Here is a 56948-nt window from a genome sequence, read left to right on the forward strand (position 1 = left end):
CGAAGTGGCCATCAAGGAATACCTGCCTTCTGCATTGGCGCAACGGGGCCCCCACGGCCACGTGGAAGTGCTGGCCCCCAAGCACCAAGAGCTGTTTGATGCAGGCATGCGCAGCTTCATCAACGAAGCCCGACTGCTGGCGCAATTTGATCACCCCGCCTTGGTGAAGGTGTACCGGTTTTGGGAGGCCAATGGCACTGCCTACATGGTGATGCCCTTGTACAAAGGTGTCCCCCTCAAATCCTGGTGGTCCCATGTTGCGCATTCCGAGCGCGAGGCTGAACTAAGGCGGGTGGTTACGGTGCTGTGCAACGCGTTGGACACACTGCACCAGCAACAGTGCTTTCACAGGGACATTGCACCAGACAATGTCTTGATGTTGCAGGACACCGGGCAACCGGTGTTGCTGGATTTTGGTGCGGCCCGCCGTTTGATTGGTTCAAGCACACAAGCGTTCACTGTGGTGCTCAAGGCAAGCTATGCACCGATTGAGCAATACGCTGAAGACCCGCAACTGCAACAAGGCCCGTGGACCGATGTGTATGCATTGGGTGCAGTCATGCACGACCTTATGACGGGCAAGCCACCACCGTCCTCGGTCGCGCGGATGATTCAGGATTGCTATCAACCACTGACTGAACGAATGAGCCACTACAGCCATCCATTGTGCGGCTGTGTTGACGACTGCTTGCAAGTGCTGCCGGTGGACCGGCTTCAGAATGTGCAACAACTTCTTCTGCGGCTTCATGCTGAGGATGTGTTGCCGGGCGCACCGAGTGAGCCCACACAAATTTTACCGAGGCCCATCAACCCGGGGCCCGAGGCAACACCACCACCGCGGCGATTTTGGGCACAGGGCAAAGTCATCGCAGGTGTGGCACTGCTGTCAGCCGTGGCTGTATTGTTGACCATCGGTGTTGCCATGCATGGGAACACTCCCGATGCACCACACCCAAAACAACCAGACTCTGCTGCCGCCCCAGCGCCAGCGCCCACGGCAGACAGCCTGATTGAATCCGCGTGGCGCACGGTTGAACAACATGGTGTGTTCCAGCCATTGCTGGTCGACACGACAAAGCCGGTCCTGACCATCGGCAAAGACTTGCTGACCGCACGCATCACGTCGCCGCTGTCTGGCTGGCTGAGTGTTTACACATTCACCACCGAGGGGCAGTTCATTCGCCTGTTTCCAAATGACCGGGTTCCTGAATTGCGTGCGACGGCGGGTCAACCCCTGCCATTTCCACCGGCATCCGAGCCGATACAGTCCGCTGGCCCAGCCGGTACGAACCGCTTGTGGTTTCTGGTCTCGCAACAACCTCCTGTAGACACCGATCTGCACTGGATAGACCACTACGGCTACGGTTTGCTGGCCCTGGACACCTTGCAAAGCACGGCAGACGGTGGACAGGTGTTGGGGCAGGCCTTGCTTCGAAGTGTGGGCTGTATGGAAAGCCCCTGTCGTCAGCCAGCGGCACTGGCAACGCTGCAAATTGATGAGGTGCCATAAACAGGTTCAGTGACTCCAAAAGTGCTGTGGCTGCAAGGTATGATCAAGCGGCCTACGTTGGAGACAAACCATGACCTTTCGGATTCACCACATGAATTGCGGCACCATGTGCCCCCTGTGTGCACGCCTCATCAATGGCAGTGGTGGCTGGACCGCCCGTGCGAAGCTGGTGTGCCATTGCCTGCTGCTTGAAAGCCCGCAAGGCTTGATCCTGGTGGACACTGGCTTGGGTACAGGTGACGTGAAAGAGCCGAATCGCCGTTTGGGTGCTGGCTTTGTGGCCATGACCAGCCCAAAACTGGACCTCTCCGAAACAGCTTACGTACAAATCAAAGCCAAGGGACTCAACCCGGCCGACGTGACCCACATTGTGCCCACCCACCTGGACCTAGACCACGCCGGTGGCTTGAGCGACTTTCCGGATGCGCAGGTGCATGCACTGGGCGTTGAGCTGAAACATGCCATTCAACCCAGCAAGAAGGATAGCCTGCGCTTTCGGAAAGCGCAGTTTGAGCACGGCCCCCGCTGGGTGGAGCACAACCACACACCCGTGGACTGGTTTGGATTTGAAGCGCTTGCACCCATTCCAGAACTGGCCGACCAATTGCTGATGGTGCCGCTGATTGGACACACCCGTGGCCATGTGGGCGTGGCAGTGCGCAACGGACAGACGTGGCTGTTGCATGCGGGCGATGCGTATTTTCACCGATCGCAGGTAACGGCCACACCGGCCATGCCAGCGGGTTTAAAGCTGTTTGAGCAGCTGGTGCAAACCTTGCCCGAACCCCGCAAACAGACCACAGCCCGCTTGCGTGAACTAGCCTTGAAACACCCCAATGAGATTGAGCTGTTTTGCGCCCACGACCCTGTGGAGTTTGAGCGCTATCAGTAAAGCTGCCCGGCTGGCTTACACCAGCCCGTGCGCTTGCTGGTCTGCGTGGTAGCTCGACCGCACCATGGCACCCACGGCCGCGTGGGTGAACCCCATCTCGTAAGCCTTTTGTTCAAACACCTTGAATTGGTCTGGGTGCACGTAGCGGCGCACCGGCAGGTGGTGCCCACTGGGCGCCAGGTACTGGCCGATGGTGAGCATGTCGACGTTGTGGTCGCGCAGGTCTTGCATCACCGCCAAAATTTCTTCGTCGGTTTCACCCAGACCCAGCATCAAACCGCTTTTGGTCGGGGTGTTGGGGTGCAAGGCCTTGAAGTCTTTGAGCAACTTCAAACTGTGATGGTAGTCAGAACCTGGGCGAGCTTCTTTGTACAGGCGTGGCACAGTTTCCAGATTGTGGTTCATCACATCGGGCGGCGCTGCATTCAAAATGCCCAGGGCGCGGTCCAGCCGCCCGCGGAAATCGGGCACCAGAATTTCAATCTTGGTGTTGGGTGACAGCTCGCGGGTTTTCTCGATGCACGACACAAAGTGGGCAGCGCCCCCGTCACGAAGGTCATCCCTGTCCACACTGGTGATGACCACGTAATTCAATCGAAGGGCTGCAATGGTTTTGGCCAGGTTCAGGGGTTCGTCCACATCCAGAGGGTCGGGTCGACCATGCCCCACGTCGCAAAACGGGCAGCGGCGGGTGCATTTATCGCCCATGATCATGAACGTTGCAGTGCCCTTGCCAAAGCATTCACCAATGTTGGGGCAGGATGCCTCTTCGCACACGGTGTGCAGCTTGTGCTCACGCAAAATCTCTTTGATTTCATAAAAACGGCTGGAGGGTGATGCGGCCTTGACGCGAATCCACTCCGGTTTTTTGAGCTGCTCCACCGGCACGATCTTGATGGGTATGCGCGCGGTTTTCGCAGCCGCTTTTTGCTTGATGGTGGGGTCTGCTGAGTGTTCAGCAGTGCGAACCACGTCGTTTTTTTCGCTCACATCATTCTCCAGCAGCCCAGGGTGCGGGCTTTGGTTCAGTAAGCCGGTGGGTCCACCGGCGAGGACCCGGCGGATCGCGCTTGGTCCAATGCCCTCTGGAGATTTTTCACCAGAAGGAGTTGCATTTCACTGAGTGAAATTTTAACACCAATTGTTCGCAAATCCACGGTTTCCAGTCCGGCATAGCCGCAGGGGTTGATGTGCGTAAACGGGGTCAGGTCCATATCCACATTCAAAGACAGCCCATGGTAGGTACACCCTTTGCGAATTTTAATGCCCAAGGCAGCCACTTTGGCCAGTTGGCCGTGGCGCCAGGTGTACACCCCGGGGGCACCGGGTTTGCGCTGCGCATCGGCCACGCCCACGGCCACCAACGAGTCGATGATGGCTTGCTCCAGCAGGTTGACGTATTCCCGAACCTTCAAACCATAGTGATGCAGGTTCAATAAGGGATAAACCACCACCTGCCCCGGACCGTGGTAAGTGATTTGCCCACCCCGATCGGTTTGAACCAAGGGAATGTTGCTGCGCTGCAACAAATGCCCGGGGTCGCCAGCCAATCCAAGGGTAAACACCGATGTATGCTCACACACCCATATTTCATCCGGGTCTTCGGGCGTCCGCGCTTCAGTGAATTGCTTCATGGCTTCAAATACGGGCGGATATGGCACCAAACCCCATGATTTAACTGGAATAAACCCTCCACTTTCAATGGGGGTGTATTGCGGTGCTGATGGGTCTTGATGGATCATGGGCTTGTTAAACACACGCCACTTGGGTGGCCTTGGTTGGTGCAATGTCTTCTGAAGCAATTGAATGGTTTGATGTCCCCAGTGTGCTGGGCCGGCGCGCAGCAGCACTGTTGGGCCTGTCCAAAGTACCGATTGTGGAGTTGGACGCCAGTCATCGCCCCCTGATTTTGGCACACTTGCTGGCCCTGAGTGCACACGACCGTCGCATGCGTTTCAGTTATGCGCTGGGCGACGGCGCCATCGCCAAGTATGTGGCCAACATGGATTTCGAATCCGATTCCGTGTTTGGCATTTTTGGCAAAGACGACCACCTGCTGGGCATGGTCCACTTGGGTGTTTTAACCCCACCACCAGAGTCCAAAGCCCCCAAGGGTGCAGAACTGGGCTTGTCTTTGAATGCCGACATGCGCGGCCACGGGCTGGGCACATTGCTGTTCAAGCGGGCGCTGCAACGGGCCCGAAATGAAGGTGTGGAGCGACTGTTTATTTTTACACTGATGGACAACGATGCCATGCTGGCCATTGCCCACAAACTGGACATGCGAATCAGCACGGCCGACGGTCAGTGCGAGGCTCACCTGGACATTCGGCCCAGCAGCACCACCTCGGTGATTCGTGAATTTGTGGACGAGCATTTGGCCGATCTGGACCATCTGTTCAAGGCCAGCCTCAACCAGTTCAAACGATGGACTGAGGAGTTGACGCCGTAACAGATCACCTACGGGAATTTACGGGTTGGCATTCGACGTGAAGTTTCGCATTGTTGCCCTTGGTCACATTCTTTGATTGGTTTTGTTGGACTATGTTGTTGCACGCTGATCTATCCCTTCGGGCTGTGGTGAACTCTGCAGACCTTGAATGGGTCGACTCCCCCACACCCGGCATTCGCCGGAAAATGATTGAACGCGATGGTGATGAAGTGGCCCGGTGCACATCCATCGTCAGCTATGCACCCAACTCCAAATTTCCCACACACATGCATGGTGGCGGCGAGGAAATTTTTGTGCTGAACGGGGTGTTTGAGGATGAATACGGCAGCTACCCTGCAGGCACCTACATCAAAAATCCACCGGGCTCATCCCATGCGCCTGGCAGCACCACAGGCTGCACGTTGCTGGTGAAGTTGCGTCACATGCGCCCCAGTGACACGGAGCGGGTGGTGAAATTCACCTCCGAAGGGGTGTGGCACCCAGGATTGGTACCCGGCTTGAGCGTGATGCAACTGGACAGCGTGGAAACGCGCCACACTGCACTGGTGCGCTGGGCACCAGGTACTCAATTTCAGGCCCACCGCCACTGGGGCGGTGAGGAAATTTTTGTGCTGGAAGGTGTGTTTGAAGACGAACTGGGCAGCTACCCGGCTGGCACGTGGATTCGCAGTCCGCACCTCAGCCAACACAACCCGCGGAGTACCACAGGCTGCCTGATCTTTGTGAAAACAGGCCACCTGAGTTTTCCGCTTACTGCTACATAGAGCGGCGGTACTGCCCACCCACCTCAAACAGCGCACGGGTGATTTGCCCCAGCGAGCACACCCGCACGGCATCAACCAGCACCTCAAACACATTGCCGCCTTCCATGGCGGTTTGCTGAAGGCGCTGCAGCATGGGCCCGGCCTCATTGGCATGTCGTTGCTGGAACTCCGCCAAACGTTTCAGCTGGCTCTGCTTCTCGGCTTCCGTGGCGCGAGCCAGCTCCAGGGAGTTGAGCGCCTCTGCATCTTCATGCGGGTTCAGGAAGGTGTTCACACCGATGATGGGCAGGGTGCCGTCGTGCTTCTGGATTTCATAGTGCATGGACTCTTCCTGGATTTTGCTCCGCTGGTAACCAGTTTCCATGGCACCTAGCACACCGCCCCGTTCGCTGATGCGCTCCAGTTCGGACAGCACGGCTTCTTCCACCAAGTCGGTTAGTTCTTCAATCACGAATGAACCCTGGTTGGGGTTTTCATTTTTGGCCAAGCCCCATTCCTTGTTGATGATGAGCTGAATGGCCATGGCCCGGCGCACACTTTCCTCAGTCGGTGTGGTCACCGCCTCGTCATACGCATTGGTGTGCAGGCTGTTGCAGTTGTCGTACACGGCAATCAAGGCCTGCAAGGTGGTGCGAATGTCGTTGAAAGAAATTTCCTGCGCATGCAGGCTGCGCCCACTGGTTTGAATGTGGTATTTCAATTTCTGGCTGCGTTCGCTCGCACCATAACGCTCGCGCATCGCCACAGCCCAAATGCGGCGGGCCACACGACCCAGCACGGTGTACTCCGGGTCCATGCCGTTGGAAAAGAAGAAGCTCAGGTTGGGCGCAAACTCATCGATTTGCATGCCCCGTGCCAAGTAGGCTTCAACGAAGGTAAACCCGTTGCTCAGCGTAAACGCCAGTTGTGAAATGGGGTTGGCCCCCGCTTCAGCAATGTGATAACCCGAGATAGACACGGAGTAGAAGTTGCGGATTTGGTGATCGATAAAGTACTGCTGAATGTCGCCCATGACGCGCAGGCTGAATTCAGTCGAGAAGATGCAAGTGTTTTGGCCTTGGTCTTCTTTCAGAATGTCGGCCTGAACCGTTCCGCGCACTGCTTTCAAGGTGGCCGCCTTGATGTGGGCATATTCTTCAGCCGAGGGGGCACGCTTGTGCTCAGCGGTGAATTTGTCCACCTGCTGATCAATCGCGGTGTTCAAGAACATGGCCAGAATAGTGGGTGCGGGCCCGTTGATGGTCATGGACACACTGGTGCTGGGCGCACACAGGTCAAAACCGCTGTACAGCACCTTCATATCGTCCAGCGTGGCCACACTCACACCACTGGTGCCCACCTTGCCGTAAATGTCCGGGCGCAAGTCGGGGTCAAACCCATACAGGGTGACTGAGTCAAATGCCGTGGACAGACGCTTGGCCTCACTGGTGGCCGACAGCATTTTGAAGCGTTTGTTGGTGCGGGCAGGGTCGCCTTCACCGGCAAACATGCGGGTGGGGTCTTCACCCTCGCGCTTCACCGGAAACACACCACCGGTGTAAGGGAAGTAACCAGGCAGGTTTTCCAGCATCACAAAACGCAGCAGGTCGGCCTGGCTGGTGAAGCGGGGCAGGCTGACACGGTTCACTTTCAAACCGCACAAGGTGGTGACGGTGAGTGGGGCCTGCAACGCCTTGCCACGCACTTCATACGTGAGAACATCGCCCTGGTAACCCGCAGCGATGGTTTGATAGGCCTGCATGGCCTGCTTGGCCATCGGGCTGATCTGGTTGCTGGCCGCAGTGACCAAATCACCCAAGGCATCCACGGCTTTGTCTTTATCAGGCTTGGCGGCAATCAGCAATTGCTGGGCACGCTGCAGGCTTTCCAGGTCAAACAAGGCGGCCACATCGCGCGCCACCTGTTTTTTGTAGCCACGAATGGTCGACGCAATGTCGGACAAATACCGCACCCGGTCGGATGGCACCAAGGACTTCAGGGTGGTGGAGTGCTTGGTGTCGATGTGGTTGAACAAACCCTTGGCAGGTTTCTCGATGGGCAGTAATGCACGCAACGCTTTGTAGAGGGCACTCACCCCGTCGTCGTTAAAACGGCTCGCCAAGGTGCCATACACCGGCATGGTGTCGGGCATGCTGGTGAAGGCCATGCGGTTGCGCTGCACTTGCTTGCAAACATCGCGCAACGCATCCAGTGCACCTTTGCGGTCAAACTTGTTCACCGCCACCAGGTCGGCAAAATCCAGCATGTCGATTTTTTCCAGCTGGCTGGCTGCGCCGTATTCGGGCGTCATGACGTACAGGCTGAAATCCACATGCGGCACGATGGCGGCATCGCCTTGCCCAATGCCCGGGGTTTCCACCATGACCAGGTCAAAACCTGTGGCGCGGCACAGCGCAATGATATCGGGCAGCGTTGCGGGTACTTCCTGTGCAGAGTCGCGTGTGGCCAGCGAGCGCATGAATACGCGGGCTTGCGGTGCTTGCCCAGCAGCAGCCTGCCAAGGCCCAATGGCATTCATGCGAATGCGGTCGCCCAGCAATGCACCGCCTGTTTTTCGGCGTGAAGGATCCACGCACACCACGGCGATGTTCAATTCATCGCCATGGTCCATGCGCAAACGGCGAATCAGCTCGTCGGTGAGGCTAGACTTGCCGGCGCCACCCGTGCCGGTAATGCCCAACACCGGGGTTTTGGATTGCTTGGCCAGTTCCCGAAGCGCAAGCAGGTCAGGCTCACCGAATGAGCCCCGCTCCAGTTGTGTGATGACCTGGGTCAGCGTGGGCCAACTGCCCGCCAACTTGCACAGGCCTTCGGGCGTAAACGCCACAGCGGGCGCCGCACGTTTGGCCCGGTGCTCGGCGGCACGGGCAATCATGTCGCCGATCATGCCTTCCAGGCCCATTTTTTGGCCGTCTTGGGGGCTATAAATTCGGTTCACCCCGTAGGCCTGCAGTTCATCAATTTCAGCCGGCAGAATCACGCCACCGCCACCGCCAAACACCTGAATGTGGCCAGCGCCCCGGCGGCGCAGCTCGTCCACCATGTACTTGAAAAATTCATTGTGACCACCCTGATATGAGCTGACCGCCAAGCCGTCCGCATCTTCGTCAATGGCTGCGTCAACCAGCTCCTGCACGGAGCGGTTGTGGCCCAAGTGGACCACTTCAGCGCCCTGGCTTTGCAGCAGGCGGCGAATCATGTTGATGGCAGCGTCGTGCCCGTCGAACAGGCTGGAGCCTGTGACAAAACGCAGTGGTGTGGTGGTGTTAGTGCCGGCTTGCGTCACTTCCCCTGAGCTGATCTTCATGTGTGTCTCCTGCTTCGGCGCGATTGTTGTTCATCGCTTTCGTGGGTGTTGAATTGGGGTGCCCGTCAATGCGGTCCATGGTCCAAGCATAGCAAACCACCAGCCCCAGAAAACTGACAAGAAGGGCGCCCGAGATGATCCAATAGGACAACGGCACACCAAACAGCACGGCTTCAGACACGGGAGCAAACAGGACAGCACCCAGTATGAGCGCAATCCAGACCCCAAGAATGCGCCAGGTCAGCCGTTTGACCGCCTGCCAGTAGGCATATTGCTGCGGGCTGAGAAGGGGCTCGGGGCTGCGCATGGGCGTGACGCCTTACACAAACCGCGGCTTGAAGCGATACACGGCCAAGGTGCTGCGCAGGGCCCCCAGAAAATCAACCGCCTGCCCATCCAGAAACAGGCGCTTGCCCAACACGGTAAACCCGATTTGACTGACCAGGGCTTCGAAGTCTTTGACGGTGCACAGGTGGATGTTGGGCGTGTCGTACCACTGATAAGGCATTTGCTTGGACACCGGCATGCGGCCCAGTGCAATGGACCACACATGGAACCAGTGGCCAAAATTGGGGAAGGACACGATGCCCTCGCGGCCCACCCGACCGATTTCCTTCAGGATGATTTCGGTGTTGCGCATGGCCTGCAAGGTTTGCGAGAGGATGACCACGTCGAAGGTTTGGTCGTCAAACATGGCCAGACCCGCCTCCAGGTCCTGCTGAATCACGTTGACACCATTCTGGATGGACTGCTGCACCTTGAGGTCGTCAATTTCCACGCCATAACCGGTGACACCGCGGGTCTGTTTTAAACGGGCCAGAAAGGACCCATCGCCACAACCCAGGTCGAGCACGCGCGCGCCCTGCGGAACCCAGGATTCGATCAGGTCGAGGTCGGCCCGGGGCACCACAATCGGCAAGCTTGGTGTGCCTTTCATGACAGCTCCTTGGCAATCCGCTCAAAATACCGGCGCACCACGGTGTGATAACGCTCGTCCGTCAGCAGGAATGCGTCATGTCCATGGGGTGCATCAATTTCGGCATAACTAACATCCCGATGGTTGGCCATCAAAGCTTCCACAATTTCGCGAGTACGCTCCGGGGCAAAACGCCAGTCGGTGGTAAAGCTGACCAGCAGAAAGCGGGCTTTGGCTGCCTGCAAGGCTTTGGCCAGGTCACCACCGGTGTGGCGCGCAGGGTCAAAATAATCCAGGGCCTTGGTGATCAGCAGGTAGGTGTTGGCATCGAAGTAATCCGCAAACTTGTCGCCCTGGTAACGCAGGTAACTTTCCACCTGAAAGTCCACATCCAGGCCGTAGTTGTAGTCGCCATTTCGCAGGTTGCGGCCAAACTTCTCGGACATGTCATCGCCTGACAGGTAAGTGATGTGACCAATCATGCGGGCCAAACGCAGGCCTCGCTTGGGCACCACGCCATGCTCGTAATAATTGCCGCCGTGGAAGTCTGGGTCGGAGACGATGGCCTGGCGCGCCACCTCGTTAAAGGCGATGTTTTGCGCGCTCAGCTTGGGTGTGGACGCAATCACCATGCAATGGGCCACCCGGTCCGGGTAACTCAGGCTCCATTGCAGGGCCTGCATGCCGCCCAAGCTTCCGCCCATGACGGCCGCAAACCGCTGAATACCCATGCGATCGGCCAGGCGGGCTTGGGCATTGACCCAGTCCTGAACCGTGACAAAGGGGAAATCGGCGCCATAGGGCTTGCCAGTGGATGGATTGATGGAACTCGGGCCAGTAGAACCAAAGCAGGAACCGAGGTTGTTCACGCCAATGACAAAAAACCGGTTGGTGTCCAGCGGTTTGCCGGGGCCTATCATGTTGTCCCACCAGCCCGTGCTTTTGTCTTCGCCCTCGTACAAGCCCGCCACATGGTGGGATGCATTGAGCGCATGGCAAATGAGTACAGCATTGGATTTGTCTGCATTCAAGGTGCCATAGGTTTCCACCATCAAGCTGTATTGCTGGATGGATTTGCCGCATTCGAGCAACAAGGGCTCGTCGAAATGAAATTCGGTGGGGGTGACATACCCCACGGATTGTGGATCAGGCACGGTGAATCGGACTAAAAACAGGTGGGCAACCGCGGTTGCAAGCCTTTGAGTATAAATCGCTTATTGAGAATTTTCGCCGGTGAGGGCATCACTCTTCATGCAGCAGGCGCATCAAGGCGTCAATTTTATCAATCTCGAAACCCCGGGCAATTCGTTTGACCAGTTTCTGGGTTTCTTCAAAATCGGTTTTCAGGAGCAGTTCTTTCACATCGAGCAGTTGGGATGGGTGCATGGAGTACTGCGTGAGCCCCATGCCCAACAACAGGCGGGTCAGGCGAATGTCGCCCGCCATTTCGCCACAAACACTGACTTCGGCACCAGCCTTTTCAGCGCTCTGAATGACCTCATAGACCAGGCGTAACACGGCCGGGTGCAGGGGGTCGTACAGGTGGGCCACCTGGTTGTCCACCCGGTCCACCGCCAAGGTGTACTGGATGAGGTCGTTGGTGCCAATCGACACGTAATCCAGGTATTTCAGGAATTGGGGCACGCACAGCGCGGCCGCAGGGACTTCGATCATGCCGCCGATGGGCACCGTCTGAACTGCCTGAATACGCCGCTCGGCCAATTGTTCTCGGGCCAGGTCGATGTAGGCCAAGGCTTGCTTGGTTTCGCGGATGTTGGTCAGCATGGGCAGCAAAATCTTGACAGGCCCGTACTTGGCAGCCCGCAGCACAGCGCGAATTTGGGTCAAGAAGACAGCCGGCTCGGCCAGACTGAACCGGATGGACCGCAGGCCCAGCGCTGTTGAGCTGGAGGTGGGCGGTGCACTGCTGCCGCCTTCCAGCTGCAGGGTTTTGTCTGCGCCCAAATCGAGTGTGCGCACCGTCACGGGTCGGCCCTTCATGGCCTTGATGACCTTGCGATAGGCCTCAAACTGTTCGTCCTCAGAAGGCCAGTCTTTGCGGTTCATGAACAGGAACTCGGAACGGAACAAACCGACGCCATCGGCATTGGACTCCACCACGCGCTCAACGTCGTTGGGCAGCTCGATGTTGGCCATGAGGTGAACCCGGCGGCCACACTGGGTTTTGGCCTCGGTGGTGATGAGGCGTTTGAGGCGCTGACGGGACAGGGCCAGGATGGCCTGCTTGCGTTGGTATTCGTCGATGACAGCCTGCGCAGGGTCGAGAAACACAGCACCGACCTTGCCGTCCACCACCACCAGGTCACCGTTGTGCACAAATTCCAGTGCACGGGGCACGCCCACCACCGCTGGAATACCCAGGCTACGCGCCACAATGGCGGTGTGAGAGGTTGCACCACCCAATTCAGTCACGAACGCACCCACGCGGCGGCCCTTCAGCTGCACCATGTCGGCTGGGGAAATGTCATGCGCCACAATCAGCCAAGGGTCTTCGTTTTCGCCCTCGGGCGGCAGGGGCAATGAGGTGGCATGGCCGCGCAAGGCTTTCAATACCCGTTCCACCACTTGGCGCACATCCGCATTGCGTTCGCGGAAATAGTCGTCTTCAATGGCGGCGAACTGCGCCAGCAATACATCCATTTGCTCCACCAAGGCCCATTCGGCATTGATGAGCTTGCTGGCAATCAGGTCCTTGGGGACCTCGGACAAAATCGGGTCTTGCAGAATGAGACTGTGCAGATTGAGCAGGGCATCGAACTCGGCCGGTGAATCGGTGCCGATTTGGGCACGGATGTCGGTGAGTTCCTCCATCACACGCTTGACCGCGAGTTCAAACCGCTTTTTCTCGAACCGCACGGACTTTTTGTCAATGCGATTGCGCGGAATGTCCCGCATGGCCGTGTCCCACACCAGGGCTCGGCTCACCGCGATTCCGCGTGACACTGCGATGCCATGCAAGGCCAGGGTCATGTCTGCTCCATCTTCTGAGTGGCAACCTGTGTGGGCTACCCTTTTAATTGTTGTTTATTCGCCTTCGCCAAACTTGTCGTTGATCAGGGCCACCAAGGCTGCCACGGCATCGGCTTCATCGCTGCCCTCGGCCTCCAGCAACACGTCGTGGCCCTTTCCGGCCGCCAGCATCATGACGCCCATGATGCTTTTTGCGTTGACACGGCGGCCTGCTTTTGAAATCCAGACATCGGATTGAAAGCGGCTGGCGGTCTGCGTCAACTTGACCGAGGCCCGGGCATGCAGGCCCAGCTTATTGCTGATGGTGATCTCTTGCTGAATCATGGTGAGGTGCTGGGTTGTTGGTTTGTCGTTGCGGTGTGGTGGGGCCAGTGCTCACAATGCCATTGCGCCCCCCCATCACCAGTTTCTCAGCCACGTCGTGAATCGGCAAGTTGCGGTAGCTTAGGGCGCGAATCAGCATGGGCACACTGCAGCCTGCCACCAACACGGATGGAAAGCCCAGACCCTCGCTGGCCTTGACTGCGGCGTTGGACGGCGTGGCGCCAAACAGGTCGGTGAGGAATACAACGCCATCGCCTTCCTGAACATCCTTGGCGGCCTGCTGAATACGCAATACGGTGTAATCGAGGTCGTCATCCGCCTTGACATCCACCACCGCGATACCCGTGGGCACTTGCCCCAGGATGTGGTTCATCACATCGACCGTCGCCTGCCCCAAGGGGGCATGGCCAACCAACACCAGGCCTAGCATGTTGCCGCCCCGAGCTTGCGCTCCACTGCCTGCACGAACATGCCGGCGACATTAAACCCGGTTTGGTCCATGATTTCGCGGAAACAGGTCGGACTGGTGACATTGACTTCGGTCAGGTTTTGACCAATGACGTCCAAACCAACCAACAACAGGCCACGGGCTTTGAGAATGGGCCCCAGGGTTTCGGCAATGTGGCGGTCCGTGTCTGACAGTGGCTGGGCTCGGCCTGTGCCACCAGCCGCCAGGTTGCCACGGTGCTCGCCTTCTTTGGGCAGGCGGGCAAGGCAATAGGGCACCGGCTCACCATCAATCAGCAACACCCGCTTGTCGCCATCCACAATCTCAGGAATGTAGCGTTGGATCATCGCGGTTTTGCGGCCGTGCTCTGTCAGCGTCTCCAGAATCACGCCCGTGTTGGGGTCGCCTTTGGTCATGCGAAAAATGGACGCCCCCCCCATGCCGTCCAGCGGCTTGGCAATCGCATCCGGGTGCTCTTCCAAAAACCCTCGCAACTGGTCTGCATTGCGGGACACCAGGGTGGGCACCACAAACTGGGCAAATTGGGCAATGGTGAATTTCTCGTTGTGGTCCCGAATGGCGGAGGGCTTGTTAAACACCCGCGCACCTTCCCGCTCGGCTTGTTCCAGCAACCAGGTGGAGGTTACAAACTCGGCATCAAACGGTGGGTCTTTGCGCATCACCACTGCGGACAATTCTTTGAGCGCCACCGTGCTGGTGCTTTGCACGGTGTACCAGGGCTTCTGGCTTCGATCAATCGCAATCCAGCTGACTGTGGCCCGCACACATTCGCCGTGCTTCCACCACAAACCGCCATCCTCGATCACACCGATGCGCCAGCCTCGGGCTTGCGCAGCCTCCATCATGGCGATGGATGAATCTTTTTTGGGATTCAGCGACGCCAGCGGATCAATCACACAGACGAATGTTTTCAGGCTCATGCGATGAGCTCCGTCGGTACTGTCGCTTCAATTTCCTGTGAGGCAGCCAGCGCCGCCAGGCGACCAATCACGCCGTAGGCATAGAACCGGTTCACAGCCGCGTCGGGGCGATCGGCGCAATCGGGAGTGTTGCAGGGCGACTCAAACGCCAAGGGTACAAAATGCATACCGGGTGCATTGAGGTTTTCATCGCGACCACGACCAGTGTGCACCCGGTAAAAACCACCCACCACATACTTGTCGATCATGTACACCACGGGCTCGGCCACCGCTTCGTCGATGCTTTCGAAGGTGTGCACACCCTCTTGAATCAGTACGTCAGATACTTCCAGACCCTCTTTCACCACCGACATTTTGTTGCGCTGTTTGCGGTTGAGGCCAACCACTTCCGATGCGTCCTTCACGGTCATGATTCCCATACCATAGGTGCCCGCATCGGCCTTCACCACCACATAAGGCTGCTCGGTGATGCCGTACTCAGCGTACTTGGCGCGGGTCTTGGAAAGAATATCGTTGACTGCCTCGGCCAGCGACTCCTCCCCCACTCGCTCGTGAAAATTCAACTGGCCGCGCTGCGTGAAATACGGGTTGATCAACCAGGGGTCGATTTCGAGCATGTCGGCAAAGGAATCCACCACGTTGTTGTAGCACTGAAAGTGCGTGCTTTTGCGGCGTGTGGCCCAGCCAGCATGCACAGGCGGCACCACAATCTGGCCATTCAGGCCCTGCAACACAGGCGGCACGCCCGCGGAGAGGTCATTGTTGAGCAGCACTGCACAAGGCTCCAAACCATCGACACCCACGCGGTTGCCTTTGCGTTGCAAGGGTTCAATCAACAGGCTTTGCCCATCGGGCAACTCGAAGCGGGTGGGCTCGGTGATTTCTTCGGAGACGGAACCCAGACGAATGTCCAACCCGGTTTGTTTCAGAATGGCTGCCAAGCGGGCCACATTGGTGAGGTAAAACGTATTGCGTGTGTGGCGCTCGGGCACCAGCACCATGCTTTTGGCCTCGGGGCAAATGCGCTCGATGGCACTGAGCGCTGCTTGAATGGCCAGCGGCATCATTTCGGGGGCCAGGTTGTTGAAACCACCCGGAAACAGATTGGTGTCCACGGGGGCGAGTTTGAAGCCCGAGTTGCGCACATCCACAGAGCTGTAGAAAGGGGGCGTGTTGTCGTTCCAGGCCATGCGGAACCACCGCTCAATTTCGGTGGTTTTGTCGAGAAAGCGTTTTTCGAGGTCCTGCAAAGGACCGCTGAGCGCGGTGACCAGGTGGGGAACCATTGTCTTTCCAAAGTAATGCACTGTTGGCAAGTGTAATGCGCTTTCGGGTGGCGTGGCGTTGTGCACCGCAACTCGGGATCAGGATTAGCCCTAGCTTGGTATGGCCGCCCGTGCTTTTTGGTTGCCCCCAGCAACGCCGGTAGCCTGTGCCTATTGATAGCCCCCAGCAACACCGGTAGCCCGGTCCGAACGCCCCCCGAATGTAAAGGTTGCCCCGCGCATGTCGAACCGTCCCGAGAACTCGCCACTGCGTGGCTCAGACATCTCGGTCCGTGTGTTCGAATGCACTGCGGGTCAAGCCGATCGGGGAGGCTGACTGTTCGGCGCCGGGCACACCGGCATTGCTGAGGGCATGACACTGGTGCAACTTGGAGCGGCCTGCGCGGTTCACCTCCCCTGCAGCGACAGTCAGGGCCATTGGCCCGAGCGTGACAAACAGGCGCGATGAACTTGCCTTGCGCAAGTTCAGAGGTCGATCCCGACTCGCTTTTTGGAGGGGCGACCTCAGCGATCGTGAGGCTCAGCGAGGGAAATACCAATGGACCGTCGCTAAGGGGCGTGACCGCGCTGTGCCGCGAAACTGAGCCATTCCTTAGGCCATTCCGAACGGCGTCCTAATTAATGCTGCGCCAGCGCCCAATCAATGTGTTCTTTGAGAAAATCATCCGCCCCGTCTCGCATGCGCCGCAACAATTCGGGAATACCGGCCACCCCCTGTGCATTGCCTGCAGCCACCGCGAGGTTACGTCGAAAACGGCGATAGCCGATTCGCCGTATCGCAGTGCCTTCGGTGTGTTGAAGAAATTCCTGTTCCGTCCAACCCATCAATTCAGCCCAATCGGCTTTCGCAAACATCGGGCGCGCTTCAAAGTCGGCAAACACAGTTGGCTTCGAAAACTTGTTCCACGGGCACACCAATTGGCAATCGTCGCAGCCGTAGATTCGGGTGCCCATGGCCGGGCGCAGCGCAAGGGGTATTGCACTGTCGTGTTCAATGGTCAGGTAGGAAATACAGCGCCGCGCGTCCACGGAATAGGGCGCCACAATGGCTTGCGTGGGGCATGCGGTCATGCACCGTGTGCAGGTGCCGCAATGCTCGTCCGTGTATTCACCGGTCAGTGGCAAGGGCAGGTTGGTGAATACTTCACCCAGAAAAAACAGCGACCCTTCTTTGGGGTGAATCAACAGCGTGTGTTTGCCGCGCCACCCCAGTCCGGCTTTTCGCGCAATTTCCACTTCGGGGGTTGGGGCGCTGTCCACTGCAACCCGGTAGCCCAAATGGCCCACTTGGGCATGCACGTCGGTCATGAACCGCTGAAGCGCCTTGCGAATCACCTTGTGGTAGTCCCGGCCCCGTGCATACAGGCTGATGTATGGGTGGCTTGGGTCGTGAACCGCCTGCAGCGTTTGATCGGTGAAATCGCTGTCACCGTGCGCAGTCAGCGTATTGTTGGGCACGTAGGGAATGCGGAGTGATACGATGCGGATCGTCCCTTCCAGAAGAAGGTTCGGGTTCAAGCGCGCAGTGCCGTGGCGGGCCATGTAGGCCATTTCGCCGTGCATGCCGTTGTTTAGCCAGGCGGTCAGGTGTGGTTCACAGGCTTGCAGGTTGGTGTCGCTAACCCCAAGCGCAGTCAGCCCCTGGCGTTGCGCCGCCGCTTGAATCAGCGCCCAGTGTTGTTGTTCCAGATCAGACATGCATGAAAACCATACGCATTGAATGCCCCGATGAGGCTGCAACCCGTAGTGTAGGCGAAAAGCTCGCGCAGCACGTCTGCGCCCCGCTGTGCATCACCCTGAGCGGTCCGCTGGGCGCTGGCAAATCCGCCTTGGTCAGGGCGTATCTTCGCGCCTTGGGTGTAGCCGGGCCCATCAAAAGCCCCAGCTACGCGTTGGTAGAACCTTACAATCTCTCGAATTACCCTGTGTATCATTTTGATTTTTATCGTTTCTTCGATCAGAATGAGTGGGTAGAATCGGGTTTCCGGGATTATTTCGACGAACAAGCGGTTTGCCTGGTTGAATGGCCTGACAAAGCGGCTGGGTTGCTGCCGTTGGCCGATCTGGCTTTCGAGCTGGTGTACGGCCCTTCAGCCACTGAGGCCGACGTGCCCACCACAGCCCGGGTGATCACGGTGACCGCGCACACTGAACGGGGAGAGCAGGTGTTGGGCCATTTGGCCTGAACACGGGGAAAAACGATGAGCATCACACGCCGAGATTTGCTGAAAACAGCCACTGCCGGATTTCTGTTAAAGCTGCTGCCCACAGACGCTTGGGCAGTGGGGCAGGTGCGGTTTGTGGATGTTCGCCTGTGGCCTGCCGACGACTACACCCGCGTCACACTCGAACACGAGGGACCGCTCAAATACAAATTCTTTTTGGTCGACAACCCACACCGCATGGTGGTGGATATTCTGGACATGCGTCTGGACAAAACACTCAAAGAGCTGACATCCAGACTCAAGGCCGACGACCCCTACGTGCAGCAAATCCGTGTTGGTCAATTCGATGCCAGCACGGTGCGTATCGTATTCGACTTGAAAGCACCGGTCCGGCCCGAGATATTCAACATCGACCCAGTGGCTACCTACCAAAACCGGTTTGTGGTGGATTTCTACCCCCAAAAGCCCGCCGACCCGTTGATGGCTTTGGTCAACAAGCCCGAGGAGGCGGCCGCAGCCGAACCTTCCACCAAAGAAGATGAAATTGCCCGCGCCATTCGCATGGCGGAAGGCCAGGCCGGCAGCAAAGCCAGCAAACCGGCGGTGGTGGCTGAAAAGCCTGCTGACAAAGCTGTAGAGAAAACCCCGGAAAAGTTGGCCGATAAATCCAGTGACAAGGCTACCGAGAAGCCCGGCAAGGGCCTGGAGGTGAAGCGGGTGATCACCGTGGCCATTGACCCTGGTCATGGTGGTGAAGACCCGGGAGCTGTCGGCAATTCAGGCTCCTATGAAAAGCATGTGGTGTTGTCCATCGGCAAGTTGTTGAAAGAGGAAATCGACAGCATGCCCGGCATGCGGGCCATGTTGACCCGCAATGGTGACTTCTTCGTGCCGCTGGGCACACGGGTTCAGAAGGCCCGCAGCGTGAATGCCGACCTGTTTGTGTCAATTCATGCCGATGCCTTCGTGAAGCCCACCGCCAGCGGGTCTTCCGTGTTTGTGCTGTCCGAGCGTGGTGCGTCCAGCACAGCAGCCAAGTGGCTGGCCAACAAGGAAAACTCGTCTGACCTGATTGGTGGGGTCAACATCAAGGGCGCAGACAACCAATTGGCCAAGGTGTTGCTCGACCTGTCCACCACCGCGCAAATCAATGACAGCATCAAGCTGGCCAGTGCCGTGTTGGGCAAAATCGGCAAAATTCACCGGCTGCACAAAGCCGAAGTAGAGCAAGCGGGTTTTGCGGTGTTGAAGGCACCGGACATCCCGTCCATCCTGGTGGAAACTGCATTCATCAGCAATCCGGAAGAAGAGAAGAAGCTGAACGACCCGGACCACCAGAAAAAAATTGCGCAAGCGATTGCCGCAGGCATTGCCCAGTACTTCGCCAAGAACCCGCCAGTGGCCCGTCGCCTCACCTGAGTATCCTATAATGGGGCATGACTTCTGCCCGCCCCATTGCCCTTCTTCCCGATGTCTTGATCAGCCAAATCGCCGCTGGCGAAGTGGTGGACCGTCCCGCGTCGGTCGTGAAAGAACTGCTTGAAAACGCACTGGATGCTGGTGCCACTGAGATCACGGTTCGAATCGATGGCGGGGGCATTCAACGCATTTGTATTCAGGACAACGGCAGGGGTATTCCGCGTGATGAGTTGATGCTGGCGGTTACACGCCACGCCACCTCCAAAATCCAGTCGCTGGACGAGCTGGAGCAGGTCATGAGCCTGGGCTTCCGGGGCGAGGCCTTGGCGTCTATCGCTTCCGTCAGCCAGTTCACGTTGACCAGTTTTCCCAACGGTCAAGACTGCGCCTACAGCATCCACAATCTCTCGGGTGGCTGGCACATTGAGCCGTCAGCCAACGCACCAGGCACCACGGTGGATGTTCAGTCGCTGTATTTCAGCACGCCAGCACGGCGGAAGTTTTTAAAAACCGAACAGACCGAATTTTTTAATTGTCTGGATGTCGTCAAGCGCATGGCCCTGGCCAATCCGGCCGTCAGTTGGCTGGTGTATCGGGACGGCAAATTGCACAGCCGTCACCAGGCCATGCCGTGGAGCACCCGCGTATTCAGCATCCTCGACGCATTGGCCGATGGTCAATCCAAGCCGATTGATGTGGAAGCAGGAGATATGCGCTTGCATGGTGCGGTGGGATTGCCCGACTCGGCCCGGGGCAAGGGCGACATGCAGTTCTTTTACGTCAATGGCCGTTTTGTGCGCGACAAGCTGATTAACCATGCCGTGCGCTCCGCCTATGAAGACGTGTTGCATGGGGACAAATACCCGGCGTTCGTGCTGTTTTTAAGCCTGCCTGCCGCTGAGGTGGATGTAAACGTACACCCCGCCAAAACCGAGGTGCGTTTTCGCAATGCCCGGGCTGTGCACCAATGGGTGCGGCAGGCCATTCAATCGGTGTTGGCGCCTTCCAGGGCAACGGTGCCACTGAGTGAACGGATTGCCGAGGCGGTCCATGAAACCCAGTCTGAACCGTCCCAATCTGTCGCCGCTACAGTGGCCTGGCGATCTACTGGCCATGCGGGCAGTCAACCGGTTGTGCGGGTTCAACCCAAATCAGGTGTGTTGCCATTTAACCGTGAAGGGTCTGCCAACCCGGGTATGGCGCAAGAGGCCTTGGCGGATTACTTGGCGGCGTATCGCCCATTGGACAAACCACTTCAGGTGCCGCCACGGCCTGAGGTTCGTCCGGTTGAAAACCCTGTGCCCAGTTCAGGCTCACGCGATGAGCCTGAGGAATATTTGGGGCAAGCCATTGCGCAGGTACATGGTGTGTATGTGCTGGCGCTGCGTCCAGACGGCATGGTGGTGGTTGACATGCACGCTGCCCATGAACGTGTGTTGTATGAACAATTCAAGCAGGCGTTGGACCAGCGTCAGTCCATCTCTTCCCAAGAGTTGTTGGTGCCGTTGCTGGTGCAGATCGACCCACGACTGGCCAGCGAAGTTGAACAAGGGCAGTCACTGTGGGACCAAATGGGCTTCCGGCTCAGTTTGCTGTCAGCCCAGGAAGTGGCTGTGCGGGCTATGCCCACCATGCTGGCGGGGCAGGATGTGTCGGCGCTTATTCAGCAATGGCTGGAGGATTTGCACCAGTATGGCGTGGCCCATGTCTTGGAGCGGCAACGCAATGAATGGCTGGCCGGCTTGGCCTGCCACACGGCGGTGCGGGCCAATCGAAAATTGACCATTCCTGAAATGAACGCCTTGCTGCGGGCCATGGAACGCACCGAGCGTTCGGACCAGTGCAACCACGGCAGGCCCACCTGGCGGCTGTTTTCATTGGGCGAGATGGACAAGTGGTTTTTGCGTGGCCAATGAAGGGGTGATGCACATGGGCATGCCCTTTGATATTCCCGCCTTGGCGATTGTGGGGCCCACGGCCAGCGGAAAATCCGCCTTGGGTGTGTGGTTGGCCCAGCAGGGCTTTCCGATTGAAATCATCAGCCTCGATTCAGCGCTGGTGTTTCGCGACATGGACATTGGAACAGCCAAGCCAAGTCCACAGGAACTGGCCGTGGTCCCGCACCACTTGATCGACATCATCTCGCCGGAAGAAACGTTCAGTGCGGCCGATTTCCTCACCGCTTGTCATGGCTTGATCGCCGACATACGGCAGCGTGGGAAGGTGCCTGTGATTCTCGGTGGCACCCTGATGTATTACAAAGCACTGGTGGCAGGGCTGGATGATTTGCCCAAGGCCGATGCCGCCATTCGCACCAGGATTGAGGCCGATGCCAACCAGTTGGGCTGGCCCCATGTGCATGCGGAATTGGCCAAGGTAGACCCAATCACCGCGGCGCGGCTAAAGCCGAATGACTCGCAACGCCTGCAACGCGCCATGGAGGTGTATTTGCTCACCGGGCAGCCCTTGTCAGCCTTTCACAAGCGGGATCAGGCTCAGCGCTTGAGCCTGCCCACACTGGCGATTGAACCCGGCGATCGCGCTGTGTTGCACACCCGCATTGCGGAGCGTTTTGTGCAAATGTTGAACTCGGGCTTCATTGACGAGGTGGTGTCACTTCGGCAGCGTTATGTCTTGAACACCACCATGCCATCCATGCGGTGTGTGGGCTATCGGCAGGTGTGGGAATACCTGGATGGTGAGGTTGATCATTCCACCATGGTCGACAAAGGCGTGGCCGCCACCCGACAACTGGCCAAACGCCAAATCACCTGGCTGCGGTCCATGCCCAACAAAACCACCGTGGACCCTTTGCAGCCCAACTGGCTGGAATTGGCCAAGCCCTGGCTGCACAGCACGGTGGATGCTTTGCTTCAATGCAAGTAAGGTTGGGCCAATGAAAACACCCCGGGCAGGGTGAAAGCAGCGCCGACTGTGGACAGTGAAATGAGGCAAGCCACCAAGGGCGCATTCCCACCCATGCGTGCCGCCAATATGTATGCGCTGGATGCGCTGGGCAGTGCCGAAAACGCCAGCAAAATGCGGGTTTGTTCGATTGGCAATTGCATCCAGTGTGCATAGGCCAGTGCCAGTGCGGGTGACGCGATCAACTTCAGACCTAACCACCACAGGGAAACCGGCCAATGGCCGCGCAAACCCGAGAATACCAAGCCAGCACCCACCGCCAGCAACCCCAAGGCCACAGCGGCCTGCGCAAGGCGTTCCAGGGTGAGTTGAACAGGGTGGGGCACTTCCAGGTTCAGCAACTTTGCCAGCAAACCCAGCACGGTGCCAATAATCAGCGGATTTCGCACAATTTCGCGCAGCACGCCCCACACATTGCCCCGGCTCATGGAGCCCACCGCCAGCATATTGCACAGAGGCACACCCAGGGCCAGCAAAATGGCCAGGTTGGCCACCCCCTCAGGTCCACCCAAGCGGCTGGCCAGGGCCAGGCCAATGTAGGAATTGAACCGGTAGGCTGTTTGCAATCCGGAGGCAAAATCCACCCGGCCCATGGGGCTGATGTAGCGACCTGCCCACCCTGCGATAAAACTGGCTGCGATGACCACTGGGCCACCCAGTGCGAAGGGGCCCACGGTGCTCAAGTCGACCGGGCTGCTGGCCACCGAATGAAACAGCAGGCAGGGAAAGAGGACGAAATACACCAGTTTTTCGATGGTGACCCAGGCTGGGGACGGCATCCAGTGGCGTTTGAGGAGGTACCCCAGCGCGATCAATGCGAAGTCTGGGAACAGCAGCAGTGGGTTCACGGTGTTTGGGTGTCTGAGTTTGCCTTGTGGGCAGCCCACCAATTGAAAAGCCCACCAGTGTGGTGGGCTTTGCTGTCTTCAGCAATACCGGTTAACACCGAGTATTGCAACTGCCTTTTAGACCGAGAAGGATGAACCACAACCGCAGGTGGTGGTTGCATTCGGATTCTTGATCACGAATTGGGCGCCGTTCAGGTCTTCCTTGTAGTCGATTTCCGCGCCAGTCAGGTACTGAAAGCTCATGGAATCGATCAACAAGGTCACGCCACCCTTGTCCAGTGTCGTGTCGTCTTCATTGACGTCTTCATCAAAGGTAAAGCCATATTGAAAGCCAGAGCACCCACCGCCCTGCACGAATACGCGCAGTTTCAGGTTGGGGTTGCCTTCCTCGTTGATCAAGTCCCGCACTTTGGCGGCGGCCGCGTCGGTGAATACCAAAACGCTAGGTTGTTCTGTGGTTGCTTCCATGGTGTCCTGCCTAATTTAAGCCTGTTTACTGCCAGATCCTGCCTTGCTGCTGGCCAAGGCCAGTTTCGCGGGGGCAGAGTCATCTTGCTCGTGATGCAAAGTACCATCCACGACTGCGCCGGGATGCATCTCCAATGCCTTGTATCTTACGTCACCTGAGACATTTGCGGAAGGGTGGAGTTCCAGAAGTTCTTTGGCCTCAATCGGCCCCACAATGTGACCACTGACCACCACATGCCCAACTCGCACGCTGCCATTGACTCGGCCCGTCTCGGAGATCACGAGGAGGGACTTGGCCCCTTCTTCGGCCACCACATTGCCGTCCACCTCGCCATCAATGCGCAGGCCACCCTTGAACTTCATGTCGCCCTTGATCTGCATGCCAGCACCCACCAGGCTCTGGATGGGCAACATGCGTTTGGATTTTTTCGAAAACATGGTGTGCTCGCTTTTACAGTTTGGTGCTGGATTGGGCCCGAATGGTGCCGCCCTCCAATATTCTCAACTCGACACTTTGCAGCTTTGCCCCTTCAGGCAGGGAAAACGTCCCGGCAACCCTGGAAAAGCGGGTCAAGCGTATTTCAAATTGGGGATCTTTTGCACCGGCATTTGAGGGTAACACGATGACAGCCGGTTTGTCTTTGTTCAAAGTCTTGATCAGAAGTTGAACTTTAAGGTTAACCGGTTGGCTGTCATTGCCCTGAATCAGCAGGGCCCTGTAGCGGTATTGGTTGGGAACCGTGTCCCGGGTCACCTGCAGGCGCTTTAGGGAAATGGCGCCTTCCAGGCTGCCCGGTATGAATCCCTCAAAAAACGCGAGATCTTCCTTCAGGCGGGCATTTTCGCCTTCCAGATTGGTGATCAACAGGTTTAGCTTCTCGCGCTCTTCCTCGTCCAGTTTTTGAAGTTCAGCCGAGCGGGCGGCGGTGTCCTTCAGGTCTTGGTTTTCCCGTCGGAGTGTGTCCAGTTGCGTATTGAGGTCACTGACTTCCGGTGTTGAAAACAGGCGTTGCATGGCGTTGTTTTGCGGCCCCAGGCTTGCATACAGGGCAATCGCCACGCTGACCATCAAACCCAAACCCAGACCGATTGCAAACGCAATCCGCGAAGAACGCTGAACACCGGGCAGCAGCGTTTTCAGCTGGTTTCGGCGTCGACGCAAATTGTGGGTCAGTTTGCTCACGGGGCCAGTGGCAATTGCTCAAGGCCCAGGTGCTCGGGCAAGTCGAACATGACATTCATGGCTTGCACCGCCTGACCAGCCGCGCCTTTGACCAGGTTGTCGATGGTCGCCAATATCACCGCAGTGTCCCGCCCCTGTGGGCGGTGGATGGCCAGGCGCACAAAATTGGATCCCCGGACATGTTTGGTCTCGGGCAGTGAACCTTTGGGCATCACATCCACGAAGTATTCATGTTGGTAATGATGTTCGTACAGGGCTTGCAGGTCAGTGGCCTGGCCTGCCTCGTTGAGTTTGACGTAGACGGTTGCGAGAATGCCGCGCACCATGGGCACCAGGTGTGGCGTGAATGTGATGTGGGTCTTGCGGCCTGAAATCATTGCCAATCCTTGCTCGATTTCCGGCAAGTGACGATGTCCACTCACCCCATAGGCCTTGAAGTTCTCGCTCGCCTCTGCAAACAGGCTACCGACTGTGGCTTTGCGGCCAGCGCCGGACACCCCCGATTTACAGTCGGCGATGATGCTGGTTTCATCAATCAAGGGCGCGCCCGCAGTCAGCAACGGTTTCAATGCCAATTGAACTGAGGTGGGGTAGCAACCGGCCAGACCGACCAAGCGGGCTTTTCTAACGGCGTCTCGATGTGCTTCAATCAGGCCGTACACAGCCTCTTCCAGCAAGGCGGGCTCCGAGTGCGGCATGCCATACCACTGTTCAAATTCGGCGGTGTTTTTCAGTCTGAAGTCGGCACCCAAGTCCACCACGCGAATGCCTGCATTCACCAATTCAGCCGCCTGTGCCATGCACACCCCGTGCGGTGTGGCAAAAAACACCAGGTCGCAACCTTTCAAGGATTCAAAGGTGGGTTCGGTAAAAGCAATGTTGACGCGCTTTCGCAGGGCAGGAAACATGTCCGCCACGGGTTGGCCCACTTCACCTCGGGATGTGATGGCGTTGAGTTCAACCTTGGGGTGTAACGCCAGGATGCGCAACAATTCGGAACCGGTGTAGCCTGTTCCACCCACAATGCCCACTTTGATCATTTCGTGCCCTTGATTGCCAAAGATTCCAAAAAAGTACCGACAGAAAAAAAGCCGCACAGATGTGCGGCTTTTGATTGTACTCCAGCTGGGAGGGTGGCTGGATGAGAGTCTGAGTTCTCGTGGGTCGTAATACCTGGGGTATTAACGCTTGGAGAACTGTTTGCGACGGCGGGCGCCACGCAAACCAACTTTCTTACGTTCGACTTCACGGGCATCCCGTGTGACCAAACCTGCTTTGGACAGGGTGGGTTTCAGTTCTGCGTCATAGTCGATCAGTGCACGGGTCAGGCCGTGGCGCACAGCGCCCGCTTGACCAGTTTCACCACCACCACGAACGTTGACCATGATGTCGAAGTTCTCTTCGTTGGCAGTCAGAACCAAAGGTTGACGGGCAACCATCTGGCCAGTTTCGCGGGCGAAGTATTCAGTCAGGGGTTTGCCGTTCACAACGAACTGGCCTGTGCCCTTCTTGATAAAAACGCGTGCAACCGAGCTTTTGCGGCGACCGGTACCGTAATTGTATTCACCAATCATGCTTCACCTCAGATTTCAAGCGGCTTGGGTTGTTGGGCAGAGTGCGGGTGCTCGGCTTCAGCGTAGATCTTGAGTTTCTTGATCATTGCGTAGCCCAGAGGACCCTTGGGCAGCATGCCCTTGACAGCTTTTTCCAGCGCACGGCCGGGAAAGCGTTCCTGCATCTTGTCGAAGTTTGTTTCGTAGATGCCGCCGGGGAAACCGGAGTGGCGGAAGTACTTCTTGTTCAGGCCTTTGGTGCCTGTCACACGCAGTTTTCCGGCATTGACCACGATGATGAAATCACCGGTGTCGATGTGGGGTGTGAATTCAGGTTTGTGTTTGCCACGCAGGCGACGCGCAACTTCACTGGCTACGCGGCCCAGCACCTTGTCGGTGCCGTCAATCACAAACCACTCTTGTTTAACCTCACCGGGTTTGGCTGAGTAGGTTTTCATGGTTATTCCTTAAGGGTTGAAATGTACGACTTCACCTGTTGCCTCTCTTGTTGTGACCTTGAAACCAAGGCCGGTCGAAAGGCTCTCCCAACAGGTAACCCGCGATTTTAGCAAACTTTTGATTATTCGGTTAAAATTTTTCGCGTTTGGTGCTGTTCGCCGCGGTCAGGCCACTTGCAGGGCTCTTTGAAGTCGTCATTCAGACGAAAAAAAACCCAAGCACCGAGGTGCTTGGGTTTAAATCCACCAAAGGAGGAGGGTGGAGGAGACAACCTTGCGTTGGGTGACGAGGATCAAATCAACTGCATCACATCTTCAACGTCTATGGCTCAATTGTAGGCATAATTCTGTTGCAGTGCAAGAGGTTTGAAGGTCTGTCCGATTTTGGCAACTGTTTTGTTGATTATCGGGTCATTTAAAAATAATCAATAAAATCAATTGTTTGATAAAAATATTACTGACTCATTGGTTATTTTTAACAAAACTTTACTCAAATAGAGTGAGTTTTCAGGTGTTGTTTGGAGTTTTGTTGTGCATAGCACAATGACAATTGTGTGATTTTTACAGGGTGAATTGATGGAAGCGGAAGTCAGTTGGTCCGGTTTGCCGGGCATGAGTTTTGTGGCCACCACAGGCAGTGGTCACATGTTTTGTATGGACGGTGCGGTGGATGGCGGCGGCAATAACCTCGCGCCCCGTCCCATGGAAGTGGTTCTGTCGGGCACGGGTGCTTGCACTGCCTATGATGTGGTGCTGATTCTGCGGAAAAGTGGCCAGGACGTCCGCAATTGCCACGTCAAGTTAACGGCCGAGCGCGCGGACAAAGAACCCAAGGTGTTCACCAAAATCAACTTTCACTTCACCGTGACGGGTCGTGGCTTAAAGCCCAATTTGGTGGACAGGGCCATCAAGCTGTCGCATGAAAAGTATTGTTCGGCTTCTGCCATGCTGGGAAAAACGGCCGAGTTGATTTTCACGCACGAGATTGTGGAAGACTAAATTTTTTGTGCCAATGTGGTCATGACCTTGGACATCGCGGTCATGGCCACTTTCACCGGAAGGGGTAAATGTTCCCCGCCGTGCGCCATGGCGGATTGGCCATGTTCAATTTCATCTTGTTTCATCTGTTCGAGAATGGCACGGGATGCAGTGTCTGCGGCGGGCAGTCGTTGCAAGTGATTGTTCAGGTGCTTTTCCACCTGTTTTTCGGTTTCAGCCATAAACCCCAGGCTGACTTTGTCACCCAATTGGCCAGCAACCAAGCCAAGCGCAAATGCGCCGCCGTACCACAGTGGGTTCAGCAGGCTCGGGCGTGCGCCCAATTCATCCAGGCGTTCTTGAGTCCACGCCAGGTGGTCTGCTTCCTCGCGGGCGGCTTCCAAAAACAACGCCTTTTTGGCTGGGTCTGTGCTGCTTAAGGCTTGCGCCTGATACAGGGCCTGTGCGCACACCTCGCCCACGTGGTTCACGCGCATCAAGCCAATGACTTGGGACTTTTCCTGATCATTCAGCACATCACCTTCGCCTTTGAGGTTTCTGGCCGGGTTGCGTCGTTGCGCGATGGGCGTGGCGGTGAGGGTTTTCAGCGCCTTGTCGGCTTCGGCCAACAAAGCATCCAGAGAGGGAAGGTTAAACGGTAAGGCCATGGTGCTGCTTCTAATCCCTTGATTTTTCGGGTGTGTCTTCATTTTAGCAAATAGAGCGGGTAGAATCCGCACCCAACGCGCAACGATTTACAACGTCCCCGTGTTTCCGCCCGTGCTGCAACGCAGTGCCTATCGGGCACGGTGGGCATTTGCAGGCACACCATGACTTCTCGAAAAAAGCTGTTTATCAAAACTTTTGGCTGCCAAATGAACGAGTACGACTCGGACAAAATGGCGGATCTTCTGGGCCAATCGGATGGATTGGACCGCACGGACAACCCCGAAGAAGCGGATGTGATCCTGTTCAACACTTGCTCGGTGCGGGAAAAGGCCCAAGAGAAAGTGTTCAGTGACCTGGGGCGCGTCAAGCACCTGAAAAAATCCAATCCGGATTTGATCATCGGGGTGGGTGGGTGCGTGGCCAGCCAGGAAGGCGAGGCGATTGTGAAACGCGCACCCTACGTGGATGTGGTCTTCGGACCGCAAACCTTGCACCGCTTGCCCCAGCTGATCGAAAAAAAGCGCAGCACCCAGCGGCCGCAAGTTGACATTTCTTTTCCGGAAATCGAGAAATTTGACAGTCTTCCCATGGCCAAAAACACGGGCGCCACGGCCTTTGTGTCCATCATGGAAGGCTGCAGCAAATATTGCAGCTTCTGCGTGGTGCCCTACACCCGGGGCGAGGAAATTTCCCGTCCTTTTGAGGATGTGTTGACGGAAGTGGCGGACCTGACTGATCAAGGTGTGAAAGAGATCAACTTGCTGGGCCAAAATGTGAATGCCTACCGCGGCAAGATGGCCGATGGCGAAATTGCCGACTTCGCGCTGTTGCTGGAGTATGTGCATGAAATCCCAGGCGTAGAACGTATTCGTTTCACCACCTCACACCCCAAAGAGTTCACACAACGCTTGATTGACTGCTATGCGCGCTTGCCCAAGTTGGTGAGCCATTTGCATTTGCCGGTTCAGGCGGGTTCGGATCGGATTCTGGCGGCCATGAAGCGCGGTTACACGGCATTGGAATACAAGTCCATCATTCGCAAGCTGCGTGAAATCCGCCCCAATCTGGCCATGTCTTCCGACTTTATTGTGGGTTTTCCTGGCGAAACCGAAGCGGATTTTGAAAAGACCATGGATTTGATCAAGGCCGTGGGTTTCGATACGTCCTTTTCGTTTGTGTACAGTCCACGCCCCGGTACGCCAGCGGCCGATCTGGAAGACGGTGTTGACCAAGCCACCAAATTGGCGCGCCTTTCCCGTTTGCAGAAGCACATTGAGGCGCACGCCGCGCACATCAGCCAGACTTTGCTGGGCACCACCCAAACCGTGTTGGTGGAAGGGCCTTCCAAGAAAAATCCCGAGGAATTGTCCGGTCGCACCGAATGCAATCGGGTGGTTAATTTTGCCGGACATCCCAGACTGGCGGGCCAGATGGTGGAAGTTCGCATTGTGGAGGCGTTCCCGCATTCCTTGCGTGGGGAGTTGCTGGGGGTCCGGTAGTGGGTGGCACCCACGGCCTGTCAAAACACCGTCAAGTGATTTGCGGTATCCTTGAGGCCTTGCATTGAATAGAGGGTAATGCACCCGTATGTCTGACCCCAGTCCGTTGCAGCCTCAGCCAGCCGCTTCCAACCGGCGCGAGCGGGGGCTGCTAGAACGTTTGTCCTGGCTGCTTCTGCGCGAGCCGGAAGATCGCGAGCAATTGCTTGAGGTGCTGCAGCAAGCCCATGAGCGAAACTTGCTCGATGCCGATGCCCTGTCCATGATTGAAGGGGTGATGCAGGTGAGCGAATTGGCTGCCCGTGACATCATGATCCCTCGGGCCCAGATGGACCTCATCAACATTGAAGACTCCCTCGAAGACATTTTGAGCTTTGCAGTGGACAAGTCGCATTCCCGGTTCCCGGTGTATGAGGGCCAACGCGACAACGTCATTGGCGTGTTGTTGGCCAAAGACCTCCTGCAGTGCCAGTTGCGGGAAGGGGTTGATCTTCGGGACATGTTGCGCCCAGCCGTTTTTATTCCTGAAAGCAAGCGCCTGAATGTGTTGTTGCGGGATTTTCGTCAAAACCGCAACCACATTGCGCTGGTGGTGGATGAGTTCGGCGGTGTGGCCGGTTTGGTCACCATTGAGGATGTGCTGGAACAGATTGTGGGTGATATTGAAGACGAATACGACTTCGATGAGGAAGCCGACAACATTGTCAGCCTGGAAGGTGCTGACACAGGGGTTTACCGTGTCAAGGCCGTGACCGAAATTGAGCAGTTCAATGCGGTTTTTGGAACGCGATTCGAAACAGACCAGGCCGACACCGTGGGGGGGCTTTTGTCCTGCCACCTGGCCCGTGTGCCTCGTCGCGGCGAGGTGGTGCAGATGGACACCATCCGCTTTGAGGTGTTGCGGGCGGATGCCCGGCAGGTTCAGTTGCTGAAGGTGCAGGTCACAACGCCGTCCGATGTCTCATCCGCTGAACATTCCTCTGACGTCGAAACCACGTCACCCAAAGCCGCCAATCTGTGATGATGTTTGTTCTGATCGGCGTTCTGCTGGGTGCCCCATGGGCTTTGTCGTTTGCACCCTTTGCGTCCTGGTGGCTTGGGTTCGCCCTGCTGATTGTTTTGCAAGAGGTGGTGTTGCGAACATCCAGCCACAAGCAGGCGGCTTGGCTTGGCTTTGGGTTTGGATGGGCTGCTTTTTGTGTCGGTGTTCATTGGCTGTTCACCAGCTTGCACCACTATGGCGGTTTGCCGGCCTGGTTTGCCGTGCTGTCGGTGGGGCTTTTTTCAGCCTACCTTGCCCTGTTTTCAGCACTGGCCTGTGCGGTGCCTCGTTGGTGGGGTGGGCGTACACAGTCACTCAAGGCTTCACCCCTGCTCACTGCAGCCGTTTGGGCTGCATCGTGGACCTTCTTCGAATGGCTTCGCGGTACTCTGTTCACGGGCTTTGCCTGGCTCAATTTGGGCGATACGCTGGTTGATTCGCCATTGGCCAATTTGTTGCCCTGGCTGGGCAATTACGGGGCGTTGTTTCTGGTGTTGTGGGTGGCCACTGCCTTGGTTCAAACCCTGCGTGAGGCCATCAAGCGCCGGGCCATGCTGGGCAAGCCATCGTTGCAGCTGCTGGGTCTGTTGGGTTTGCTCGCTGCCTTGTTGAATGCCCCGGTGGCTGTTCAGTCTGCGGGGCTGTTGACGGTTGCGGGTGTGCAAACCAATGTGGACCAAAGCATCAAATTCGACCCGGACCGCATCATCGGGAATATGCAGCAGGCCTTCAAGTTGGGTGATGTTGCCCGGGCCAAACTGGACGCATCACCCTCGGGCGGCGCGCTGTTGTTCCCAGAAACCGTCAACCCTTTGGTGTGGACAGACACGCCCGATGTTTGGCAGCAGCGATTTAGAGATTTTGGTGTTCCCGGAAAAATTGATGTTGTGATGGGCTCTGCCATTCAAGAAGGCCGGGACTATTACAACTCTATTGTTGTGTTCAATGGCGCAGAGCGGGACAGAGACCTGTTGATCCCGCAGCGTCGACACGACAAGCGACATCTCGTCCCTTTTGGAGAGTTCATCCCCACCGGCTTTGCTTGGTTTGTCGGCATGCTCAACATGCCCATGGGTGAATTCAGTCGTGGCCAAGGTCCTTTGGAGCCGTTGCGCATTGCGGGTCAATCGGTGGCTGGAACGGTTTGCTACGAAGACATTTTCAGTGGTGAGTTTGCTGGGCTGCTGGCGGATGCCAAGCATGAGCCGACGGTGCTGTTGAACCTGAGCAATCTGGCCTGGTTTGGACAGTCGTGGGCGCTGGATCAGCATGCGCAAATGGGACGTACGCGCTCGGCTGAGCACCGCAAGCCGGGATTGCGCGTCACCAACACGGGCTTGTCTGGCTTGGTGGATGACCATGGTCGATGGGTGGTCAAAGTTGCGCCGGGCCAAGCCATGGTGTGGGATGGCCAAATTGAAGGACGGAAGGGCAGAACCCTGTTTTCCCGTCTAGGGTCTTTCCTCTGGTTTGGCATTTGGGGCGTTGTGCTTGTGCTGATGGTGCTTCGAGACCGTCGCGCAAGGGCTTACAATAGCGGTATTCCAATTTGAAAGTGTCTTGCCATGTCGATTAGTCCTGTACGCGAGATTGTTGAAGAAATGCGCAACGGTCGCATGGTGATCCTCGTTGATGAGGAAGACCGTGAAAACGAGGGTGATCTGGTGCTGGCGGCCGATTTCGTCACCCCCGAGGCCATCAACTTCATGGCCAAGTTTGGGCGCGGCTTGATTTGCCTGACATTGACTGAAGAAAAATGTCGTCAGTTGGGCCTGCGGCCCATGGTGCAGGCCAACGGGTCTTCACATGGCACCAACTTCACCGTGTCGATTGAGGCCGCCGAGGGGGTCTCCACCGGTATTTCCGCAGCGGACCGTGCCCACACCATTCGCGTGGCTGTTAACCGCAATGCAAAGCCTGAAGACTTGGTGCAGCCCGGCCACATTTTCCCGTTGTCAGCGGTCAACGGCGGGGTGTTGATGCGTGCTGGGCATACTGAGGCCGGTTGCGATCTGGCTGCCATGGCTGGCCTAACACCAGCGTCTGTGATTTGCGAAATCATGAAAGACGACGGGACCATGGCCCGCCTGCCCGATCTGATTGAATTTGCCAAAGAGCACAATCTGAAAATCGGCACGATTGCCGACCTGATTCAATACCGAAGTGCCAACGAATCCTTGATTGAACGGATGCATGAACGCACCCTGAACACAGTAGAAGGTGAGTTCCGTTGCGTGTCGTATCGCGACAAGCCCACGGCCAGTGCCCACTTTGCCTTGGTGTATGGTCAAGTGGACCCCGATCGTGAAATGCTGGTGCGTGTGCACGAACCCACTTCCATGATCGATTTCCTAGAAGCGCGGTATTCCGAGCATTCTTTTTCAATTCCCGCAGCCATGAAGCGCGTGGTGGAAGAGGGGGCCGGTGTGATTGTGCTCTTGAACTGCAACGTGTCATCCGACCGTTTGCTGGGGCAGTTTGCATCCCTGGACGACATCGAGCAACGTGGCACCACCAGTCGAAAAGGCGCTGGTTCAAGCCCAGACCTGCGCACTTATGGCGTGGGTGCCCAAATTTTGAAGGACCTGGGGGTGAACAAAATGAAACTCTTGTCCCGCCCCCGGAAAATGCCCAGCATGGCCGGCTTTGATCTGGAAGTGTCTGGCTACATTCATGGAGAAGGCAAATGAGCAACAAGCCGGGAAGTGTGCCCGCAAATCTGAATGGCGATGGCATCCGCGTGGGCGTTGTTCAGGCGCGTTTCAATGAAGAAATCACCGACGGGTTGTGGCGGGCCTGCTGCAGCGAGTTGTTGCGTTTGGGTGTGCTCAATGAAGACATCCTGCACATGACTGTGCCGGGTGCGATGGAGTTGCCGATCACATTGCAACGTTTGGCGCAGTCGGGCGAGTTTGATGTGCTCGTGGCCCTGGGCTGCGTCATCAAAGGTGACACTTACCATTTCGAAATTGTCTGCAACGAAAGCGCACGCGGCATATCGGCAGTGGCGATTGACAATGATGTGCCAGTGGTGAACATGGTGCTGACCACCTACACCGAAGACCAGGCGATTGAGCGCATTGAGGACAAAGGCGTGGATGCAGCCCGTTGTGCTGTTGAAATGGGCAACCTCATGATGACCTTGGATGACAACCTGCCCGGCTTGAGCGGAGATGAAGTGGATGAGTGATGACGATCAAAAGCGCCGCGGTCATACCCGGAATGCCCGTCGCCGGTCTCGTGAACTGGCCTTGCAGGGCCTGTATCAGTGGTTTTTGAATCCCAGCGAGGTGGGCGAAATTGATGCCCACATTCAGGATGCCCCCGGCTTTGACAAGGCGGATCGCGCACATTATCAGTCGCTGTTGCACGGTTCGGTTCGCAATCTCGAAGACTTGATCCATCAAATCCAGCCATTCGTGGATCGGCCCTGGCCCGAGCTCAGCCCCGTTGAAAAAGCAGTGCTGGTGCTGGGCACGCATGAAATGAACACACACCTGGATATTCCATACCGCGTGGTGATCAACGAAGCCGTTGAGTTGACCAAAACCTTTGGTGGCACCGACGCGTTCAAGTTCATCAACGGTGTGTTGGACAAAGTGGCTGGACAAGCGCGTCAGGCGGAAATTCGCGCGCAATAAACCCGTGGAGCGTGTCGAATGGCCAGTCCGGAATTCGGCCTGATTGACCGGTATTTCAAGGAGCCTTTTGCGCCCCTGTTGGCAAGGCACACCTTGCAGGTGCCCGCCGGTATTGGCGATGACTGCGCCGTTCTGAATCCCGCCCCGGGGCATCGCCTGTTTGTGTCGACCGACACCTTGGTCACAGGCGTGCATTTTTATCCGGATGTGTCGCCCGTGGATTTGGGTTGGAAGTCCCTGGCGGTCAACCTGTCTGATTTGGCGGCCTGCGGTGCCGAGCCTTTGGGCTTCACGCTGGCTTTAAGCCTTCCGGAATTAAATCCCGACTGGTTGACTGGATTCTCCAAGGGCTTGCTGTCCATTGCCGAGCGCTACAACTGCCCCTTGGTGGGTGGCGACACCACGCGGGCGAACCATGCAACGGGTTTGTCCATCACCATCACCGTATTCGGACAGGCGCCGGCCTCGCACCCTGGTTTTCCAAGATCCGCCGCCCAGGTTGGCGATCAACTCTGGGTGCAAGGTCTGCCCGGTTTGGCCCGCATCGGCTTGTTGATCGAAGCTGATCAACGGGGGCTGCTTGGCACGCTGCTCAGCAGTCCACCGCCCGTTTGGTCATCCTTCCGTGCCGGGCTGCCACCAGAACTGTGCCATCGCGCCAGCCGCCAGCTGAATCAGCCCCAACCCCAGGTTGAACTTGGGCATCAATTGCGCGGCATTGCGCACGCCTGTCTGGACACCTCCGATGGACTCAGTGGTGATGTCGCGCACATCGCCAAAGCCAGTCAGCTTGCACTGGTGTTGAATGAATCCGCCCTGATCGAAGCCTGGCATCGCGAGTTTCCCCAATGGTGTGGCCAATTGGACGCTGCGTCGTTGACGTTTCTGCTGGATTGCGCAGTCACAGGGGGGGACGACTACAGCCTGTGTTTTACGGCACCCCCATCGGCCAACGAGGCCATCCTGCAGTTGTCCGATAACCATTCGCTGTTTGCGTTGGGGGAGGTGAGGGCTGGGCAGGGCGTTTGGTTGCAGGCCTTGGCAGGCAGCGCTTCGAATCCTGTACCATTAAATTCACGGTCATTTACCCACTTTTAATGTCTGACCAGATGCCCAATCCTTTCAGCTCAGGTTGTTGATGCACGCCATGCCAAGCCGGAAAATCCGACCAGACTGGAAGTTTGCCCTGTCCAACCCAGCACACCTGTTGGCTTTGGGTTTTGGCAGTGGTTTGGCGTGGGTGGTGCCAGGCACCTTTGGAACGCTGTTTGGCTGGTTGACCTATGTCTGGATGGCACCCCACATTCCCTCCCTGTCGCTTTGGGGGGCTCTGCTCACCCTGGCTTTCGGTGTAGGTTGTGTCTGTTGTCATATCACGGGTCGAGCGTTGGGTGTTGCTGACCATGGCAGCATTGTGTGGGACGAAGTGGTGGCCATTTGGCTGGTGTTGCTGGTGGCGGCACCCGTGTATTCAACGCCGCTGCAGCAATTGGCTTGCGTGGTGGTTTTCCGCTTTTTCGACATGGTCAAGCCGCCACCCATTCGCTGGTTTGATCAACGCTGGAAGAATGGATTTGGCGTGATGTGGGACGACATCGTGGCTGCCTTGATCAGCTTGTTTGTGCTGGCCTTGGCCGCACGCTGGACGAATGAATGGTTATATTGAATCCTCAGGCACCGGACCGGTTTGATTCTCATGAACACAGAACTTGAAGCAATTGCCCGGCAATTCCGGGAGGCCCGAGCCAAATTGGGGGTGGTGGAATCCTGCACCGGGGGCGGCCTGGGCAGTGCCATCACCAGCTTTGCCGGTTCCAGCGATTTTTTCGAAGGCGGGATTATCACCTACTCCAACGCTGTGAAAATGAAATCGGTGTATGTCCGCGAGTCAACGTTGGAAACCCATGGCGCCGTCAGCGAAGAATGTGTCAAGGAAATGGCCAATGGCGGCATGGTCGCCCTGGGTGTGGATTGCTGTCTGTCCATTTCTGGCATTGCAGGTCCAGGTGGTGGGTCTGCCGAAAAGCCGGTGGGGACTGTGTGGTTTGGCCTGGCCGTGCGCCACAAATCGATTGAAGCATTCCACAAGGTATTCGACGGAGACCGCGCGGCGGTGCGGGCTCAGGCGGTACAAACCGGGTTAGAAATCCTCTCCAAGGTATCACTCAAAAAGACTGTATAGATAAACAGTAAATTCTGTGCAATAATTCAGGCATTAACAACCGATTCGTTGAAGGCAAACCATGGAAGACTTGCGGACCAAGAACCAATCAGCAGACAAAGTGAAAGCACTGGCTGCTGCGCTAAGCCAAATTGAAAAGCAGTTTGGCAAGGGCAGCATCATGCGTTTTGGTGAAAACGAGGTTGAACACGACATTCAGTCCGTTTCCACCGGGTCCCTGGGCCTGGACATCGCGCTGGGCATTGGTGGTCTGCCGCGTGGCCGTGTGGTCGAAATTTATGGTCCCGAATCTTCCGGTAAAACAACACTGACCCTGCAGGTTATTGCAGAAATGCAGAAGCTGGGCGGTACCTGCGCATTCATCGATGCTGAACACGCACTGGACGTACAGTACGCTCAGAAGCTGGGTGTCAACCTGTCCGACCTGCTGATTTCCCAACCCGATACGGGCGAACAGGCCCTTGAAATTGTGGATGCTTTGGTGCGTTCCGGTTCCGTGGACTTGGTGATTATCGACTCGGTGGCCGCGCTCACGCCCAAAGCGGAAATTGAAGGCGACATGGGCGATTCTTTGCCTGGTTTGCAGGCCCGGTTGATGAGTCAGGCCCTGCGCAAGCTCACCGCCAACATCAAGCGGACCAACTGCCTGGTGATTTTCATTAACCAAATCCGGATGAAAATCGGCGTGATGTTTGGTAGCCCAGAGACCACCACAGGCGGCAATGCGCTGAAGTTTTACGCCTCTGTCCGTTTGGACATTCGCCGCACAGGTTCCATCAAAAAGGCCGATGAGGTCATTGGCAATGAAACCCGCGTCAAAGTGGTCAAGAACAAGGTCAGCCCCCCATTCCGCGAGGCCGAGTTCGATATTTTGTACGGTCAGGGCACATCCAGAGAGGGAGAAATTGTTGATTTGGGCGTGTTGCACGGCTTCGTTGACAAATCCGGTGCCTGGTATGCCTACAACGGCGAGAAAATCGGCCAAGGCAAAGACAACGCCCGTGAATTTCTCAAGGCCAATCCGGCGATTGCCATGGAAATTGAAAACAAAATCCGTGAAAAACTGGGTGTGCGGACCATGGGGGCTGCAGATCTGAAGACCGCAGGCGATGAAGTCACGGAGGACTAAACCCCTGGTCGATGTAACCGAGGATGGTTTTGAACAGGTCAAGCCATCCTCACGCCCGCTGCCATCGGCCAAATCCAAAGCGGTGGCATTCCTGTCCCGCCGCGAACACTCCCGCAAAGAACTGCGTGACAAGCTTCTTCAACGCGGTTATTCCATTGAAGAAGTTGAGGAAGCCATTGAGTGGGCCACATCTCGACAGTTCCAGTCCGATACCCGGTTTGGTCAGTCTCTGGTTCGCCGTCGCTCTTCCACCTTGGGCAATCGGGCCATCGAGGCTGAATTGGCTCAGCATGGGCTCTCCCTGCAATCCACTGTCTCGTCCGTCGAACACCCAGGCAGCCCCGGCGATGCCAGTGCTGAACCTCCCGAAGTACTGGCGTCTGAAGTGGCTCGCGCACTGGACTGGTTGCGCAAACGGTTTTCCTCTGACCTGGCGCATTTGCTCGCCGATCAAGATTCGCCTGAACTACGGGAAAACCTCATGAAGCTGAAGGCCAAGGCCCTGCGTGGCTTGGGCACGAGGGGGTTTGAATTTGGCAACATTCACAAGGCTTGGAAAAGTCTGCTTGCCGAGATTCAGGCGGATGCGTGATATAGTCTCGCTTGGCTTATGTGTTTCAATAGAAGTGATAGTCTAGTTGTCTAACGAAGCGTTATTCGACGACACAAGAAGCAAAGAATGATGGGAAATCAATCTCCACGCACGCACGCCGTGCAGCATCCTTGCCCCTGCGGTTTTGTGGGGTCTTCGCTTGCGCTGTCACGCGATCAAAACACTCTCCATGGTTTGAAATTGCTCTGTCCGGCTGCCGTGTGCATCCAGGCCGAGGCGCGTTAACTTTCCAGCAAGGAATTCACATGAAAATTCACGAGTATCAAGGCAAGGAAATTCTCAAGAAGTATGGCGTTGCTGTACCAACCGGCTATCCCTGTTTTTCGGTGGACGAAGCCGTTGCGGCTGCTGAAAAGCTCGGTGGGCCAGTGTGGGTTGTGAAAGCGCAAATTCACGCGGGTGGGCGCGGCAAAGGTGGTGGCGTGAAGGTCGCCAAAAGCATGGCCGATGTCAAAACCTACGCCAGCCAAATTCTCGGCATGCAGCTCATCACGCACCAAACCAGTCCTGAGGGCCAAAAGGTGAGCCGTCTGTTGGTTGAAGAGGGTGCTGACATCAAGAAAGAATATTACGTGGGCATGGTGGTTGATCGTGTCACCCAGCGCGTGTGCGTGATGGCCTCCAGCGAAGGCGGCATGGAAATTGAAGAAGTTGCCGAACACACGCCAGAATTGATTCACAAAGTGTTTGTGGACCCTGTAACAGGCCTGACCGATGCCGAAGCGGACAGCCTTGCCACGAAAATCGGTATTCCGGCAGCGTCTGTGGCCAAGGCACGCGTGGCCTTCCAAGGCTTGTACAAAGCATTTTGGGACACCGATGCCAGCCTGGCTGAGATCAACCCGCTGATTCTCACTGGCAGTGGCGACATCATCGCGCTGGATGCCAAGATGAATTTTGATTCCAATGCTTTGTTCCGTCACCCGGACATTGTGGCCATGCGAGATTTGGCTGAGGAAGACCCGGCCGAAATCGAAGCCAGCAAGTTCGACCTGTCCTACATTTCCCTGGACGGTAACATTGGTTGTTTGGTCAACGGTGCCGGCTTGGCCATGGCGACCATGGACACCATCAAGCTGTTTGGTGGCGAGCCCGCCAACTTTCTGGACGTGGGCGGTGGTGCTACCACCGAGAAAGTGACCGAAGCGTTCAAGATCATGTTGAAGAACCCCAATCTGAAGGCCATTCTGGTCAATATTTTTGGCGGCATCATGCGTTGCGACGTGATCGCGGATGGTGTGGTTGCAGCGTCCAAAGCGGTGGGGTTGAAAGTGCCGTTGGTGGTGCGCATGAAGGGTACTAACGAAGACCTGGGCAAGAAAATTCTCGCTGATTCCGGTTTGCCGATTATTTCTGCCAACACCATGGGTGAAGCCGCCCAGAAAGTGGTGGCGGCAACCCAAGGGGCTTGAGCGCCGGTATTAGGGTCGGTTGAACCAACCGAATTGCATGATTTGATGCTCGGCAGCCCACGACTGGCCGAGCCACTGTAAAGGATTCAGACAATGTCTATTTTGATCAACAAAGACACCAAAGTCATTACTCAGGGTATCACCGGTAAAACCGGTCAGTTTCACACCCGCATGTGCCGCGAATACGCCAACGGTAAAAACTGCTTTGTGGCGGGTGTAAACCCCAAGAAAGCGGGTGAGGATTTTGAAGGTGTGCCTATTTTTGGCACTGTGGCCGATGCCAAAAAACAGACTGGTGCAAATGCATCGGTTATTTATGTTCCACCCCCCTTTGCCGCAGCAGCCATTTGGGAAGCTGTTGAGGCCGACCTGGATTTGGTCATTTGCATCACCGAGGGCATCCCTGTGCGCGACATGATGGAAGTGCGTGACCGCATGCGCAAGGAAGGCCGAAAAACCATTTTGGTGGGTCCGAATTGCCCCGGCGTGATTACGCCCGATGAAATCAAGATCGGCATCATGCCAGGTCATATTCACAAAAAGGGACGCATCGGTGTGGTGTCTCGCTCGGGCACGTTGACTTACGAAGCTGTGGGCCAATTGTCTGAACTTGGTTTGGGCCAGTCCAGTGCCGTCGGTATTGGCGGTGACCCAGTCAACGGACTGAAGCACATCGAAGTCATGAAAATGTTCAACGACGATCCCGACACCGATGCGGTGGTGATGATCGGCGAGATTGGCGGCAGCGATGAAGAAGAAGCCGCACTTTGGGTCAAAGACAACATGAAAAAACCTGTTGTTGGTTTTATCGCTGGCGTTACAGCCCCCCCAGGAAAGCGCATGGGCCATGCCGGTGCGATTATTTCTGGCGGTAAAGGCACTGCACAGGAAAAACTGGCCGTGATGGAGTCCTGCGGTATCACCGTCACCAAGGACCCATCCGAAATGGGTCGCTTGTTGAAAAAGGCAATCGGCATGTAAGTCATGTGTTGCGCTCAAATGTTGAGCGCATTGTGACGTTTTTTGCGATTAAAAACCCCACCTGTTAATCCCTACAGGTGGGGTTTTGTTTTTTCCCGCAAATGGGGGTAATGCGCTCGCACAGCGTTGAAGAACAATAAAGGCTCACTGACCACTCCTTTGAGGATAACCATGAGCCCATACGCAAGTCTTCCCCGTCGTGCCCTGAACAGCAGGGCTGGCGGTTTTACTTTGATTGAACTGATGATTGCGATCGCCATCGTTGGTGTATTGGCAGCCATTGCTGTACCGGCCTTTGCAAACTACTTGGCACGTGGTCGGGTGTCGGAAGCCATCAACTACGCTCAAACCTGTAAAACTGGCTTTATCGAGTTTTACTCTACCAAGGGTGCTGTACCCACTACCAACTCCGATGCCAACTGTCCAACGGTGGCCACCGACAACGTAAGGTCTGTTGCAATCACCAACAACCCGCCAGCGGTGGTGGTGAATTTGGTCAATACCAGTGTTTTACCAACAGCTATTCGCAACCAGTCCATTATCCTTCAGCCTCTGAACGCTGCAGGCGCCCGACTGAATGCGGCCAACGGCGACACCATTGTGAGCTGGAGGTGTTCAGTCGGTACATCAACGGCCGCTGCTCTAGCAGGCACCGCGAAAACTGATGCCTACAACCTGGTTCCCGCAATTTGCCGCAACGACCCAGTCTAAGGTTAGAGGTGCGTGATGGTTCAACCTCATTCGGGTGTGGATGAGGTTGAGCCAGTAAAGTCGCTTTTACCTCCTCGCTTTTCAACGAGACGCGTTTCCAACATGACCATGCCTTTGTCAATCGCCTTCAGCATGTCGTAAATGGTCAGTAAGCCCACCTGAACGCCCGTGAGGGCCTCCATCTCAACACCCGTTTTTCCCACGGTCTGTGCAGTGCAGTTGCAGGTTACTTCACACTGCACATCATTCAGCTCAAATTCCACGGCCAATCGGGTCAGAGGCAGCGGGTGACACAGCGGAATCAAGTCCGATGTGCGTTTGGCGCCCTGGATAGCGGCAATCCGCGCCACACCCAGAACATCTCCTTTTTTGCTGCTGCCTGCCTTTAACACCGCATACGCTTCGGCGCCCAGCCGGATACGGCCGGTGGCCACAGCCTTGCGTTCGGTTTCGGTTTTGGAGCCCACATCCACCATGTGGGCATTCCCGTGCTGATCAAAGTGTGTGAGACCGTTCATGCGCTGCTTCCTGAAAATGCGGTTTACTGATCTTTACTGCAATTTTAGCGCCCCCCTAGGCAACATCGGTTGAACTGGGTAAGCATCGCGCTATCATACCCAGAGGTTCATCTCCTGATTGTCGCCGATGGCTATTCGCATTCGCAAAACCCTCACCAGCATTGCCTTGATAGCGGGCATGCTGTCGGCTTTACCCGGACCGTCGGCACACGCTGATGCGCTGAGCAATTTGCCCAGCTTGGGAGACGCCGGGGGGGCTGAGTTATCGGTTCAGGATGAGCGGCGCTTGGGTGCCTTGATCATGCGTGATTACAAGGCTTATGGCGCAGTCAATTCAGACCCGGAAATCACCGGTTATCTCACCAAGCTCGGTGCGCGCATTGTGCAGGCCGCCGGTGAGTCTCCGGCCAATTTTGAATTTTTTCTGGTGACCGACAAAGCCATCAACGCCTTCGCCATGCCCGGTGGTTATATCGGGGTGCACACGGGTTTGATTGCAGCTGCCCGCAACGAGTCCGAGTTGGCCTCCGTGCTGGCGCACGAGGTGGGCCACGTCACCCAGCGCCACATCGCCCGTCGTTTTGGTCAACAAAAGCAGACCACCATGGTGTCGGCGGCAGCCATGATCGCCGCCATCCTCGTTGCAGCCAGCAATCCACAAGCCGCAACTGGCATTATGGCTGCAGGGGCCGGTTACGGCATTGACCAGCAGCTTGCGTTTTCGCGGGATGCCGAACGTGAGGCAGATCGGGTGGGTTTTCAAACCCTGCAATCGGCTGGTTTCAACACCCAAGGCATGGTGGATTTTTTTGGTCGTCTGCAAACGGCCTCCCGACTGTATGAAAACAATGCGCCAGCCTACCTTCGCACTCACCCGCTGACCACCGAGCGAATTGCCGACATTCGCAATCGTGTCGGCATTGATGCAGGCAAAGTGGCTCGCCCCCCGGCACCACTCGAGTTTGAGTTGCTGCGCATGAAGTCGCTGGTGTATGGCGACAAAACCAGTCAACAGTGGACAGATCGTCTGAAGGCCTTGAATTCGCCCAATGAACAGGATGGGTTCACCAATCCAGTTGCTTTGGAGTACGGCAAGTCCTTGGTGTACGCCAACATGCAAAAAAAGAAGGACGCGGAAGAATCAGCCTTGCATGCCATCGAGCTTTTTCGCAAAGCAAATGCGGGCAAGCCTGTTGTGCCCCCACTCATGTTGCAAAGCCAGGTGATTGAATCCCGCCTGGATGCGGGCTATCCACCATCTCAGTCGGCGTTGAGCGTCGGCCCTCCAAAATCGCCCGCTGATCTGGATTCGGACGGTAAAGCCATGCTTGGCCTGCTGGAACAATTTAAAAGTGATTACCGAAATGAGTTGTCGGCCAAAGTGCTGTACGCCGACGGTTTGCAGCGCTTGGGGCTGTTCCAGCAGTCCGATGCTTATCTTCGTGACCTGACTCAAATCTATCGTTCCAACCCGCAATTGTTCGAGCTGCTGTCCCAAAGCTCGCTGGCCTTGGGCAAACGGGCGGACCAGCACTTGTATTTGGCGCAATCCTACAGCCTGCGCGGCGCGTACTTGCCAGCCATCGAGCAAACCCAAATTGCCAAGCAATACGCACAAGACAACTACTACCTGCTCGCTGAAATTGACGCCAAGCAGCGAGAATACAAGCGCAAGGCTGACGAGGAACGTGAATACCTCAAGGCCAGTGGGAACGGGCCTTGAGCATGTGCTTACTGGTGGTAGCCGGCCACCCGCTGCACTTCATGGGCTGAACCCAGCATCACGGCGCAACGCTGGTGCAGCTCGGTGGGCTGAATGTCCAAAATACGTTGGGCTGCATCAAACGATTGGCCACCGGCTTGCTCAACCAGAAGGCTCATCGGGTTGGCTTCATACATCAAGCGAAGCTTGCCGGGCTTGTTGGGGTCCCTCAAATCCTTGGGGTACATGAAGATGCCGCCCCGGGTCAACACGCGGTGCACATCGGCCACCATGGACGCAATCCAGCGCATGTTGAAGTCCTTGCCGCGTTCCCCTGTTTTGCCAGCCAACAGTTCGGCAATGTATTTCTGTACCGGTGGGTACCAATGCCGCTGGTTGGACATGTTGATGGCAAATTCCTTGGTGTCCACTGGAATCTCCATGCTGGGTGTGGTCAGTACATATTCACCGGCCTCGCGATCCAGCGTGAATGCAGCCACACCGTTGCCAAAGGTCAGCACCAACGACGTTTGTGGACCGTATACCACATAGCCAGCGGCCACCTGAGCTGTGCCGGGCTGCAGGAAGCTGGCATTGGTGATTTCTCCAGTGCCTGGATTGGGCAGCACCGAGAAAATCGTCCCGATGGACACATTGACGTCAATGTTGCTCGACCCGTCCAGTGGATCGAACAAAACCAAATAGGGTTTGTCGGCGTGACCCGGAACAGGGGAGCAATCATCCAGTTCTTCAGAAGCCATGCCCGCCACAACACCACTGGCCGCCAAGGCCACCAAGATCATGTCATTGGCAATGATGTCGAGGTTTTTCTGCGTTTCCCCTTGAACGTTTTCAGTACCTGCCGTGCCCAGCACGCCACTCAAAGCGCCTTTGTGAACAGCGGCCGAAATGTGTTGCGAAACACCCGACAGCGCTTGAATCAGGGTACTCAATTCCGGTGTAACCCGGCCGCGCCCTGCAGCGCCTTCCGCGGCTTTCAGGTACTGGCTTAAAGTGGTCATGCTCATGGTGGTCCTGATTGAAAATTTGCCGATATTGTACCGAAGGGTCGCTCAGTGCGGTGCAGCAGCCAGGGCTTTGCCGATGACTTCACGCACATCAGGCGACAGTTTGTCGGTGCCATGAATGCGTTCCAACGCTCGGCGCGCATGCATTTGCAACGGGGTGACCAGTTTGGTCCAACGGTCCAGGGCACGGGCCATTCTTGCAGCCACTTGGGGGTTGATGCCATTGAGTTCAATCACCAGGTCCGCCCACAATGCGTAGCCTTGGCCGCTGTGCTGGTGAAACACGCTGGGGTTTTGCATGGCAAACGCACCCAGCAGCGAACGAGCCCTGTTGGGGTTTTTCAAGGTGAACGCCGGGTGCTTCAGCAAGGATTTGACCATCGCCAGTGTGTCCACGTCGGTATTGCTCGCTGGCACTGTGGCTTGCAGCATGAACCACTTGTCAATCGCCAAGGCCTCCTGTTCAAACAACTGGTAATAATGGGTCAGCTCGGGCGCGTTGGCAGGTCCATTGAACACCAGCGAACTAAGGGCAGCCACACGGTCGGTCATGTTGTTGCAGTCCGCATATTGGCGTTGTGCCAAGGCCATGTCCTCTGGCTCTCCGCCAGCCACCAGGTACCCCAAGCAAATGTTCTTCAGTGCACGTTCGCCTGCCGCCACGGTGGTGTAGGCATAGGGCTCCCCTGGCTTGTGGCGTGCGCTATAAAGCCCCATCAACTCCCCTTGGAATTGGGCGCTTAATCGATCTCGAAGTGCACAGCGGGCCATGTGCAAGGCCACCGGGTCAACCAGGCCCTCCTGCTGCTCGAACAGGGCGCCTTCGCCCGGCAACTGCAATGCAATCGCCAAATAGCCATCCGACAGGCGCTTGTCTTTCAGCAAATTGCCAAACACCTCCAATGCCGCCTGAACAGCCTCGCCGTGGGTGTCGCCTTGCCGTTCCAACACTTCCAGCACTGCCTTGGCATACACCTGTTGACCTGCATCCCAGCGGTTGAACGGGTCGTTGTCATGGGCTGCCAAAAAAATATGGTCCGCCGAACTGTGGCTGGTGCGCAAATTCACCGGCGCAGAAAACCCGCGCAACAGGGATGGCACCACGGGCGTATGCAGTCCTGTAAATACAAAGCGCTGCTCGGTCTCGGTCAGGTTCAGTACATCGCCCCGCAAGGCGGTGGTGTCCCCTTTTAATGCCAATGTTTGGTCTCGGCCTTGCTGGTCCACAAACCCCAGTCGAATCGGAATGTGAAAGGCTGGTTTGCTTGCCTGGCCCGGTGTTGGGGCACAGCGTTGTTTCAAGGTGAGGGTGAATTCACCCAGGCTCACGTTGTGAGCCCAGGTGGCATGTACCTCGGGTGTGCCCGCTTGTGCATACCAGTGCCGAAACTGTTTTAAGTTCAGCGCTGGGTTGCTTTCCTGCAAAGCAGTTTCCATGGCGGATACAAATTGTTCACACGTGGCCGCTTGCCCATCATGGCGTTCAAAATAAATCTGCATGCCGCGTTGAAACAAGGCCTCGCCCAGCAGCGTGTGCTGCATGCGGATCACCTCGGCCCCTTTTTCATACACGGTCACCGTGTAGAAATTGTTGATTTCCTGATAACTGTCGGGGCGGATGGGGTGGGCCATGGGGCCAGCATCTTCCGGAAATTGTGCAGCGCGCAGCACCTTCACATCATCAATGCGTTTCACCGCCCTGGCAGAAGCCGCTTGTTCCGGGCTCAGGCCATGCGTCAGCATATCCGCTGAAAATTCCTGGTCCCGAAACACGGTCAACCCTTCTTTCAGGGAAAGCTGGAACCAGTCCTGACAGGTCACACGGTTGCCTGTCCAGTTGTGGAAGTATTCATGCCCGACCACGCTTTCCACATTCTCAAAGTCCACATCGGTGGCCAACTGCGGGTTGGCAAACACAAACTTGGTGTTGAAAATATTCAAGCCCTTGTTTTCCATCGCCCCCATGTTGAAGTCGGCGGTGGCCACAATCATGAAGCGGTCCAGGTCAAGGTCCAGACCAAAACGCTGGCGGTCCCACTCAATCGAACGCTTCAGGCTTTGCATGGCAAAGTCGGTTTTGTCCAGATTACCCGGCTCAACCCACACCTGCAGCAAGGCCTGCTGCCCGTTGCCTTTGGTGATGGTCTCTTCCTGGCACACAAAATTACCGCCCACCAGTGCAAACAGGTAAGCGGGCTTGGGGAAGGGGTCCTCCCAGCGGGTCAGGTGCAGCCCCTCGCCCAAGTCTCGGGCTTCCAGCAGGTTGCCGTTGCTCAAAGTCACCGGGTGGGTGGCCTTGTTGGCGATCAGCGTGACCGTGAACTTGCTGAGCACATCGGGCCGGTCTGGAAAGTAGGTAATCCGTCGAAACCCCTGGGCTTCGCACTGCGTGAAAAAATTGCCGTTGGAGACGTACAAGCCCTCCAGGCGTGTGTTCTGGTCGGGCTGGTTGTACACCGTCAGCTCCAGCACCCCTTGCTTGCCCGCATTGGGAATGGTCAAGCCCGCATCGGTTTGCTGATACTCAGTGCTCGACAGCGTGCGACCATTGAGAATGACGGACTCCAACTCGAGCGCCTCGCCATCCAGCTCCAGTGCGGCCGTGTCGGTCACTTGATCATCCCACGCTTCAAACTTCAAGCGGCTTTTGACCTTGGTCCGCGATGGGCTCAGCTCAAACACCAGGTCTGTTTTGACAATCCGGTGGTTGGGCGTTTTGTAATCCTTGCGGTAAAAGGTCACGGTCGCTGGCGCGTCTTTCATGGCGTGGGGTCCTGCTGGGTAATGACAGTGTGGGGTAACTCAGTGGTCGTGCTTGTGGTCATGGCCACAGTGGCCATGGTCATGACCGTCGTGTGCATGGCCGTGATCGTGAGTATGGTCGTGGTCGTGATCACAACAATCATGGTGCTTGATCTCCGGAACACTCAGCTCCAGCATCGGCGCTTCAATCTGTTTGAATTGCAGTCCAAAGTGCTCCAGCATGTGCATGCATTCATGGCTGGCAACCACGCGCGCACCGTGTTCAGTCAATTGCAAAGGCCACATTTCAAGACCTGCAATGTGAATGAAGGCCTCATAGCCGGGTTGCCCACGTTCAAGCTCAAACAGTGCTTCGGGTGCTGCCTCAACCACAGCCCATTCATTGGTGTTCGACACCAGTTTGTCCCCGGGTTCAACGGGTTCGTCAATGTGACAAACAATGCTGCCGCCATCCTGGGTTGGACAATCGTGTGGCAGTTCCTGGCGCTGGTCAAAGGTCAGGGCCAGTGTTTTGGCATTGCGCAACAACACTGAAGCCACTTTGTGGTTGGCTTTCACCACCTTGTTGTACACCACCGCATGGTCGTGGTGGCAATGGTTGTGATCATGGCCGTGCTCATGATCATGATCGTGGTCGTGTGAATGACTCATGTGTGTTCAATCCCTGAAATTTTCAAAACCCAATGGTGTGTCGGTGACTTGCTTTTTCAGCAGGGCAATCGCTGCCTGCAGGTCATCCCGTTTCGCACCAGTCACGCGAACAGTGTCGCCCTGGATGCTAGCCTGAACTTTCATTTTGCTGTCCTTGATTTCCTTCACCACTTGCTTGGCCAGGTCTTTGTCCAGTCCATTTTTAACCAGCACGGTTTGCTTGAGCTTGTCTCCGGAAATTTTTTCCTTCTTGTCAAAGGTCAAAAACCGCACATCCACATTGCGCTTCGCAAATTTGTTGCGAATCACTTCGGACACTTGTTCCAATTTAAAATCATCGTCCGCGTACACAAACAGGGTGTCATCGTTTAACTCGACTCGAGAGTCCGAGCCCTTGAAGTCAAAGCGGTTGGTGATTTCCTTGTTCACTTGGTCCACGGCATTTCGCAGTTCAATCAAGTCTGGTTTGCAGACCACATCAAAAGACGGCATAGTTCATTCCTTCAAGCACAATGGATTCAATTGTAATCCCTAGAACACCCACCATGTCAGCACACGGCGACGCCTATCCTGTGGATTTAAAGCCCCTGCACACCTTTGGTCTGCAGGCCTGGGCGCAGGGCCTTCACACCATTTCTGGTTTGGCCGATTTGTCCGCGTATGCCGACAGTGTTCGGCAAGGGCAGCCTGTGCTGTTGTTGGGCGAGGGCAGCAACACTGTGTTTGTCCAGGAGAACAATGCGCTGAACGTCTGGAAAATGGCCTTGATGGGCAAGCAATACCTGGGCTGCGATGGGACCCATCATCACCTTCGTGTCATGGCTGGAGAAAACTGGCACAGCCTGGTTGAATGGACCGTGCAACAAGGGTGGGGAGGGCTGGAAAACCTGGCCTTGATTCCGGGCTCGGTGGGGGCTGGCCCCGTGCAAAACATCGGGGCGTATGGTGTGGAACTCAAAGACCGCATTCGCGCTGTGCAGGTGTTTGACGTGCAAACCCAAACAAGCCAAACCTTGGGTTTGCCAGCCTGCGAATTTGCCTATCGGGAAAGTGTCTTCAAGCAGGCCGGAAAAGGGCGCTGGGTGATCACCGCCGTGGATTTCGCCTTGCCTGTTGAGTGGACGCCTGTGCTGCATTACGGCGATCTGTCACGTCGTGTGGCGGATCTCGGTGCTGTGACCGCCTTGAATGTCATGAAGGCTGTTTGTGCCATTCGAACCGACAAGTTGCCAGACCCAGTGGTGTTGGGCAACAGCGGGAGTTTTTTCAAAAACCCGTTGGTGTCTGTTGCGCAGTTTGAGTCCATCAAGGCGGCTCATCCAGCGCTGGTTCATTTCCCGGCTGATGGGGGCTTGGTCAAATTGGCTGCAGGCTGGCTGATTGAACAATGCGGTTTGAAGGGGGCCATTCATCACGCTGTGGGCGTCTATGACCGACAGGCATTGATTCTGGTCAACCATGGAGCAGGGCAGGGCGCCCATCTGCTCGATCTCATCCGGCGCATTCAACAGGCAGTTCAAACCAGGTTCGGTGTGCACCTTGAGGCCGAGCCCAACTTGATTGCTGGGTGATTCCCATAAAAAAACCGGCCATAGGGGCCGGTTTTTAACAGGGGCAAGCGTTTGCTTTATTGCCCGCGTTTGTTGCGGGCATTGGCTGCAATCCGCATGCGCAAGGCATTCAGCTTGATAAAACCGCCAGCGTCGGCCTGGTTGTATGCACCACCATCTTCATCAAACGTTGCAATGGTCTGGTCAAACAGTGAATCGGTTTTCGAGTCGCGGGCCACCACAATCACATTGCCCTTGTACAGTTTCAGGCGCACCCAGCCGTTCACGCACTGTTGTGTGTGGTCGATCAAGGTTTGCAGGGCCACGCGCTCCGGGCTCCACCAGTAGCCGTTGTAAATTAGGCTGGCGTAGCGGGGCATCAGGTCGTCTTTGAGGTGAGCCACTTCACGGTCGAGCGTGATGGATTCAATGGCGCGGTGCGCTTTCAGAATAATGGTTCCACCGGGTGTTTCGTAGCAGCCACGGCTCTTCATACCCACATAGCGGTTTTCCACCAGGTCCAGGCGACCAATGCCGTGTTTGCCACCCAGGCGGTTCAGCTCGGTCAATACTTCGGCAGCGCTCAGTCGTTTGCCGTTCAGGGCCACAATATCGCCCTTTTCAAACTCGACATCCAGGTATTCGGCCTGGTCGGGGGCCGCTTCCGGGCTGACCGTCCAGCGCCACATGCTTTCCTCGGCCTCTGCGCTGGGGTTCTCCAGGTGGCGGCCTTCGAAACTGATGTGCAGCAGGTTGGCGTCCATGGAATAGGGCGCACCACCATTGCGGTGCTTCATGTCAATTTCAATACCAGCGTCTTCCGCGTATTTCAGCAGTTTTTCGCGGGACAACAAATCCCATTCGCGCCATGGGGCGATGATCTTCACGCCCGGCATGAGCGCATAGGCCCCCAGTTCAAAACGCACCTGGTCATTGCCCTTGCCGGTGGCACCATGGGAAATGGCATCGGCGCCGGTCTCACGGGCAATCTCGATCAACCGCTTGGCAATCAGTGGACGCGCAATCGACGTGCCCAACAGGTACTCGCCTTCGTACACCGTGTTGGCGCGGAACATCGGGAATACGAAATCGCGCACAAACTCCTCGCGAACGTCGTCAATGTAAATGTTCTCGGGTTTGATGCCGAATTTCAGCGCTTTTTGCCGCGCAGGCTCCAGCTCTTCACCTTGGCCCAAGTCGGCTGTAAAGGTCACCACCTCGCATTGGTAGTTGTCTTGCAGCCACTTCAAAATCACCGAGGTGTCCAGTCCGCCGGAGTAGGCCAGCACCACTTTCTTCACGTCACTCATGGTCGTTCACAGTCAAAAATGAAATCGGGGTTATTCAAAGCACTGTTGGGTTGCTTATTTGCGGCCCAACAACAAAAATTCCATCAGGGCCTTCTGCGTGTGCAGGCGGTTTTCTGCTTCATCCCACACCACGCTTTGCGGGCCATCAATCACGTCAGCAGCCACTTCCTCACCCCGGTGGGCAGGTAGGCAATGCATGAATACGGCGTCCTTGTGGGCCACATTCATCATGTCCATGTCGACCTGGAAATCCGCAAAAGCCTTCATGCGTTCGCTGTTTTCCATTTCAAAGCCCATGCTGGTCCACACATCGGTGGTCACAATGTCGGCATCTTTGCAGGCGTCCATGGGGTCAGCAAAGTACGCATGGTGTGTGCCTTTGATGTTGAGCTTGGGGTCCACTTCGTAGCCGGCCGGGGTGGACACATTCACTTTGAAGTCCAGTATTTCTGCCGCTTGCAGCCAGGTGGCGCACACATTGTTTCCATCACCCACCCAGGCCACGGTTTTGCCTTGAATGCTGCCTCGGTGTTCGATAAAGGTGTAAATGTCCGCGAGGATTTGGCAGGGGTGGTATTCGTTGGTCAGGCCGTTGATCACCGGAACCCGGCTGTTGGCGGCAAAGCGCTCGACGATTTCCTGCTCGTAGGTGCGAATCATCACAATGTCGCACATTCTCGAGATCACCTGCGCAGCATCTTCGACCGGTTCACCTCGGCCAAGCTGGCTGTCTTTGGTGTTGAGGTAAATTGCCGAGCCGCCCAGCTGGTGCATGCCAGCCTCAAAGCTGAGCCGTGTGCGGGTCGAGGCCTTTTCAAAAATCATGACCAGTGTTCGGTCTTGCAGCGGGTAGTAAGGCTCGTAGCGTTTGAATCGGGCCTTGATGTCCCGCGTGCGCTCAATCAGGTATTCAAAATCGCCTCGGCTCAGGTCACTGAACTGCAAAAAATGTTTGATGGGCATGTTGTTATCGTCTCCCGGCTATTTGTCCTGCTTGGCACCCGTGGGCACCCTGTCAGGCGAGGCGGCTGCCTCAAGCCGCTCCATTCAAGAATGCTTTGATCAATGGTGCCAATTCCATGGCCAGCATGTTTGCTTCCTCGGGTTTGATCACCAGTGGCGGCAACAAACGCACCACATTGTCTCGCGTCACGTTGATGATGAGCCCTTTGTCGCGCGCAATGGCCACCAGTTCGGCGCATGGCTTCCACAGCTCCACACCAATCATCAGACCACGTCCGCGAATTTCTTTCACGCCGGCAACACCCGCCAGTTCACGGGTGAGCACAGCGCGAATCAGCGCACCCATTTGCTCGGCATGGGCCAGCAAGCTTTCTTCATCCATGATGTTGAGCGTTGCCAACGCAGCGGCCGATACCAAGGGGCCGCCGCCGAAAGTTGTGCCATGGGTTCCAGGGGTGAAAACGCCCGCTGCTGCACCGGCTGCAAGGCATGCACCAATCGGTACGCCCGACCCCAAGCCTTTGGCCAAGGTGATGACATCGGGCTCAATGCCTGCATGTTGGTAACCAAACCATTTCCCGGTTCGTCCGATGCCACTTTGGACTTCATCAATCATCAGCAACCAGCCCTTGGCCGTGCACAGCTTGCGAAGCTCCTGCAGGTATTCCGTATCGGCCACGTTGATGCCGCCTTCACCTTGGAGCACTTCCAGCAGAATGGCTTGGATGTCGGGATTGTCTACACTGGCCTGTTCAATGGCCGCGAAATCACGATACGGCACACGCACAAAACCGCCGGGCAACTCGCCAAACCCCACTTTGGCCTTGGGGCTGTCTGTGGCGGCCAGCGTGGCCAGTGTGCGACCGTGCCACGCCCGTTCCATCACGATAATCTTGGCGTTTTCAATGCCTTTTTTGTAGCCGTAGTGACGGGCCAGTTTGATGGCGGCCTCGTTGGCCTCAGCGCCCGAGTTGCAGAAAAATGCTTCCTGCATGCCCGACAGTTCACACAGCTTGGTGGCCAGTTGCTCTTGCTCAACAACCCGGTAGAGGTTGGAGGTGTGGATCAGTTTGGCGGCTTGGTCGGCAATGGCTTTGACCAGTTTCGGGTGGTTGTGCCCCAGGCCATTCACTGCAATGCCTGCCAAACCATCCAGGTACTTTCGACCGTCCGTTGACCACAGCCACGCACCTTCGCCATGTGTGAAGGCAATGGGTTGACGGGCATAGGTTTTCATCAGGTGGTCGGTCACGGTAATACTCTCAATCAAATTCGCAGGGCCAGAAAAACAAACGCAGCCTGTTTAAGTCTGGATGGCTGCGTTGTGCAAAGCAGAATTGTACGATAAATCAAGGCTTAAGGGAAAGGCGCAAGCCTCTTGCAGCCTTATTCTTGGGCCTCACTCCTCGCGGTGTGCATGGGCCCGGAATTGATCCAGCCCTGTGGGCAAATGTCTGGCCTGAAGGTAATCCGGGGCAATCACCGAGAGTGTTTCATAGCGGGGGAGGGGAAATATCCGACCAGAGGTCCGCACATTGTCGATTTTCATGGAGTCCACATTGTCGCGGCTCATCAGCGGTTCCCCCGGAGCAAGCTCCATCAACCGGGCCTGAATTTTGGCAGCCACGTTGGGAATACCCACAATCCAGGGGCTGCGTCCCACTGCGTTGGCCGACAATTGAACCAACTCCTTCAAGGTGAATATCTCGGGGCCTACCAAATCAAAGGTGTTGTGGACGGTTGCTTTGCCTTCATCGGCCACGCAGGCCATCACGGCTTTGGCCACATCGCCCACCGACACCGGCTGAAAGCGGGCGGTTGCCCCTGCCAGCGGAATGAAGGGTGCCAACAGGCTAAGGCTTGCAAATGTATTCAGGAATTTGTCGCCGCGACCAAACACCACGGATGGACGAAGGATGGTCCAGGCCAAACCACTGTCTTTCACCGCAGCCTCGCCATCGGTTTTTGAGCGCAGGTACATCGACGGTGCCGGGTTTTGGACACCCACACCCAGTGCACTGATGTGAATCAGCCGCTTCACCTTGTGTTGGTTCATGGACGCTGTCAGCGCTTTTGGAAACTCCACATGGTTCACGCGGAAGTGTTGGCCATAGGGCTTGCCCGGTTTGCTGTGCAGCACCCCAAGCAGATTGATGACCACATCTTGCCCAACCATCAAACGGCCCAAAGCCGCCCTGTCGTGAATATTCGCGGTCACAACACGACAGGTGGGCAGCGTGAGCAAGTGCTTGGCCTTGTCATAGCGACGGGTGGGCACTGTGATGCGATGACCCGCTTTGGTGAGTTCATTGCAGACGGCCTGGCCGATAAAGCCTGAACCGCCAATAACCAGCACATTTTTTGTTGTCGACATGGTGTACAAGGAGATGATGCGTTGTCGGGATGGACGCCAAATTTGGCGTCAGTTGCTTCCTCGAATCATACCCAGTCTTTGTTTGAGGGAAGTCGAGGAATTGTTCAGAACCCAAGAATAAGCCACGGTATTGGACATTACGTTCTTCACATAGTCACGCGTTTCGTCAAACGGAATCAGTTCGGTGAAAATGGCCCCCTCAATGACCCGGTTTTCGCCCAGCCGACGCTTCCACAATGAGGGCCGGGAGGGGCCTGCGTTGTAGCCGGCAGAGGCCAACACTGGCGATTGCCCATGCTGATCAAACACCATCTTCAAATAATTGGTGCCCAAAGTGAGGTTGGTGTCGATGTCGGCAATGTCGGATTTTTTGAAATCACTCAAGCCAATTTTTTTGGCCACATATTGGGCTGTGGCGGGCATCACTTGCATCAAGCCGCTGGCGCCGACTCCAGACCGGGCAATGGTTACAAAGCGAGACTCCTGACGGATCAGTCCATACACCCAAGACTCGTCAATCCCCACTTCCTGTGTTTTCGCGGTCATGCGGTCTCTGAACGGGGTCAAATATCGCAGGGAGATGTCGTGTTCCATCTCGGTTTTGTCCGCTGCCGCAATAGCGCGATCGTACAACTGGTTTTTCTCAGCCCAAGTGGCGGCCGCCAACAGCTCACGGTCATTCATCTGCGAAATTTGCAGGTTGAATTCCCAAAACCCGTCCGTGCGCAGGCCAGCATCATACAAAGCCAGCGCTCGAATAAATCCCGGGTTCTTCTTCGCTTTGTCCAGTTCGGCAGCGGTCAATGGCACGGGTTTGTTGGGGGCTGACACCGTTGCGCCCAATTCTTCATTGGCCAACTTTCCATAAAAAGTGAAGGTGTTGGCAGCACGAATCCACTCCTGGCGGGCCTCCACAATTTTCCCGGTCGCAGCCAAGGCCCTGCCTTTCCAGTACTGCCAAGTGCGGTTCTCCTGCAATTCCGGGCTCATGTCATTGATGAAGGCCAGCACAGTGGGCCAGTCCTCTTGAAGCAAGGCCGAGCGCACTCGCCATTCCTGTTGCTCTGGCCCCAGCACATCGGCGCTGCTGCGTTTGAAATAGGTTTCTGCAACAGGGTTCCACACCAAGCCTGCGCGGTAACCAATGTGGCCCCACAGCCAGCGTTCTGTTTTGTCCGACAGCCTTCCTTTCAGCTCGCCATCCAGCAGGCGGGCAGCGGCTTCGTAGTCCTCCACCGCCTTGCGCGTCAGTGCAACGCCCACATACAGGTCTGTGCCCCGGCTGCCCGCATTTTTCAGCGCCTTGTCCGGGTTGTCAAAGGCTTGAGCCAACTGTTTGCCGTCAAGGTTTTTACCCCACTGCGTATCGGCCATTTCATCCACAAACTGCTGGGCGGCACCCGGTTGTTTGCCTTCAGCCAAATGCAGAACGTGTTTGTCCAGGTCGCTGCCATGGATGGCGCCTCGGTCATAGAGGTTGCGTAGCAACATGCGGCAGGTTTTGGGCAGTTTTTTATTGCTGCTCAAAACCGTGTTCAGTTTGGATTGCACCAGTTGGCCTTGGGTGCTGGCGTACAGCATGTCCGCACACTCCACGCCCTGGTCTGGTCGGTATTTCAATTGTGGCCGCTGTTCTGCAAACAAGGGCCACTGGCCTGTTCGGGCCAGTTGTTGCAACCATTCACGGCGCAATTGTTCAGTGGGCCAACTGCTGGGATAACGGTTCAGCAGCGGTAGCACGTCGTCTGTTTTCCAAACCAGTTGTTCATCTGGGTTGGCCTTTTCCTGGCCTTTTTGAAAAAAACGGAACTGCCAAATATCGATGTAGGGCCTGAAGATGTGGTCCGGAGGCAGTTTGGCCGCCAGACGCGAAAAGTCGGTATACCGACCATCGGCATAGGCGCTTTTGATTTGACGCATCAGCTCACCTTGGTCCGACTGGTCGGTCAAAACAGCGGCTTGCGCCAAACAATCCGCTGGCCAGCCGATTGGACTGATCAACACGGCGAGACAGCTTGCGATAAAGTGTCGTTGTAAAAATCGTTTCATCATTCAATCTGTCATGAAAAAAAATCTGCGGCAGTGGGCCATGGCCCAACGTGCCAAACGAGACGAAGCCCTTGTGGCGGCCTTCAGCCAGCAAATACGCGCCTCTGTCTTAACTGTACTCCAATCCATCGGGCCCTGCACCGTTGGCTTGTACCATCCCTTCAAGGGCGAACCCAATGTGTTGCCCATTGCACAATCCGAGGCCTTGGCCGGGTATTCCTGGGCATTGCCCGTGTGTGTTCGGGACGCTTCCGGTGCAAGGCTTCAATTTGCCCAATGGGATAAAGACACAGCACTGGAAACCGGTGAGTACGGCATTCCAGTGCCAGTCCA

Annotated in this window: 56 protein-coding genes (2 of these 56 only partly in view); 26 read left to right on the forward strand and 30 right to left on the reverse strand. The window is 56.4% G+C overall.

What is annotated here, in order from left to right; genetic code table 11:
• Together VGE55_RS14660 and VGE55_RS14665 are read left to right on the forward strand one after the other, a co-directional pair.
• Positions 1-1510, forward strand: the 3' portion of a protein-coding gene (locus VGE55_RS14660; protein WP_331132414.1) for a serine/threonine protein kinase. 128 nt of this gene lie to the left of the window's left edge; only the last 1510 of its 1638 coding nucleotides appear in the window; the start codon falls outside the window, past its left edge; it ends in the stop codon at positions 1508-1510.
• Positions 1511-1580: 70 nt separating this feature from the next.
• Positions 1581-2402 carry an MBL fold metallo-hydrolase gene (locus VGE55_RS14665; RefSeq protein WP_331132415.1) on the forward strand — a complete coding sequence of 274 codons (822 nt, stop codon included), beginning with the start codon at positions 1581-1583 and terminating at the stop codon, positions 2400-2402.
• A gap of 15 nt (positions 2403-2417) precedes the next feature.
• On the opposite strand, the gene lipA is transcribed toward VGE55_RS14665, so the two are convergent.
• Entirely contained in the window at positions 2418-3404 is a 987-nt protein-coding gene (gene lipA / locus VGE55_RS14670; protein WP_414675052.1) for a lipoyl synthase, read from the reverse strand.
• Between the two features lie 23 nt (positions 3405-3427).
• On the reverse strand, positions 3428-4144 hold the full coding sequence (lipB, locus tag VGE55_RS14675) for a lipoyl(octanoyl) transferase LipB (RefSeq protein ID WP_331132417.1): 717 nt from the start codon (positions 4142-4144) through the stop codon (positions 3428-3430).
• Between the two features lie 44 nt (positions 4145-4188).
• Between lipB and VGE55_RS14680 the strand changes: the two genes are divergently transcribed.
• Both VGE55_RS14680 and VGE55_RS14685 read left to right on the forward strand, forming a co-directional pair.
• On the forward strand, positions 4189-4854 hold the full coding sequence (locus VGE55_RS14680; RefSeq protein ID WP_331132418.1) for a GNAT family N-acetyltransferase: 666 nt from the start codon (positions 4189-4191) through the stop codon (positions 4852-4854).
• A gap of 92 nt (positions 4855-4946) precedes the next feature.
• Entirely contained in the window at positions 4947-5618 is a 672-nt protein-coding gene (locus tag VGE55_RS14685; protein ID WP_331132419.1) for a cupin domain-containing protein, read from the forward strand.
• On the opposite strand, the gene icmF is transcribed toward VGE55_RS14685, so the two are convergent.
• The 10 genes from icmF to queG all read right to left on the reverse strand — a co-directional run bounded on the left by icmF (position 5611) and on the right by queG (position 17529).
• Positions 5611-8925, reverse strand: coding sequence for a fused isobutyryl-CoA mutase/GTPase IcmF (icmF, locus tag VGE55_RS14690; RefSeq protein WP_331132420.1), 3315 nt, complete (start codon positions 8923-8925; stop codon positions 5611-5613). The genes VGE55_RS14685 and icmF overlap by 8 nt on opposite strands.
• Entirely contained in the window at positions 8885-9232 is a 348-nt protein-coding gene (locus VGE55_RS14695; RefSeq protein ID WP_331132421.1) for a sodium/substrate symporter small subunit, read from the reverse strand. The genes icmF and VGE55_RS14695 overlap by 41 nt, the downstream gene beginning before the upstream one ends.
• Before the next feature lie 12 nt (positions 9233-9244).
• Positions 9245-9862: a methionine biosynthesis protein MetW gene (metW, locus tag VGE55_RS14700; protein ID WP_331132422.1), complete on the reverse strand. Its 618-nt coding sequence runs from the start codon at positions 9860-9862 to the stop codon at positions 9245-9247.
• Entirely contained in the window at positions 9859-11016 is a 1158-nt protein-coding gene (metX, locus tag VGE55_RS14705) for a homoserine O-succinyltransferase MetX (protein WP_331132480.1), read from the reverse strand. The genes metW and metX overlap by 4 nt, the downstream gene beginning before the upstream one ends.
• 67 nt (positions 11017-11083) lie before the next feature.
• Positions 11084-12832, reverse strand: a complete 1749-nt coding sequence (gene ptsP, locus VGE55_RS14710; protein ID WP_331132423.1) for a phosphoenolpyruvate--protein phosphotransferase — start codon at positions 12830-12832, stop codon at positions 11084-11086.
• 54 nt (positions 12833-12886) lie between these two features.
• Positions 12887-13156: an HPr family phosphocarrier protein gene (locus VGE55_RS14715; protein ID WP_331132424.1), complete on the reverse strand. Its 270-nt coding sequence runs from the start codon at positions 13154-13156 to the stop codon at positions 12887-12889.
• Positions 13125-13586, reverse strand: coding sequence for a PTS sugar transporter subunit IIA (locus VGE55_RS14720; RefSeq protein ID WP_331132425.1), 462 nt, complete (start codon positions 13584-13586; stop codon positions 13125-13127). The genes VGE55_RS14715 and VGE55_RS14720 overlap by 32 nt, the downstream gene beginning before the upstream one ends.
• Entirely contained in the window at positions 13580-14545 is a 966-nt protein-coding gene (gene gshB / locus VGE55_RS14725) for a glutathione synthase (RefSeq protein WP_331132426.1), read from the reverse strand. The genes VGE55_RS14720 and gshB overlap by 7 nt, the downstream gene beginning before the upstream one ends.
• Positions 14542-15831 (reverse strand): glutamate--cysteine ligase, encoded by a 1290-nt coding sequence (gene gshA, locus VGE55_RS14730; protein ID WP_331132427.1) that lies wholly within the window; start codon positions 15829-15831, stop codon positions 14542-14544. The genes gshB and gshA overlap by 4 nt, the downstream gene beginning before the upstream one ends.
• 618 nt (positions 15832-16449) lie before the next feature.
• Positions 16450-17529, reverse strand: coding sequence for a tRNA epoxyqueuosine(34) reductase QueG (gene queG, locus VGE55_RS14735; protein WP_331132428.1), 1080 nt, complete (start codon positions 17527-17529; stop codon positions 16450-16452).
• Positions 17530-17531: 2 nt separating this feature from the next.
• Here queG and tsaE point away from each other — a divergent pair, with 2 nt between their 5' ends.
• Genes tsaE through miaA form a run of 4 tightly spaced genes read left to right on the forward strand, consistent with a single transcriptional unit; the run spans position 17532 to position 22301 of the window.
• Positions 17532-18017, forward strand: a complete 486-nt coding sequence (tsaE, locus tag VGE55_RS14740) for a tRNA (adenosine(37)-N6)-threonylcarbamoyltransferase complex ATPase subunit type 1 TsaE (RefSeq protein ID WP_331132429.1) — start codon at positions 17532-17534, stop codon at positions 18015-18017.
• A 15-nt stretch (positions 18018-18032) separates the two neighbouring features.
• Positions 18033-19415, forward strand: coding sequence for an N-acetylmuramoyl-L-alanine amidase (locus tag VGE55_RS14745; RefSeq protein ID WP_331132430.1), 1383 nt, complete (start codon positions 18033-18035; stop codon positions 19413-19415).
• A gap of 17 nt (positions 19416-19432) precedes the next feature.
• On the forward strand, positions 19433-21331 hold the full coding sequence (mutL, locus tag VGE55_RS14750) for a DNA mismatch repair endonuclease MutL (RefSeq protein WP_331132431.1): 1899 nt from the start codon (positions 19433-19435) through the stop codon (positions 21329-21331).
• Between the two features lie 13 nt (positions 21332-21344).
• Positions 21345-22301, forward strand: coding sequence for a tRNA (adenosine(37)-N6)-dimethylallyltransferase MiaA (miaA, locus tag VGE55_RS14755; RefSeq protein WP_331132481.1), 957 nt, complete (start codon positions 21345-21347; stop codon positions 22299-22301).
• Here the strand turns inward: miaA and VGE55_RS14760 are convergent.
• The 7 genes from VGE55_RS14760 to rplM all read right to left on the reverse strand — a co-directional run bounded on the left by VGE55_RS14760 (position 22289) and on the right by rplM (position 26850).
• Positions 22289-23188 carry an AEC family transporter gene (locus VGE55_RS14760; RefSeq protein WP_331132432.1) on the reverse strand — a complete coding sequence of 300 codons (900 nt, stop codon included), beginning with the start codon at positions 23186-23188 and terminating at the stop codon, positions 22289-22291. The genes miaA and VGE55_RS14760 overlap by 13 nt on opposite strands.
• 117 nt (positions 23189-23305) lie before the next feature.
• Positions 23306-23656 (reverse strand): iron-sulfur cluster insertion protein ErpA, encoded by a 351-nt coding sequence (gene erpA / locus VGE55_RS14765; RefSeq protein WP_256762512.1) that lies wholly within the window; start codon positions 23654-23656, stop codon positions 23306-23308.
• Between the two features lie 15 nt (positions 23657-23671).
• Positions 23672-24094: a polymer-forming cytoskeletal protein gene (locus VGE55_RS14770; RefSeq protein ID WP_331132433.1), complete on the reverse strand. Its 423-nt coding sequence runs from the start codon at positions 24092-24094 to the stop codon at positions 23672-23674.
• A 13-nt stretch (positions 24095-24107) separates the two neighbouring features.
• Positions 24108-24839, reverse strand: coding sequence for a DUF6776 family protein (locus tag VGE55_RS14775; protein ID WP_331132434.1), 732 nt, complete (start codon positions 24837-24839; stop codon positions 24108-24110).
• Positions 24836-25879, reverse strand: coding sequence for an N-acetyl-gamma-glutamyl-phosphate reductase (gene argC / locus VGE55_RS14780; RefSeq protein WP_331132435.1), 1044 nt, complete (start codon positions 25877-25879; stop codon positions 24836-24838). The genes VGE55_RS14775 and argC overlap by 4 nt, the downstream gene beginning before the upstream one ends.
• Before the next feature lie 141 nt (positions 25880-26020).
• Positions 26021-26413, reverse strand: a complete 393-nt coding sequence (gene rpsI / locus VGE55_RS14785; RefSeq protein ID WP_256762508.1) for a 30S ribosomal protein S9 — start codon at positions 26411-26413, stop codon at positions 26021-26023.
• An 8-nt stretch (positions 26414-26421) separates the two neighbouring features.
• On the reverse strand, positions 26422-26850 hold the full coding sequence (rplM, locus tag VGE55_RS14790; protein ID WP_256762504.1) for a 50S ribosomal protein L13: 429 nt from the start codon (positions 26848-26850) through the stop codon (positions 26422-26424).
• 576 nt (positions 26851-27426) lie between these two features.
• Here rplM and VGE55_RS14795 point away from each other — a divergent pair.
• Positions 27427-27849: an OsmC family protein gene (locus VGE55_RS14795; RefSeq protein ID WP_331132436.1), complete on the forward strand. Its 423-nt coding sequence runs from the start codon at positions 27427-27429 to the stop codon at positions 27847-27849.
• Here the strand turns inward: VGE55_RS14795 and coq7 are convergent.
• Complete coding sequence (gene coq7 / locus VGE55_RS14800) at positions 27846-28496, reverse strand: 2-polyprenyl-3-methyl-6-methoxy-1,4-benzoquinone monooxygenase (RefSeq protein WP_331132437.1); 651 nt, start codon at positions 28494-28496, stop codon at positions 27846-27848. The two genes, VGE55_RS14795 and coq7, sit on opposite strands and share 4 nt — an antisense overlap.
• A gap of 162 nt (positions 28497-28658) precedes the next feature.
• Between coq7 and miaB the strand changes: the two genes are divergently transcribed.
• The 14 genes from miaB (at position 28659) to VGE55_RS14870 (ending at position 41707) form a co-directional block, all read left to right on the forward strand.
• Positions 28659-29996 carry a tRNA (N6-isopentenyl adenosine(37)-C2)-methylthiotransferase MiaB gene (gene miaB / locus VGE55_RS14805; protein WP_331132438.1) on the forward strand — a complete coding sequence of 446 codons (1338 nt, stop codon included), beginning with the start codon at positions 28659-28661 and terminating at the stop codon, positions 29994-29996.
• Between the two features lie 88 nt (positions 29997-30084).
• Positions 30085-31017 (forward strand): HlyC/CorC family transporter, encoded by a 933-nt coding sequence (locus tag VGE55_RS14810; protein WP_331132439.1) that lies wholly within the window; start codon positions 30085-30087, stop codon positions 31015-31017.
• Positions 31017-32591, forward strand: a complete 1575-nt coding sequence (gene lnt, locus VGE55_RS14815; RefSeq protein ID WP_331132440.1) for an apolipoprotein N-acyltransferase — start codon at positions 31017-31019, stop codon at positions 32589-32591. Before VGE55_RS14810 ends, lnt begins: the two co-directional genes overlap by 1 nt.
• A gap of 12 nt (positions 32592-32603) precedes the next feature.
• Positions 32604-33728, forward strand: coding sequence for a bifunctional 3,4-dihydroxy-2-butanone-4-phosphate synthase/GTP cyclohydrolase II (ribBA, locus tag VGE55_RS14820; RefSeq protein WP_331132441.1), 1125 nt, complete (start codon positions 32604-32606; stop codon positions 33726-33728).
• Positions 33725-34228 (forward strand): 6,7-dimethyl-8-ribityllumazine synthase, encoded by a 504-nt coding sequence (ribH, locus tag VGE55_RS14825; protein WP_331132442.1) that lies wholly within the window; start codon positions 33725-33727, stop codon positions 34226-34228. The genes ribBA and ribH overlap by 4 nt, the downstream gene beginning before the upstream one ends.
• Positions 34221-34679, forward strand: a complete 459-nt coding sequence (gene nusB, locus VGE55_RS14830) for a transcription antitermination factor NusB (RefSeq protein ID WP_331132443.1) — start codon at positions 34221-34223, stop codon at positions 34677-34679. The genes ribH and nusB overlap by 8 nt, the downstream gene beginning before the upstream one ends.
• A gap of 18 nt (positions 34680-34697) precedes the next feature.
• Positions 34698-35777: a thiamine-phosphate kinase gene (gene thiL / locus VGE55_RS14835; RefSeq protein ID WP_331132444.1), complete on the forward strand. Its 1080-nt coding sequence runs from the start codon at positions 34698-34700 to the stop codon at positions 35775-35777.
• A 49-nt stretch (positions 35778-35826) separates the two neighbouring features.
• Entirely contained in the window at positions 35827-36345 is a 519-nt protein-coding gene (locus tag VGE55_RS14840) for a phosphatidylglycerophosphatase A (RefSeq protein WP_331132445.1), read from the forward strand.
• Between the two features lie 30 nt (positions 36346-36375).
• Positions 36376-36861: a CinA family protein gene (locus tag VGE55_RS14845; RefSeq protein WP_331132446.1), complete on the forward strand. Its 486-nt coding sequence runs from the start codon at positions 36376-36378 to the stop codon at positions 36859-36861.
• A gap of 61 nt (positions 36862-36922) precedes the next feature.
• On the forward strand, positions 36923-37990 hold the full coding sequence (gene recA, locus VGE55_RS14850) for a recombinase RecA (RefSeq protein ID WP_331132447.1): 1068 nt from the start codon (positions 36923-36925) through the stop codon (positions 37988-37990).
• The gene (locus tag VGE55_RS14855) at positions 37971-38582 is read left to right on the forward strand and encodes a regulatory protein RecX (protein ID WP_331132448.1); all 612 of its coding nucleotides are present in this window, start codon (positions 37971-37973) and stop codon (positions 38580-38582) included. Before recA ends, VGE55_RS14855 begins: the two co-directional genes overlap by 20 nt.
• Before the next feature lie 266 nt (positions 38583-38848).
• A complete protein-coding gene (sucC, locus tag VGE55_RS14860) occupies positions 38849-40015 on the forward strand; it encodes an ADP-forming succinate--CoA ligase subunit beta (RefSeq protein WP_331132449.1) in 1167 nt (388 codons plus the stop codon).
• Between the two features lie 93 nt (positions 40016-40108).
• The gene (gene sucD, locus VGE55_RS14865) at positions 40109-40996 is read left to right on the forward strand and encodes a succinate--CoA ligase subunit alpha (RefSeq protein WP_331132450.1); all 888 of its coding nucleotides are present in this window, start codon (positions 40109-40111) and stop codon (positions 40994-40996) included.
• Positions 40997-41167: 171 nt separating this feature from the next.
• Positions 41168-41707 carry a pilin gene (locus tag VGE55_RS14870; protein ID WP_331132451.1) on the forward strand — a complete coding sequence of 180 codons (540 nt, stop codon included), beginning with the start codon at positions 41168-41170 and terminating at the stop codon, positions 41705-41707.
• Between the two features lie 26 nt (positions 41708-41733).
• On the opposite strand, the gene moaC is transcribed toward VGE55_RS14870, so the two are convergent.
• Positions 41734-42225 (reverse strand): cyclic pyranopterin monophosphate synthase MoaC, encoded by a 492-nt coding sequence (gene moaC, locus VGE55_RS14875; RefSeq protein ID WP_331132452.1) that lies wholly within the window; start codon positions 42223-42225, stop codon positions 41734-41736.
• Positions 42226-42352: 127 nt separating this feature from the next.
• On the opposite strand from moaC, the gene VGE55_RS14880 reads away from it, so the two are divergent.
• Entirely contained in the window at positions 42353-43948 is a 1596-nt protein-coding gene (locus tag VGE55_RS14880; RefSeq protein WP_331132453.1) for a M48 family metallopeptidase, read from the forward strand.
• 8 nt (positions 43949-43956) lie between these two features.
• Here VGE55_RS14880 and VGE55_RS14885 read toward each other — a convergent pair whose 3' ends face one another.
• Genes VGE55_RS14885 through VGE55_RS14900 form a run of 4 tightly spaced genes read right to left on the reverse strand, consistent with a single transcriptional unit; the run spans position 43957 to position 48861 of the window.
• Positions 43957-44955 carry a class 1 fructose-bisphosphatase gene (locus VGE55_RS14885; protein WP_331132454.1) on the reverse strand — a complete coding sequence of 333 codons (999 nt, stop codon included), beginning with the start codon at positions 44953-44955 and terminating at the stop codon, positions 43957-43959.
• Between the two features lie 45 nt (positions 44956-45000).
• Entirely contained in the window at positions 45001-47718 is a 2718-nt protein-coding gene (gene pepN, locus VGE55_RS14890) for an aminopeptidase N (RefSeq protein ID WP_331132455.1), read from the reverse strand.
• A 39-nt stretch (positions 47719-47757) separates the two neighbouring features.
• Complete coding sequence (locus tag VGE55_RS14895; protein WP_331132456.1) at positions 47758-48369, reverse strand: hypothetical protein; 612 nt, start codon at positions 48367-48369, stop codon at positions 47758-47760.
• Positions 48370-48375: 6 nt separating this feature from the next.
• The gene (locus VGE55_RS14900) at positions 48376-48861 is read right to left on the reverse strand and encodes a YajQ family cyclic di-GMP-binding protein (RefSeq protein WP_331132457.1); all 486 of its coding nucleotides are present in this window, start codon (positions 48859-48861) and stop codon (positions 48376-48378) included.
• 53 nt (positions 48862-48914) lie between these two features.
• On the opposite strand from VGE55_RS14900, the gene murB reads away from it, so the two are divergent.
• Complete coding sequence (murB, locus tag VGE55_RS14905) at positions 48915-49940, forward strand: UDP-N-acetylmuramate dehydrogenase (RefSeq protein WP_331132458.1); 1026 nt, start codon at positions 48915-48917, stop codon at positions 49938-49940.
• A 56-nt stretch (positions 49941-49996) separates the two neighbouring features.
• Here murB and VGE55_RS14910 read toward each other — a convergent pair whose 3' ends face one another.
• From VGE55_RS14910 to VGE55_RS14930, 5 genes are all read right to left on the reverse strand, one after another.
• A complete protein-coding gene (locus VGE55_RS14910) occupies positions 49997-51229 on the reverse strand; it encodes an argininosuccinate synthase (RefSeq protein ID WP_331132459.1) in 1233 nt (410 codons plus the stop codon).
• A 54-nt stretch (positions 51230-51283) separates the two neighbouring features.
• A complete protein-coding gene (gene argF / locus VGE55_RS14915) occupies positions 51284-52192 on the reverse strand; it encodes an ornithine carbamoyltransferase (protein ID WP_331132460.1) in 909 nt (302 codons plus the stop codon).
• A 70-nt stretch (positions 52193-52262) separates the two neighbouring features.
• Positions 52263-53444 (reverse strand): aspartate aminotransferase family protein, encoded by a 1182-nt coding sequence (locus tag VGE55_RS14920; RefSeq protein ID WP_414675049.1) that lies wholly within the window; start codon positions 53442-53444, stop codon positions 52263-52265.
• A gap of 147 nt (positions 53445-53591) precedes the next feature.
• Entirely contained in the window at positions 53592-54566 is a 975-nt protein-coding gene (locus VGE55_RS14925) for a complex I NDUFA9 subunit family protein (RefSeq protein WP_331132461.1), read from the reverse strand.
• Between the two features lie 48 nt (positions 54567-54614).
• The gene (locus tag VGE55_RS14930; RefSeq protein ID WP_331132462.1) at positions 54615-56570 is read right to left on the reverse strand and encodes a lytic transglycosylase domain-containing protein; all 1956 of its coding nucleotides are present in this window, start codon (positions 56568-56570) and stop codon (positions 54615-54617) included.
• A 58-nt stretch (positions 56571-56628) separates the two neighbouring features.
• Here VGE55_RS14930 and VGE55_RS14935 point away from each other — a divergent pair, with 58 nt between their 5' ends.
• Positions 56629-56948: the 5' portion of a 5-formyltetrahydrofolate cyclo-ligase gene (locus VGE55_RS14935; RefSeq protein ID WP_331132463.1), read on the forward strand. It continues 253 nt past the right edge of the window; only the first 320 of its 573 coding nucleotides appear in the window; its start codon is at positions 56629-56631; its stop codon lies off the right edge, out of view.

This window comes from Limnobacter sp., from assembly GCF_036405155.1.
Lineage (GTDB): Bacteria > Pseudomonadota > Gammaproteobacteria > Burkholderiales > Burkholderiaceae_B > Limnobacter.

Coding starts and splice junctions, on each gene's coding strand:
- VGE55_RS14665 (WP_331132415.1), top strand. CDS start 1,581: ATGACCTTTCGGATTCACCACATGAATTGCGGCACCATGTGCCCCCTG.
- lipB (WP_331132417.1), bottom strand. CDS start 4,144: ATGATCCATCAAGACCCATCAGCACCGCAATACACCCCCATTGAAAGT.
- VGE55_RS14680 (WP_331132418.1), top strand. CDS start 4,189: ATGTCTTCTGAAGCAATTGAATGGTTTGATGTCCCCAGTGTGCTGGGC.
- VGE55_RS14685 (WP_331132419.1), top strand. CDS start 4,947: ATGTTGTTGCACGCTGATCTATCCCTTCGGGCTGTGGTGAACTCTGCA.
- icmF (WP_331132420.1), bottom strand. CDS start 8,925: ATGAAGATCAGCTCAGGGGAAGTGACGCAAGCCGGCACTAACACCACC.
- VGE55_RS14695 (WP_331132421.1), bottom strand. CDS start 9,232: ATGCGCAGCCCCGAGCCCCTTCTCAGCCCGCAGCAATATGCCTACTGG.
- metW (WP_331132422.1), bottom strand. CDS start 9,862: ATGAAAGGCACACCAAGCTTGCCGATTGTGGTGCCCCGGGCCGACCTC.
- ptsP (WP_331132423.1), bottom strand. CDS start 12,832: ATGACCCTGGCCTTGCATGGCATCGCAGTGTCACGCGGAATCGCGGTG.
- VGE55_RS14715 (WP_331132424.1), bottom strand. CDS start 13,156: ATGATTCAGCAAGAGATCACCATCAGCAATAAGCTGGGCCTGCATGCC.
- VGE55_RS14720 (WP_331132425.1), bottom strand. CDS start 13,586: ATGCTAGGCCTGGTGTTGGTTGGCCATGCCCCCTTGGGGCAGGCGACG.
- gshB (WP_331132426.1), bottom strand. CDS start 14,545: ATGAGCCTGAAAACATTCGTCTGTGTGATTGATCCGCTGGCGTCGCTG.
- gshA (WP_331132427.1), bottom strand. CDS start 15,831: ATGGTTCCCCACCTGGTCACCGCGCTCAGCGGTCCTTTGCAGGACCTC.
- queG (WP_331132428.1), bottom strand. CDS start 17,529: ATGTCTGATCTGGAACAACAACACTGGGCGCTGATTCAAGCGGCGGCG.
- tsaE (WP_331132429.1), top strand. CDS start 17,532: ATGAAAACCATACGCATTGAATGCCCCGATGAGGCTGCAACCCGTAGT.
- VGE55_RS14745 (WP_331132430.1), top strand. CDS start 18,033: ATGAGCATCACACGCCGAGATTTGCTGAAAACAGCCACTGCCGGATTT.
- mutL (WP_331132431.1), top strand. CDS start 19,433: ATGACTTCTGCCCGCCCCATTGCCCTTCTTCCCGATGTCTTGATCAGC.
- miaA (WP_331132481.1), top strand. CDS start 21,345: ATGGGCATGCCCTTTGATATTCCCGCCTTGGCGATTGTGGGGCCCACG.
- erpA (WP_256762512.1), bottom strand. CDS start 23,656: ATGGAAGCAACCACAGAACAACCTAGCGTTTTGGTATTCACCGACGCG.
- VGE55_RS14770 (WP_331132433.1), bottom strand. CDS start 24,094: ATGTTTTCGAAAAAATCCAAACGCATGTTGCCCATCCAGAGCCTGGTG.
- argC (WP_331132435.1), bottom strand. CDS start 25,879: ATGATCAAAGTGGGCATTGTGGGTGGAACAGGCTACACCGGTTCCGAA.
- rpsI (WP_256762508.1), bottom strand. CDS start 26,413: ATGATTGGTGAATACAATTACGGTACCGGTCGCCGCAAAAGCTCGGTT.
- rplM (WP_256762504.1), bottom strand. CDS start 26,850: ATGAAAACCTACTCAGCCAAACCCGGTGAGGTTAAACAAGAGTGGTTT.
- VGE55_RS14795 (WP_331132436.1), top strand. CDS start 27,427: ATGGAAGCGGAAGTCAGTTGGTCCGGTTTGCCGGGCATGAGTTTTGTG.
- coq7 (WP_331132437.1), bottom strand. CDS start 28,496: ATGGCCTTACCGTTTAACCTTCCCTCTCTGGATGCTTTGTTGGCCGAA.
- miaB (WP_331132438.1), top strand. CDS start 28,659: ATGACTTCTCGAAAAAAGCTGTTTATCAAAACTTTTGGCTGCCAAATG.
- VGE55_RS14810 (WP_331132439.1), top strand. CDS start 30,085: ATGTCTGACCCCAGTCCGTTGCAGCCTCAGCCAGCCGCTTCCAACCGG.
- lnt (WP_331132440.1), top strand. CDS start 31,017: ATGATGTTTGTTCTGATCGGCGTTCTGCTGGGTGCCCCATGGGCTTTG.
- ribBA (WP_331132441.1), top strand. CDS start 32,604: ATGTCGATTAGTCCTGTACGCGAGATTGTTGAAGAAATGCGCAACGGT.
- ribH (WP_331132442.1), top strand. CDS start 33,725: ATGAGCAACAAGCCGGGAAGTGTGCCCGCAAATCTGAATGGCGATGGC.
- nusB (WP_331132443.1), top strand. CDS start 34,221: ATGAGTGATGACGATCAAAAGCGCCGCGGTCATACCCGGAATGCCCGT.
- thiL (WP_331132444.1), top strand. CDS start 34,698: ATGGCCAGTCCGGAATTCGGCCTGATTGACCGGTATTTCAAGGAGCCT.
- VGE55_RS14840 (WP_331132445.1), top strand. CDS start 35,827: ATGCCAAGCCGGAAAATCCGACCAGACTGGAAGTTTGCCCTGTCCAAC.
- VGE55_RS14845 (WP_331132446.1), top strand. CDS start 36,376: ATGAACACAGAACTTGAAGCAATTGCCCGGCAATTCCGGGAGGCCCGA.
- recA (WP_331132447.1), top strand. CDS start 36,923: ATGGAAGACTTGCGGACCAAGAACCAATCAGCAGACAAAGTGAAAGCA.
- VGE55_RS14855 (WP_331132448.1), top strand. CDS start 37,971: ATGAAGTCACGGAGGACTAAACCCCTGGTCGATGTAACCGAGGATGGT.
- sucC (WP_331132449.1), top strand. CDS start 38,849: ATGAAAATTCACGAGTATCAAGGCAAGGAAATTCTCAAGAAGTATGGC.
- sucD (WP_331132450.1), top strand. CDS start 40,109: ATGTCTATTTTGATCAACAAAGACACCAAAGTCATTACTCAGGGTATC.
- VGE55_RS14870 (WP_331132451.1), top strand. CDS start 41,168: ATGAGCCCATACGCAAGTCTTCCCCGTCGTGCCCTGAACAGCAGGGCT.
- moaC (WP_331132452.1), bottom strand. CDS start 42,225: ATGAACGGTCTCACACACTTTGATCAGCACGGGAATGCCCACATGGTG.
- VGE55_RS14880 (WP_331132453.1), top strand. CDS start 42,353: ATGGCTATTCGCATTCGCAAAACCCTCACCAGCATTGCCTTGATAGCG.
- VGE55_RS14885 (WP_331132454.1), bottom strand. CDS start 44,955: ATGAGCATGACCACTTTAAGCCAGTACCTGAAAGCCGCGGAAGGCGCT.
- pepN (WP_331132455.1), bottom strand. CDS start 47,718: ATGAAAGACGCGCCAGCGACCGTGACCTTTTACCGCAAGGATTACAAA.
- VGE55_RS14895 (WP_331132456.1), bottom strand. CDS start 48,369: ATGAGTCATTCACACGACCACGATCATGATCATGAGCACGGCCATGAT.
- VGE55_RS14900 (WP_331132457.1), bottom strand. CDS start 48,861: ATGCCGTCTTTTGATGTGGTCTGCAAACCAGACTTGATTGAACTGCGA.
- murB (WP_331132458.1), top strand. CDS start 48,915: ATGTCAGCACACGGCGACGCCTATCCTGTGGATTTAAAGCCCCTGCAC.
- VGE55_RS14910 (WP_331132459.1), bottom strand. CDS start 51,229: ATGAGTGACGTGAAGAAAGTGGTGCTGGCCTACTCCGGCGGACTGGAC.
- argF (WP_331132460.1), bottom strand. CDS start 52,192: ATGCCCATCAAACATTTTTTGCAGTTCAGTGACCTGAGCCGAGGCGAT.
- VGE55_RS14925 (WP_331132461.1), bottom strand. CDS start 54,566: ATGTCGACAACAAAAAATGTGCTGGTTATTGGCGGTTCAGGCTTTATC.